The sequence below is a fragment of the Limibacillus sp. MBR-115 genome (assembly GCF_040549425.1).
GTDB lineage: Bacteria > Pseudomonadota > Alphaproteobacteria > Kiloniellales > CECT-8803 > Limibacillus > Limibacillus halophilus.
This window is the reverse complement of record NZ_JBEPTJ010000002.1, coordinates 512,899-570,569: the sequence shown is the minus strand read 5'-3', so window position 1 is coordinate 570,569 and position 57,671 is coordinate 512,899. Positions and strand designations below refer to the sequence as shown.

Here is a 57,671-nt window from a genome sequence, read left to right as displayed (position 1 = left end):
AATGGACGTTCGCGAGAGTAAGAACAGGGGGCATCCCGGAGATCCATCTCCGCCAAAGCCAGTGCAGCCTGCCCCCTCATGATTTGCCTCCAATGAAAGCCGCTCGTTCAGAATTCTTTGTGCCGATCTGCAAGGTTCACTCTCCAGCTCAGGCTTATTGGGCAAATTGTCTCAAACGACTCTCAGATAATATATTCTTATCATTTCCGTTATAAACGTTGAAAATTGCAGCGGTTATGATAATTCAAACTTACCTATAACCTCAATGAATGGCGGCTCGCCCGCTTGCATCACTGCTTGAAATGAATCCAAGGCCCCTACCGGCGCCAAGTTATGAGTGCAACGAGCGAAGGACTGTACTAGCTGACCGAAAAAACCAGCCGGGACGGTAATGCCCCGGCTGGTTCTCGTCAGGATGCTTAGTTGGTAACTGCTGCCGCCTCAGCAATCCAGGCATCAAACTGGGCCTGGTTCTGCGCGATCCAATCCTTCGCATGACCGAAAATCTGCTCAGGAGCGTCCTCACCTTGGTGTTGGAGGTTGTTCTCAGCACTCACGTCAGCGATGGGAATCTCAAGCAACTCGAACAAACGACGAGCGGCCGGGTTCTCCGCAAGGAACTCGTTGTTCGCCAACACGCGAATGCTGTTGACGCCAAAGCCCGGATTGCGTCCATCCGGCAAGGCCGTATCCGCATTCTCCTGACCCGGCAGTGACGAGAATGGCACGTTCAGCTGCACGACATCATCGCCCGGCTTCAAAATAGAGCCGACCCAAGTCGGGGACCAGGTATAGAAAAAGATCGACTCGCCGCCTTGATAGCGGGTGATCGTATCCGCAATGAGCGCAAAGTAGCTGCCCTGATCGTGGTTGATCGACCCACGCAGATCAAAGGCATCCAGTTGATGCTCAATGACCCGCTCACAACCCCAACCCGGGTTGCAGCCGGTTAGATTGGCTTTCCCATCGCCATTGGTGTCAAACAACGCGGCGATTTTGGGGTCGCTGAACCGACCGATGTTGTCGATCCCATGCTCGTTCGCCGTCTTCTTGTCGATAAAGTAGCCCTGACCTGCCCCCGAAATAAGGTGGCCGACCCTTGTCATTTTCTCATCGCCGCCGGCCTGATCGAAAAATTTCTGGTGAAGAGGGTCCCAATGCCCGGCGGTGTAGTCGGCGTCACCCTGGGCGACGGAAAGATGGATAGCCGGATACTCCGCCTCGAGATGCGGCTTCACTTCGTACCCGAGTTTCTCTAGGGCAATTTGTACCACCGCATGATAGAAAACGTGACCCGACTGACCTGTGGTCATCGGTTGCACGACCTTGCCTTCGCCGGGCATACCGGCGTGCGCGGCGGTGCTGCCGAGCACTAACACGGAAGCAGCGATCGCGGCTGCTCCGAAGAGCATTTCAACTCTCTTCCTCAAGACGAACATTGTCTCTCCCTTTCCTATGATGGCCGACCCATTTGCCTTTCTGACGCAATCGCGGCTTTGGGTCCTGTTAAACCGAAGCTCTTGCCCCGTCCTTTATCGGAATGGAAAGGATTATCTGCTGCTGAAAAGCGGTAAACGGCACAAATCCTATCTATTTGGTTAAGTACTACTTACGTAACACGCGGGATACGCAACCTAGGATGACGCGGCCACCGAGGAATCTTTTCGGAGTGCCTTCGATTTCACGAAACGGCGCAGGAAACCAACCGGGCCAGTTTCATACCAATTGCGCCGGCCCCGGTCTCGTCTGGTTTGTCCAAACCCTTGAGAAATGCGATCAACGACGATCGCGATGAGCACAATTCCAAGCCCGCCGGTGGTCGCCAGAGAAATGTCAAGGCGGCCAATTCCGCGCAAAACCATCTGCCCCAAACCCGTCACCGAGATCATCGAAGCGATGACGCTCATGGCAAGGGACATCATGACTGTCTGGTTTACACCGGTCATGATTGTCGGCAGAGCAAGCGGAAGCTGCACTTTCATCAGTGTTTGGCGGGGGCTGCCTCCGAAAGCCACCGAAGCCTCGACCAAGTCATAACGAACCTGTCTGATACCAAGATTTGTCAGGCGAACGACCGGTGCCAGGGCGTAGATGATAGTCACAATAACACCCGGAACATTGCCAATGCCGAAAAGCATGACGATTGGCACGAGATAAACGAAAGACGGTATCGTCTGCATGAAATCGAGGGCCGGTCTCAGCACCCTGTTGAAGGCGTCGCTGCGGGCCGCGAAGATTCCCAGCGGTATGCCAATTGCGGTGCAAAAAATAACCGACGTCAGCACGATCGCGAGTGTTGTCATGGCGTTGCCCCAAGCACCGATTGATCCAATCAGCGCGAGGCAGAAAACGACCAGAAATCCTATGCGCAGTCCGGCGACCTGCCAGGCGAGCAGGAACAAAGCCGCGATCGTGACTGTTGAGGGTGTTCCTCGCAAACCTTGCTCGAGAGTCGTCAGCACCGCATTGATCGGTTGCTTCATGGCTTGAAAGAAGTCGCGAAACTCGCCAACCACCCACTGCAGCCCGTTTTCGGTCCAGTCCCCCACGGGAAGAAATCCGGTCCCGAACGGGTTTAAAAGATCGAAGTGTTCCATATCAGCCTCCCCACTGTGGCTGGTCAATTCGCCTCAACCGAGACGATCCTTCATCGCTGATAGCAAGGCGACCGGTTCAATTCTGCCGATCACCCCCTCGCCATCGCGCACACCGATCGGACCTTTGGCGATCTGCACCGCATCAATGATTTGATCGAGGTTCGCGGTCGGCAAGACATAGGTCGAAAGTTCCATGTCGTTCGGCGTTGGCGCTACATCGGCCAATCTTGTCATCACGCTTTCGGCGGTTATGAAGCGAACCTGCGACATGGTGCGAACGAATTCGGCAACGTAGTCATTGCTTGGGTTGAGGATGATTTCCTGCGGCGTTCCAAGCTGAACGATCACACCGTCCTTCATGATCGCAACACGATCACCAAGCCTGATGGCCTCTTCCAAGTCATGGGTGATAAAGAGTGTCGTCTTCTTCATGGTTGAAGACAATTCGAGGAACTGGCCCTGCAGCTCATTCCTAATCAAGGGATCGAGCGCGCTGAAGGGTTCGTCCATGAGCAGGATATCGGGATCGGACGCCAAGGCTCTCGCCAAGCCAACGCGCTGCTGCATTCCTCCTGACAACTCGTCTGGATAGTGACTCTCCCAGCCCTGCAGTTTCACTTGCTCAAGCGCTTGAGCAGCAACGGCGCGCCGCTTACGTTTGCCTACGCCCTGCACTTCAAGGCCATAGGCCACATTGTCCTGAATGGTGCGATGCGGCCAGAGCGCCATGTGTTGGAAAACCATGCCGATGGTCTTCGACCGCAGCCGCGCAATGCCCGCCCGGTCCAACAACGAGATATCGACGCCACCGACCATGATTTTCCCGGCAGTCGGATCAATCAGCCGGTTTACATGCCGAAGCAGTGTTGATTTACCGCTCCCCGAAAGACCCATGATGCAAAACAGTTCGCCACGACGAATCTGCAGCGAGGCGTTCGACACGCCAATGACGCTGTTAAAGCGCTGCTGCGCCTCTTCCTTGCCCAATCCTTCACTACGAATTGCTTGTAGCGCAGCTTCCGGATTTGGACCGAATATCTTCCAAACCCCCTCGCATTCAATTTGCCAGTCCATCAAACCTCCTCGCTAAGTCTATCCCTCCCAACGTAGAATACACGGGGGCACCTGCGGCACTCATTCGTACCCGTCGGGTATTTCCGTTCTGCGCTTTCCGATGAACTCTTGAAGGGCTTCGTCCACGGCCTCGTCGATTGGTGGCGGACTGTAGTCATTTAGCGTGTTTCGAGCAATGTCCGTGGCCCGTTGCAGCGCGTCGCGCTGACCCTCCTCTTCCCATTGCTCGTATGTGCTCAGATCTGCCGTCTGCGGCGAGTAGAAGGCTGTTTCATAATGGGCCAGTGTATGGCCGCAGCCCAGAAAATGCCCCCCGGCCCCCACTTCGGAAATGGCATCCAAGGCAAAATCGTCTTCTGTCAGGGAAACCCCACTGGCCAATCGCTGGAGAACGGTCAACTGATCCGCGTCCAGCATGAACTTAGCGTAAGATGCTGAAAGCCCGCTCTCCAGCCATCCCGCCGAGTGCAAGAAGAAGTTGCCGCCTGCGAGAATTGCCGGAAGCATGGTTTGTGCTGACTCGTAGGCGGCCTGGGTGTCGACCGCTTTGGAACCGTTGCGCATGCCGCCTGTGCGCATCGGCACACCATACTTTCTTGCGAGCTGTCCGGTCAGGAAGGTCAGCACCTGCGTTTCCGAGGTACCGTACATCGGCGCGCCCGTACGCATCGAAACCGTCGAGAGTGTCGCGCCGTAGATTACGGGAGCGCCCGGCCGAATGATTTGAGCATAGGCGATGCCGGCCAGCGCTTCGGCGTTCAACTGTGCAAAGGCGCCTGCCGTCGTGACGGGCGTGTTGGCGCCTTGCATGATGAACGGACTGATAAGACAGGCCTGATTTGCGGCGGCATAGACCCGTATGACAGACAGCATTGTCTCATCCCACACCAACGGTGAATTACAGTTGGTCAGCGACGTCATTACGGTGTTTTGCTCCAGGAACTCCTTGCCGAAGAGAATCTCGCACATGGCCACGCAGTCGGCTGCGCGGGCCGGCGACGTCACGCCGCCCATGAAGGGTTTATCCGATAGCGTCATATGGGCGTAGAGCATATCGAGGTGACGGCTGGCAACCGGAACGTCCGTCGGTTCGCATACCGTCCCACCCGAGACATTCAGCGACGGCACCATATAGGCCAGCTTTACGAAATTCCGAAAATCCTCAAGGCAGGCATAACGCCGCTCACCGGAAAGGTCACGGACGTAGGGAGAGCCGTAGATCGGCGCAAAGGCCATACCGCGCCCACCGATCTTCACCGATCTGCGTGGGTTCCTGGCATGGTGTATGTATTCGCCGGGCGCCTTGCTCACGAGGTCGAGCAGAAGCGTGCGGTCAATGCGAACATTAGCGCCCTTCACATCGGCGCCAACGCGCCGCCAATCCGCCAAGGCGATTTCGTCGCGAAACTCTATCCCCTGATTTTCCAGGATCTGCATCGAGTTCTCGTGGATCAACTCGACACTTTCCTCGGGCACCAAGTCATAGGTGGGGATGCGTCTGTCCGAGATGGAGGTCAGAATACCTGGCGCACGGCTGGCCGAGCCCCGTTGCCGCCTGCTTTCTCGAAGACTGACCCGCTTGCCGCTCATATTCAATTCCTGACGTTCGTTGCCCAACCATAACGCCCGACGTTAGAAAGCAAGGGCCTTAGCCGCAACTTGTGAAATCCTGAACGGCAGCGTAAGTTGAGCTTTATGCAAAGACTCCGATTTAAGCTCCCTCCGCCGAATTACCTGATCACGTTCGAAGCAGCAGCGCGACACTTGAGCTTTACGCGGGCCGCTGAGGAACTGAACGTTACGCGCGTGGCTGTGAGCCAACAGATAAAAGCGCTGGAAAGCTATCTGGGCGTGCTTTTGTTTTTGCGCCTTCACCGGACTCTTCGCTTGACGCGGGCCGGGGAACGCTATTTTGAGACCGTATCTTTTGCGCTTGAGCGCATCCTTAAAGGCACCAACGAGATCCGCCGCGAGGATTCCAAGAACACCATTACTATTACATCAAGTGCCGGCTTCTCATCGCTTTGGTTGCTACCGAAGATTGGGCAGTTCAGGCAGGAGCATCCCGAAATCGAAATGCGGTTCCTGGTCTCCGATACGGATCTCAATCTGACAAATGAAGGCGTCGATGTCGCGATCCGCTACGGCGCCGTCGAGGCTGTGGGCCTCGACCTCACCTTTTTGGTGCAAGAGTATATTTTTCCCACAGCGGCCAAGGTCTTCGCAGAGAAGCTGCCGCCGATCAATCATCCGGCCGAACTCCTAGCGCTCCCACTTATCCATTTAGAAGGCAAGTACGACATTCAGACTACCTGGCTGCATTGGTTCAAAGAGCAGGGCGTGAAAGTGGATAAACTGCCCAGGGGGATCACGGTCAACACCTACAACAACGTTGTTCAAACCGCCCTTGATGGACAGGGGGTGGCCTTGATAGGCCCGCCCCTGATGCAACGCTATTTGAACGATGGCAGCTTGGTCCGCATCATTGATGCGCCCCCGATCAAGCGCAGAGCGTTCTTTCTCGCGGTGCCGAAGGAGCACGAGCCATCTCATGCAACCAAGCTGTTCAATGCCTGGATTATTGAGCAGTTCTCGAAGCGAGAGGGCCAGTAACAGGCGACGCTTTATGGGCGTGAACTTGGCGGGGCGCCTGATGTTCTAGGAAACAGGATCGAAGCCGAACTCCCGCATCAGTTCTTCTGTGTGTTCTCCCAATGTGGGGGGAGCCATCATCGGCTGGTCATCCCGTTGACCATCAAACCGGACAGGTCGCCTCAAGATCGTCAGTTCGCCCTGCAGTTTATGTGTAACTTTGGCGAAGCTATCGAGGTGCTGCACCTGCGGGTCTTCGAAGACCTCCGGAATGCTGTTGACCGGCGTGAAGGGTACGTCGTAGCGCTCCAGGCGCTCCATCCAGTAGATCCTAGCCTGACCGGCAACCGATTGTCCGACCTTCTCGAGAATCATATCGTAGTGTTCGACACGACCGGCCAGGGTCAGGCACGACGGATGCTCGATCAACTCCGGCAACTCAACTGCTTTGGCGAAGCGCTCCCAGAACTTCTGCTGGGAAGCCATATGAACAGCGATAATCTTCCCGTCACTGCAGCGGAATGCATATGCTTGCGAGTTGCGGACGCGAAGATAGGCATCGGCTATCTCGCCGTTTTGTGTCAAGTAAGCGAAAGGCTCCGGCATGAAGGCCATTGTCGCATCAAGCATATTGACGTCGACCCGCCGGGCCTTGCCCGTCCGCTCTCGCTCAAGCAGCGCCGACAGAATGCCATAGCAGGCGTACTGTCCCGTCACGTTGTCAGAAATCGTCGTTCCCGCAAGGCGCGGCTTTTCCTGATCGAGGAATTGGCTCGACATACCGCTTAGCCCTTGGGCTATAGCGTCGTAACAGGGGCGCGCTGCATAAGGCCCGTCTTTTCCGAACCCTGTTATCGAACAGCGAATCAAGGCAGGATTCAGCTCCTTCAATCGCGCGTCGCTGAAGCCCAATCGTTCCAGGACACCAGGCCGGAAGTTCTCGATCAAAACATCGCTTTTGACCACGAGGCGTTCGAGAAATCGCCGGCCGGATTCCGATTTTAGCGAAACGGCGGCACTGCGCTTGTTGCGGTTGTAAGTGCAGAACTGCGCGCTGTAGGTTCCACCGCCGTAACCGCGAAAGGGATCCCCGCCTTCGGGATTCTCGATTTTAATCACCTCAGCCCCCAGATCAGCCAAAAGCATCCCTGTAAGCGGGCCGGTGATCATGGTCGAAAGCTCAACGACACGGAATCCTTCCAACGGACCGGGCATGTCTATCTCCTTTGATCGCTATTCTTCGCCGCGCTCAGCGCGCATCTTGAACGAGCCATAGACGGGCCGGTAACTCTTGTCGTCGAGAAACTGTTTGAGACCCGTCTTGTAGGAGTCCTCCGTGTCGCCCACACGGATGGCATTTTTCTTTTCCTGCATGTACTCCGCCGCCTGCGTGAAGTCCATTTGGCGCACGTGTCGGATCGCCTGCTTGGTGCCGCGCAAGGCCGCTGGGCTTTTCGACATCAGTTTTTCAGCAAGCTTTAAGGTCTCTTCCTGCACCTTCCCATTGGGAACCGCGCGGGTGATCAAGCCAATCCTTTCGGCTTCCTTGCCATCGAAGGGCTCGCCCAAGCAGGCGTGATAGAGCGCGTGCCGCGGCAATACTGTGTCCACCAGCGCCTTGCTAACCATGCCGCCTGGCAGAATGCCCCAGTTCACTTCGGAAAGCGAAAAGACCGTATCGAAACCGGCTATCGCAAAATCGGTCGCAAGCATGTGTGTGAAAGCACCGCCAACGCAGTAGCCCTCCACCATCGCAATGGTAGGTTTGTCGTACATATAGAGCTTTTCCCACTGCCAACGGTTGGAAATAAGCCTAATGCGCTTTGCCTCGGAGGGATTATCCTCAAGCCCGCGGAAATATTCCTTGAGGTCCTGTCCGGCCGAAAAGACGCCATCGGCTCCAGCGATCACCACAACCTTGACATTCGGATCGGCCTCAAGCTCATCCAGCGTGTCGTGCATTTCGAGATGCAAACCCGGGTTCATGGCGTTTTTCTTCTTTGGCCTATTGAGGTAGGTCCAGGCAATTCCATCCTTGATATCGACCTTAACGAATTTCCGCTCTGGCGCGCTCATCTTTCAACATCTCCTTCGTGCAAATTATTTGCGGGGCAATCCTCCGCAACCATCGCCATCGGCCATTTCCATTGGGCGCTATCGCCACCAAACCAGATGGCGATCTGTCAGGACCAAAAGGCCGTAAATCAACATGCTCGCGGCGGAGGCGACGACCACAGCCGCCCACACCTTCAAAAACTCAATCTGCTGCGTGGATTCATAGATGATTCGCCCGAGCCCCTCGTAAGCGCCCAGCATCTCCGCGACGATGGCAATGATCATGCTGCGAACCACGGCCACACGAAGGCCGGTGATGATGGCAGGCAGCGCTGCGGGCAAGCGCAGCATCCAAACAATCCGCAGCGGCCCAGCGCCAAAGCTGCGGAAGAGATCGATCGCGGAGCGGTCGATTGCCTTCAAACCCTGGAGTGCATTCACAAAAACGGAGAACCCCGCGGCGAGCATGACCATTGCTATTTTTGATCCTGAACCCATGCCAAACCAGACCAGGCTGAGAGGAACATACGCGACGACCGGAACGGAATTGATGGCAACGATGACCGGCTTGAAGATGCGTTCAAGAAGCGGCACGAGTGTCATTGCCACCGCCAAGGCAACAGCCACCAGCGATCCAGCCACATATCCAATGCCAGCGACTTTGAGTGTTGCCGCAAGGCCGCGCATCAGCGACGGGAAGAAATCCCAAACCGCGCCCAGAATGCTGGCAATGGGCGGTAGGATAAACGGGGGAATTTCAAACAGCCTGATTGCTGCTTCCCAGACACAAGCGATGGTCAGTATGCCAAACACCAGGTAGCCTGCGCGCTCCAGCATTACAGCTCACCCCCCCACCACACGTAACGCCGACCGACCCAGGCGATCACGCCATAGAGGCCCGTTCCGAGCAGCCCGCAGGACACGATGATCGACCAAAGCCTCACCATGTTCTCGGCATACATGGCCTGTACCAGCATAACACCCAGGCCGACCGTATCGCCGAACCACTCGCCCACGATGGCACCAATCAGACTAAGGCTTACGCCCAACAAAAGAGCCGCCATGATGGTCGGAAGCGCGAATGGCAAGCGCAGGGTCCAGAAGATGCGCCAGGTGGTCGCACCGAAGCTTCTGAAGAGATCAACGCGTTGCTGGTCCACCGATAGCAATCCGCGGTGCGTATTCACTGTCACCGGAAAGAAGGTCAGGTAAAACGCGATCATGACTTTCGACATTATCCCATTGCCGAACCAGATCACGACCAAGGCACCAAATGCGATTACCGGTATTGTTTGCGAGACAACAAACAAAGGAAAAAACATTTTCTCGAAGATGCGCACCTCGGCGAAAATCGCCCCCATCGCGAAGCCGAACAAGGCACCGAGAACAAACCCGAGTAAGGTTTCCAGTAAGGTTCGCAAGAACCCTCGAACTAGCACATCGCCACTACCAACCATGTCCGAAAGGATGGCGGATACGGGCGGAATCACCTGAAATGGGGTGGCGTAGTATCGCGCCAGAATCTCCCACAGGATGAGAGCGGCGCACAAAGCGGCCAAGGGTTGGCATTTCACCTGCCATTCCGTCATGTCTCAGAGTCCTCGGAAAGGAATGACTTGATGCTTTCCTCCTCGATCGCCTCGAGCAATTCGGCCTTTATGTCTAAAAACTCCGGCGACGTGGTCATCTTCGGATCACGTGGGCGCGGCAGTTTGATTTCCTTGCTAAGCTTTATTCGTCCGGGCCGCGAGGTCATCACCACCACCCGGTCCCCCAGAAATATGGCCTCATCGACATCGTGGGTGATGAACAGAATGGACCGACGGTGTTTTTGCCAGATATCCAAAAGCCACCGCTGCATGATCATGCGCGTAAGCGCATCCAGCGCGCCAAACGGCTCGTCCAACAGCAAGAGCTCGCGCTCAAACAAGAACGTGCGCATCAAAGCGACTCGCTGACGCATTCCGCCCGAAAGTTGGTGCGGATAGTGGTTCTCAAATCCGCTCAGGCCGAAATCCTGGAACATGGCCTGCGCCCGCTTCCGGGCATCGCTCCGGCGCACATTTTCGACTTCCAAAGCGATTGTTGCGTTGTCGATGATGCGACGCCAGGGAAGCAGGAGATCCCGTTGCGGCATGAATGACACCGCTCCCAGCAGATCTCGGCCCTGTCGGGGCTCGCCCTTAAACCGTATACCACTTCCTGCATCGGCATCCAGCAGGCCCGCGACTATGTTGAACAGGGTGCTTTTGCCGCAACCGCTTGGCCCCACCAGGGTGACGAACTCTCCCGACTTGACGGCAAGATCGACCCCCTCGACGGCGACGACCTTTCTGCCGCCGCCGTCGAAGGTCTTGGATACACCTTCCAACTGGATGATAGGCCGGTCTTGAGATTCGGAGGTAGCACTAGCCAACGGATTAACCTCTGCGCAAAAGATGAGTGTAACCCAACCCGGAAGTTTCCAAGGGTGGTGTGTGCTACCGGCCGATCAGGGCTTCTTGTAGGCTGCGGGAACCGCATCCCAAAAAGAAGTGTTTATCGACTCGGCAAGCGTGACGCTCTCCGGCAACTCTCCATTTTCAATCAGGAACTCCCGTACACCTTCGAGCTTCTCGACGTCGAGAACGGCAATACCGTCTGTCGTGCCTCTATCGGCCACGACAAGCTTGTTCAGCTCTTCCAGCATGGCTGTCTGGTGTGGACGCTCCAGGCTCGGCGCCGCCGCCATGAGAATGTCGATCGCTTCGGCCGGGTTTTCGTAAGCGTACTTCCATCCACGGATCGAAGCATTGAGGAACCCCTGGACGGTCTCGGGGCGCTCCTTGATCATCGTCTCATTCGTGATGATTGTGTCGCTTGGGAAGCTCACGCCGTAATCTTCAGCCTGAAAAACCTCAACCTCCACACCACGATTTCTTAGAACGTTCAACTCGTTAAACAGCATGACTGTTGCCACATCCACCTGCTTGTCGATGAAGGGCGCCAGTGAAACCGCCTGCGGAATGACGTTGACTTCGTCTTTACTTACGCCTTCCTTCGACAAAACGGCGAACAGTGTGTTCTGCGCACCGGTGAAGAACGTAGAAACGGTCTTTCCCTTGAAGTCTTTGGGCGAGCCTATCCCCGCGCCCTTGTGCGCGACGTAGGCGGACGGGGTCCGCTGAAGCATCATGCCGATACCGATGACAGGCAAGCCCTTGGCGCGGCTTTTCAACATGTTTTCCGCCCCGCCGGCTACTGCGAAGTTCTCCGCACCAGCAGCCACCATAGATTCGCCGTTCAGATTCGGGCCCCCGGGGTTGATCGTCATGTCGAGCCCCTCTTCTTCATAGAAGCCCTTCGCTTTGGCGACATAGAATCCGATGAACTGCGCTTGTGTTAGCCACTTGAGGCGCATGGACACCTGCTCTAGAGCCATGGCTTGACCGGTGCTAATGACTATGACAGCGGCCGCCAGGGCCCCACCGATGGCACCACCGAGGTAACCCTTGAATTTTTCTAGCGTCAAAACTCGCATCTCCCACTCTCCCTTTTTAAGCGCTTTCTAATGATCTCCGGCGCTAAGCCTCCCTGTCTTCGGGCCCAGGTGGAGAACCCTCAAAAGAGCCAGCGTCCGGTCGCTTACCCGGGCCCCAGCGAGTATCCGGCGCCCCCTGCAATGCGCCCATTCCACAAAGGGAATCCCTCTCGGGCACATTGCGAAAACATTCTACGCAGCTCGGATGTCCAGAACAACGATTAAATTACACAAATAGATCAAAACTGCATACAACAAGAAAATCGCATGCGATTTCCCCCGGCACCCGCGTTCGCCTACCACCTTCAGGAGATCAGCCGTAGCGCGCGCCTCCGGCAAACCAATCATCGAAATTCGGAGCCGTTCTGACAATCACGCTACGCTTACGCATCCGACTCTTCAGGGCGTCCCAGCCATTCTCCTTCCCAAGCCCACTGTCTTGAAAACCACCCCAAATGGATCGCGGATCATTCTTGTGATGATCGTTGATCCAGATCACACCGGCACGCACAGCCGACGCCAAGCGATGAGCCCTGCCGACATCGCGCGTCCAGATACCTGCTCCAAGGCCGAACGGGCTGTTATTGGCAAACTGAACGGCTTCCTCCTCGGACTTGACCGGCGTTACCGAAACCACCGGACCGAATACCTCTTCTTGGAACAAGCGCATTTCAGGCCGGACATCGGCAAAAACAGTCGGCTCAACAAAATTCCCCGAATCGAAAGGCGCCGCCAAAACCGGCTTACCGCCTCCTGTAACCAGCCGTGCTCCCTCCGCCAATGCAGTGGCGATGTGTTCGTGGCAACGCGCCGCCGAGGCTTGAGAGATAACCGGCCCCATATCGGTTTCCGTCTGACTGGGGTCGCCTACCCGTATCGCCTCCGCCCGCTTTTTCAAGGAAGCGACGAACGCTTCGTATATTTTGTCCGAGACCAGAAACCGCGTGCCGGAAACGCAGGTTTGGCCCGATGCAACAAAAGCCGCAAACAGCGCACCCGCAGTGGCCTCTTCCAACGGCACGTCGTCCCAAATGACGATCGGGGCCTTGCCCCCCAGCTCCAGCATTGCCGGTATCAGGCGCTCGGCGGCAATAGCCGCCACCTTCCGGCCGGTCGCCGTGCCGCCCGTCAGGTCGACCATCCCAACGTCGGGAGCCCTGCAGATCGCCGCGCCGGTTGCACCTTCCCCGGTTACGACATTGACGACGCCTGGTGGAAAGCCAGCCTCACGGCACCAGTCGGCAAGGATAAGTGCGGACACCGGAGCCAACTCAGAGGGCTTTATGAGGCAGGTGTTTCCTGCAGCCAGTGCGGCCGACATCTTTTTCACGAGGATCAGGATCGGGTGATTCCACGACGTCAGTAGCGCTGCGACCCCGATCGGCTCGTAGTGAGTGAGTGTCACGAACCCTCCCTTGACCCTGTTGGACTCGCCCTCGAGGCCCTGTGCGATGGCGGCAAAATACTCAAGCCATTCGGGAATTCGACCCATCTGCGCACGCATCTCTCGTATCGCGCGGCCAGTGACCAGGGACTCCAAGGCTGCCAGGTCGTCCATTCTTGCCCTCATAATCCCGGCTAGGACGACCATGAGGCGCGCGCGCTCGGCGGCGTCCAACGATGCCCAGACGGCAAACCCCTCCCGCGCCGCAGCCGCAGCCGCGGCCACATCCTCTTCCTCGGCAGCCGGCACCTCGGCAAGCACCTCCTGCGTGGCGGGGTTTCGAACAAGGATCTTGCTACGGCCACGTGCCTTGCGCCATTGACCGCCGTAATGCAGAGAGTTAGCAGGCACGGTCTTTAGAAGTGAATCCGACATCTTTTTAGGGTCCTGTTATCCAAGGTTTGTGAGTGCACCGACTATGGAGGTTAAAACTCATCGGCCGACAACTGCATGAGATCGGAGGCACCAGCCATCGCGCGCCCGTTCAGCAAACGCGTCTCTGGAAGCATGCGACGGAAAAAGAACCGGCCAAGCGTCAGCTTTGCCCGCCAAAAGTCGAGGTTGCCACGCCCTTGCGTCAATTCCCTTTGGGCTATCACCATCATCCTCATCCACATCCACCCCATTGCAACCAAGGCGAAAAGGCGGAGGAAGTCCGTTGAGCCGCCGGCTGCCTCGACAACGTCCCCTCTTGTATGATCGCGCATCCAGCCGGCAGCCTGGTGAAGGTCTTCCAGTGCTCTGGCCAGCGTGTTGGATTCATACGAAAAGACAGCGTCCTGACGAGCCGCGCTGATTGATTCTTCGATGATGCCAAAGAATGATGACAGAGGCCGCCCCTCCTGGAGATCAAGCTTTCGACGCACTAAATCGAGCGCTTGAATCCCGTTGGTACCTTCGTAGATTCGGGTAATGCGGACATCACGCAAGAATTGCTCCACACCACTATCCTGCACATACCCATAACCGCCGAAACACTGGATAGCCATGTCTGCCGCTTCGCACCCGGCATCCGTGAAATAGGCTTTGATGACAGGTGTCAGTAAGGCAACGAGGCCATCCGCTTTTGCCCGCTCATCCTCGTTTTCTAGCCTCTTTGAAAGATCAATTTGCAGGGCGACCCAAAGACCAAGCGCTCTAGCCCCTTCGGTAAAGGCCCGCATCGATAACAACATCCGCCGAACATCGGGGTGCTCGATTATCGCGACTGGCTCATCGCTTTGGCTGTTGCCCGGCAATAAAGACCTGCCCTGCCGTCGCTCACGGGCATAAGCGGCGGCGTTCTGATAGGCAACCTCGGCAATACTCAGACCCTGGAGCGCCACCCCCATGCGCGCGTCGTTGACCATCGTGAACATGGCCGAGATTCCCTGGTTGCGTTCACCAAGAAGGAAACCGGAGGCTGCCTCGTAATTGATCACTCCCGTCGGCGCCGCCCGCAGCCCCATCTTGTGTTCGAGCGAACTGCAAAAAACGCCATTGCGCGTTCCGGGTTCGCCGTTCTCATCAGCCAAATACTTGGGAACGATGAAAAGGCTCAAGCCACGTGTGCCAGCAGGTGCATCGGGTAGGCGGGCAAGAACGAGGTTGACGATATTCTCCGACAGATCGTGCTCGGCATTGGTGATGAAGGTCTTACTGCCGTAAAGACGGTACGTGCCGTCATCCTGTGGAATTGCCTTGGTCTTGATCAGACGCAGGTCGGACCCTGCCTGTGATTCGGTCAGGTGCATCGCGCCCGTCCAATGACCCGCGGCGAGCTTTGGAAGATAGATTTGCTTTTGCGCCGCATCGCCATGCGCATAGATGGCGGCGAAAACAGCCTCGCTCAATTCTACATATCCGCTAAAGGCCATGTTGGCGCCGGAGAGCATTTCATAGAAAGCTTCGGCGAGCACCCCCGGAAGCCCCTGCCCACCGTAGGTCGGGTCCGATGCCAAACCTATCCAGCCGCCTTCAGCAAGAACCTTGTACGCGCGCCTGAAACCTTCCGGAGTTGTCACCCTCCCATCGTCAAAACGGCAGCCTTCCAGGTCTCCTGACTGATTGAGCGGCTGAATCACCTCTTCGCAAATCTTCGCGCCACCGTTTAGAAGCGCACTCAAATCGTCGCTGCCAAATTCACCGAATCCTTCCAAGTTCGCGTAATCGGCGATGTTCAGAACATGCTCAAGGACAAACCGGATATCGGTGGTTGGCGCTTTGTAAATCGGCATAACTTTACTATTGAACCTTCTTATCTTGCATTCCGGGGAGCCCCGAACAGCATTGAATCGAGAACCCTCGCCACCGAGCCCTAAACTGTTTTCGCGCGATGATAATTGGCGTCGAGCCGGCCGGTGAAATAATCGATGAAGCGGATCGGTTCATACTTCGACACGCCAGTTTCTCTAAAGGCGGGAAAACAATCGATAACAGCTTCCAAATTTGGATCGAAAAAATAGGCTATCGAATAGCGGTCCCGGTCCGCGGACTTGTTGATCACGCGATGGGGCGTTGATCTGAAAACATCGTTGGTCCAACGTGCGAAGATATCGCCGATGTTGACCACAAATGCATTCGGGCGATAAGGCACGGGGAACCATTTCCCCCGGTCACCCTCAACCTCAAGCCCACCAACATTATCTTGTAGAAGCAGCGTCAAGAACCCGTAGTCGGTATGCGGGTGGCTGCCAAAGGCTTCTTCTCCACCTTTTGCAGGGTTCGGCGGGTAATGATTCAAACGAAGGGCCGTCGATGGCGGATTGAAATACTGTTGCAGAAATGTCGGGTCCTGCCCTATGGCAACCGAAAACGCGGGCAAGAGCCGCAACCCAAGATCTCTCAACATAAAGTCGTATCGGCTAATCGCCGTTTTGAACCCCGGGTCTGCTGGCCATTGGTTAGGCCCCTGAAGCGGCCGCCCCTCAAGACGGTCGGGATGGTCCGCAGCAACCTCGTGCCGCAGGAAAAAAGATTCCATCAGGTTTGGTGCGCTCGCCGGTTTATAGCGCGATGAGGCCTTTAGTTGGGCGCCGCCAAACCCAAGATACCCGCGATGCCATCGGTTGTAGGCGATCTGCTGCTTTATCGGCAATGGCTGTGCATGAAACTTTCGATTGGCTTCGAAGGCGGCGGTGACCGATACCGCGTCAATTCCATGCCCCTCCAGATAGAAGAACCCGGCGTCCTGGCAGGCCGAGCGGATTGCAGCGGCTGTGTCCTGTAAACCTCGATCTCCTGAACATGCCCCGAGCCGCTCGATGTCTATGACCGGCAAGTTAGTCATTACCTCAACTCCCCCATCGTCCCACCCTTTAGAAAGACCGGTTGCCTTTCCGCCGCAAGCGTCAATGGCTGCATTCTCCCATTTCTCGTGTTATGAACGACAAGGGTCGCGAACGAACCGCCCCAATAGATCAACAGCACTGACTTTATTTTACATACAATTTCAGTAATTGTGTATACTATTTTGACAGTACGGTAATCTTGTGGCGCGGAAAAGGCAGAGCATGAAAACGAAATCGGCAACAAGAGCGGACGATCTCCGCCATATTCTTGAACAACAGATTCTATCTGGCGAGTTGGCGCCGGGCGTGCGACTCGATGAACAGACGCTTGCGGTTCGACATAATGTCTCCCGCACCCCCGTGCGCGAAGCTCTTCGGCAACTCGCGTCGTCGGGTTTGGTGGATATGCGATCACGTCACACCCCCACGGTCGCATCTTTGACCTTGCCAAAACTGATTCAGATGTTCGAAGTCATGGCTGAACTCGAGGGGCTTTGCGCCCGCCTCGCTACTCGCCGTATGACGAGTCCGCAACGCAAGCGTTTGCAGGAAATTCATGACCGTTTGATCGTGGCCCTCGATAACGACGAGCCCGAAGCATTTTACGAGATCAATCGCGAGTTTCATGAGTTGATCTATGAAGCTTCGGAGAGCGAATTCCTGGCGGAGCAAACCAATCAACTGCGCAACCGTGTCGGCCCCTACAGGCGGCATGTGACGTACCGTCCAGGGCGCATGGTGGCTACAATCCATGAGCACCAATTGGTCATCAACGCGATTCTCTCTGGAGATGCCGACGGTGCGGCCCGTGCTATGCGAGATCATGTCAATCTGCTTGGTGAGAATTTGACTGATTTCATCGCCACTTTGCCCCCGGAAGTCGCAACGCCATCAAAGGCAAGTCAGGCCGGATGACCGAGGGCGAGGCCATACAAGACGTCCGCCAAGACCTTGGCGCCATCGGCAAGCGCCGCAGGTGAAGCCCATTCATCCTCCCGGTGGCTGACGCCATCTCGGCAAGGCACAAAAATCATGCCGGTTTCGGCGATCTGGTGAAGGTAGCGGGCGTCATGTCCCGCGCTTGATGCCAACCGCATCGACGGGATACCCAAAGCATCGGCGGCCGCGCTTATGCGATCTTGCATGGCTTGCGGGAAGCTGAGCGAAGCCGCCCGGCTCAGTTCCTCCAGCACGATACGGCAAGGCCCCGGTCGCTCCTGACAGAGCTCTTCTATCTTCGCACCGCAAGCCACCAGCACTTCTTGTTCTGGATGTCTTAGGTCGATTGAGAACACCACCGAACTCGGCACCACTGAAGGTGCATTCGGTCGGACAGTGAAAGCGCCTATGGTGAACCGCACGCGGTCCTCTGGATCGTGCAACGCATGCCGGAGCTCCTGCACCAGATCGATGGCGGCGAACAAAGCATCCTTGCGTTCAGCTTCAAGAGCCGTGCCCGCATGAGCTTCCTCCCCCTCCACGGTCACCCGGTAGGTGTGTTTGCCTTGGATCCCTGTCACGATGCCAACCGTTAGTCCCTCCCGTTCCAAGATCGGGCCCTGCTCTATATGTGCTTCGAGGTAGGCGGAGATCGATCGCCTTAAAGGATATTCGGGAAACCCGGGCATCGACGCCAGCGCAGTCTTCACGGAGATGCCCATGTCATCTTGAACGGCCAGAATATCGTTGAGGCCGCGCGCGCCGGCAAAGGCTGCGGAGCCCATCATTCCAGGCGCGAAACGTGAACCTTCCTCGTTCATCCAGGCAACGACTTCGATGGTATGCCTGGGCTGTTGTCCTGCCTCCAGAACGGCCTGCACCGCTTCGAGGCCGGCCACAACGCCGTAAGCACCGTCAAACCTTCCACCTGTTGGTTGGCTATCAATGTGGGAGCCGGTCAGGATTGGAAGTGCGTCGGGATCGCTCCCCTCCAGAACAAGGAAAATATTTCCTGCCGGATCGGATCTTGTGCTGAGCCCCAGATCTTTTGCCCAGGCCGCCAGTTGTAGGCGCGCGCGCGCATCCTGCTCGGACAATGCCTGCCGATTGACGCCGCCACCGGGCGTGGCACCGATTTCTGCAAGCTGTTCGAGACGGTGCCAAATGCGGGCCTCGTCCACAAAAGCGGCTGGACCTACAATCATCATGAGGTTTTCATGATCTCCGAGGGGAGCGCCCGAGCGTCGCGAACACCCCACCGGCCCGCCTCCACTTGCGCCAAGAACTCCGACAGCATTCGATTGAAAAGCTCCGGCTCCTCAAGATTGAGGGTATGGCCGGTTTTTGGCGCTATAAACAGGCCGCTGCTCGGTACGGTCTTCTTCAGAAAAATGCCCGGCTGAAGGCAGTGGTCGTCCTCGTCGCCGACCATAACAAGCGTGGGAACCGTCATCACCTTTAGCCTATCTTCCAGGTCGTAGATCGAAGGTCTGCGCGCCTGTACGCCGCGCATGGTGTTCGCCGAGCCCAGTGCCGAATGCTGCCCCAGTTCCTCGGCAAACTGCCGCCAGCCGCGCGGGTCCTTGTTTTGAAACTGAACGCGGGAAGCGCCAAGCGAATAGGTCTTTGCAAACTCCTTACTTCCTTGCACCTCGAACTGCCGCGCTACATCCAGCGACACGTCGCGAAAATAGGCTTCAAACTCCTTCTCGGCGCCATATCCAGCACCCGCGACAACAATCGAGTGCGCCCGATCCGGGTGGTCCAACCCAAAATGAAGAGCCGAAAAGCCACCCATCGAGAGACCTACGACATGTGCCTTCTCGATAGCTGCGGCATCCATCACGGCGATGATGTCATCGACCGCCCGTTTCTGCGAATAATCGGTGAAATCGGCAGGCACGTCAGAGGGTGGATAGCCACGGGCGGCGAAGGTGACGCAGCGGTGCCGCCGCGCGAAAAATCGCATCTGTGGCTCCCAACTGCGATGGTCGCCACCGAATTCATGGACAAAAACAATGGCGCTGCCTTTGCCGGATTCTTCGTAATAAAGCTTGACCTGATCGTCTGTTACGGCGGCACTCATGACGGCTCCTCACAGATGTGACACGGATATCAGAAAAGCTGATCGGTAGCGTTGACACCGCGCGCGGTCTCTATCATCTCCGGCAAGAGCGCGCAGAATTCATCGATCCAAGATTCCGGCACCGTGGTGCTAACCTTGATGAATCGGTCGCCAAAACGCGGTGTGTGATAGCGCCCCTGCCGGATCATGATTCCACGCTGTTGGTATGCATGAACCAGCGCTTCGGGAGCGATGCCCAGATCGGCGCATTCGATAACCAGAAAATTTCCGTTCGAGGGATAAACCGGTAAGGATAAACCGTCTATACCCGCTACCGTATCCGCGATTGCTTGCTGATTACGGCGCTGAATGGACTGCACTGTCGCCATCCATTCATTCTTCACTGCAAGGCCGGCAAGTGCGCCACGCTGCGCCACCATGCTGCCTCCCAGCGTGGTCGGTGACAGTTCAGCGAGGAATTCAATAATATCCAAGGAGGAAACCAAAGCGCCGACCCGCATTCCGGCCAACCCCAGCCATTTTGAGAAGCTATAGCTCGTAACGCTACGCTCAGGATAGAACCGGGCCGCGAGGGTGTGCGAATAAGCGAAGTCGCGGTATGTGCAGTCGTGCAGAAAAATTGCGCCAACCTTGCGCGCGATTGTGCAGAAAGCCTTGATCTCCCCTTCCGTATAGCAGATGCCCAGTGGGTTGTTGGGGTCGACGATGTAGATGATCGACGTCTTTTCATCGACAGCGTCTTCGAGCATCGCCGGGGTTAGCCGATAGGCATTCTCAGCGCTATAGATTGGGATCTCGCGCACCTCAGCGCCCGCTTGCCTGGCAAATTGCATCGGCCACTTCCAGCCGGGATCGGTGGTCACGAAGTTCGTTCCTGGTTTGCAAAACGCGCGACAGACGAGAAACAAACCGCCAACGGCACCGTCGGTGATCAACGCCGACGCGTCACCACCTAGGCCAAGGTCGGCCACCACGGCTTTGCGGAGCGCTTCCAAGCCAGCTGGAGGCGCATAGGCGTGAAAGCTCTCGGTTTCCACCGCTTCGATCATCGCCTTGCGCACGGCTGGATGCATAGGAACATGGTTGGTATTCTGACCAAGCCACTTCAGTTGAGGATCGGCAAGCAACCCATCGAAGTACGCGTTCTTCTTTTCAAAATCTCTCATGATGAAAGCCCGGCCCTTATATGATTGAGCCGCGCGCGGAGATTCCGCCATCGATCGTCACGTTGGTGCCGGTGATGTACCCTGCCTTGGGCGAGGCCAGAAAGACCATGAGATCGGCCACTTCCTCAGGGGTGGCAGGCCGACCGCCCGGATACTTCTCAAAGAGTTCCTCCCAACGGCTTTCGTCGCCATACCAGTCCAGCGCACGGCGTTTCATCAACTTGAGCATACGATCCGTCGCGACTGGCCCCGGATTGACGCCAACAACACGCACACCATCATTCAAACTCGCACCGCCTAGCGCCTTGGTGAAGGACATAAGCGCTGCGTTCCCGGTACTCCCGGCAATGTAATTCGCGTCCCAGTTTTCGCCCGAATTGCCGATATCATTGATGATCACGCCTGACTTTCTAGCCCTCATGTGCTGGTAAAGCTCGCGCGTCAAAGTCACATAGCCAAAGACCTTCAGGTTGAACCCAACGCGCCAATCGTCGTCCGACAAAGAATCCAAAGGGCCGGAGGAGACATCGCCCGCATTATTGATCAGAATATCAGCGTCTTGGCAGGCCTCTGCCAGTTCGATCATGGATTTGGGCGTTGAAAGGTCTTTGGGGAACGTCGTGACCGTGACAGCGTGTGTCCCGATCACTTCGTCACGTACTTGATCCAAGCGTTCCGCCGAGCGCGCCGACAGATAAAGATTGCACCCCTCTCTGGCGAAAGCTAGCGCCGCAGCCTGCCCAATTCCCTTCGACGCGCCCGTGATGAGCACGGTTTTGCCACTCAAATCCAAATCCATTCTAAGACTCCTCCTGATGGCGCCGCTTCGGCTGAACGACATTTCTGGCGCGCTAATTCATTAATATTACCCTCGACTCAGCATGATCTGAGCGGCGTCTCGATAAGATTATAATGTGATTTTCTTCTTTGTGTATGTTTTTTTGATGTTTTTGTATACATTTTCTCGAGACACATACAGATAAGAAGGTGGCACGCGTGTCATCGCCGGTGGGCATTGTGAGGGCCGGTCGCTCGTCGGCAACCGCTATGCAACACAACCCGCTCCCCATTCGCCGCCTGCCTCCGAGGGCGGGTGAGCCCCGCCGCCACAACCACGGCCACCTATTCTGAAGGCTGGAAACAGTACAAGTCCGAAGACGTTTCGGTTTGTCGCCATGGCATTCCAAGCGAACAAAGCCCGAGACCGGCTCTCGCTATAGAAGTCAGGAATCTAGTGATGCTTGGTCCGAATGCTGAACCGATTTCCAGCATGAGGCCGTCTGCCTTCAGCCCCCTCGCAGCGAACACTCAGCGACGGCTTAGGTGAACTGATCGCCTGTTTCGGCTATTTCCTAGGCGGGTTCCGACTGGTCGTCGTCGACAAAGGATCTGAACGCGACGTCCACCGCGGCGTTCGACTGCAGAAAGCGCCTAATCTTGCCATAGAACAGATTGGTGTGCTCCTTGGAAAGTTCGGCCAACTTCGCGCTGTCACGACGTGACAGTAGTTCAATCATCTCGCTGTGCTCGTCATAGATACGGTTGTAGTACGGTGTTGGCACGTTCGAGTCCCGTGCCGCCGTCTCAAATATGAGTCGGGTAACCCGCAAATTAAAATTCAAAACCGATTCGTAAGCACTGCTCAGGATCCGATTGCCAGCCGCCTCAGCCGTAATCAGATGAAACGCGTGGTTGGCTTCGGTCATGGCGGTATGATCGCCCTTCTCCGATGCCTCCCGATACTCCTCGTTGACGGCTTTCATGCGCTCAAGGTGTTCCTCGCTGCGCCTGGTGGCCGCAATCTGCAGGATTGCCGATTGAAGGACATCAAGGGCCTCAAAAATCTTCGGAATCTCGGCAAAATCAAGACTGGAGACATAGTGCCCGCGGTTGGGGGCAAATCGGGCCAAACCGTCAGCCTGCAAACGAATCAAGGCTTCGCGTATCGGGGTCCGTGACACCTTGAATCGCGCCTCAAGCAGAACCTCGTCGATATGATCGCCGGGCTTCAAGACCAATCGCAGAATTTCCTCGCGGAGCTTGGTGTAGACCAACTGCGTGCCGCTGCCACGAGGCCGCCCCCGTTTTCCCCGCACAGTCGGGGGAGACTGAGTCTCAGATTCACTGATTGAAGCCACGATCGATTCCTTCGTCTTCTAAGCCGTCTTGCTGGCAGTGGGCCGCATCACGAGGCCATCTTATTGCGTATGTCGGTAATGAGAATAGCCTTCCTGATCTTACGCGTCGGTGTCATCGGCATCTCATCGACGATCTCAAGTCGTTCCGGCCAACGCATCTTCGCGGTTCCCCTGTCTTGCAGATAAGCAAGGACCTCCTCCAGCGTGATTGTCGAGCCGGGCTTGAGCACAACATACAAGCAGATTCGCTCTCCCAACACTTCGTCTGGCATTGGCACAATCGCCGACTGAATGATGTTCTCGTGACCATCCAGAAGACTTTCAATGTCGGCTGGATTGATCTTGATACCACCGCGATTGATTATGTCCTTCAACCGTCCCGTGATGACTATGTTACCTTTTTCGTCCAAATAGGCCAGATCGCCGGTTCTGAACCAACCGTCCGCAGTGAAGGATGAGGCGTTGGCTTCTGGATTGTCGCAGTACTCGGAAAGGATCGAGTAACCGCTTAACTGAAGCTCGCCGCAATCTGGCGCCTCGATCGAGTTGCCGGCATCATCGACAATTCGTAGAGCAAGGCCGTCGGCCAACTTGCCAACCGTTCCATGCCGCTCCTCAGGGGTTCCGTGGATATCGGTCTGCGTCGTCAGCAGGGCCTCGGTCATGCCGAACAAACATCCGACGCGACCGTTAGGTAACTTATCCTCGAATTGGCGAGCCACCTCTGGGGGGCAGATGGAACCACCCACTATAACGTCGCGCACCGAAGGCGGGGGCTCTCGGTCCAGCACACCACTTTTCAGGGTCGCCGCCAAATGCGCCGGGGCCGAGTAAATCACGGTCGGCGCCAACGTCGTCAGAAAATCGACGTAGGTTTGGGGCGTGAAAAGAGGCACGGGAAGGATCGTGGCTCCGCAGTAAACGGCATTGCCGGAGCACAGCAAGCCAAAGACATGGGTCAAAGGTGGCGCGATCATCACGCGATCGTCCCCGGTCATCTCAATCATCTCGACGAAGCGGGCTGCGTTTTCGGCCATCAGGCCCTGCTTACGCTCGACACCTTTGGGTGCCGCGGCCGTACCGGATGTAAAGCAAAGCGTACAGGTTGCATTCGGACCCGGCATCGGCGGCAAGGTCGTTGGATCGCCGGATTCGACCATCGCATCAAACGAAAGGCAGCCCTCGCGAACCGAGTTACCAACCACAATGACATGGTCCAGGCTATCGATTTCGCCCGCCAAGGCCAGCATGGTTTCAGGTGCGTCATAAGCACCGACGACCGTACAGATCGCAGCACGTGCCTTGGCGAACTTGAGCATTGGGCGCAACTCTTCCTGACGATAAGGCACGTGCATGGTCGTCAGCACCGCACCTATGCGGCAAGCGGCGTAGTAGGCTACCAAGAACTCAGGCACGCTGGGCAACTGAATAGCAATATGGTCGCCGGGGCCGATGCCGAGGCGCCAAAGCGCCGCGGCGAAACTGTCCGACTTCTCCGCAAGCTCGCGGTAAGTCAATTGGCCATCCGCAAGGGTCTCCACGGCAAGTTTATCAGGCGTTGCTGACGCCCAATGCCAGAGCCGATCAAGGAGCGTTCCTGCGTTTGGCTGTGCGGGTTGGGTCGGCATAGTCAGGCCTCCTTCCTGTTTAGGCTGGCAAAGTTCCGCGCAAGCTCGGCGCAGTGCGCTGGCTTCTCGAGCTGCATGAAATGGGTCGTGCCGGGCAGTACTTGGCTGTCGAAACCAAAGGTTTTCGCCAAGAGTTCGCCGATCTCGACGAGGATAGGAGAGCTATGATCTTCGCGCTCACCCAAGACGATACGCACCGGCACGTCAATTCGGGCCAAACCAGGCCAGCGATCTATATTGCTGGCGATCTCATAGGTCGCCGCTTCGAATTCCGCAGGACAGGCAAGACGCCAAGTCGCCCCGTCAGCCCGCAATGTCGCACGCGCCAGCCTAAGAATTGTATCATCGGATATCCGCGCAAAAGCCGGAGAACGGCGCATGGAGGCCGCCAACTGCTCCGGGTTATCGAAAATCTGGCGACGCGCTCTTGTTCGATTGGCCAGTTCGACGTGATAGGACAGCATCACCTCTTGCAAGCCGGAGTCCGCCGGTGGTGTCGCCGGAGGTTCGAACAACGTCAATGATCTCCAGGGATATCTGATCTCGGCCTGGGAATAGAGACAGGTCAGCGAGCTTAGGGAGTGAAAGGCCCCGTGTGTTGGCTTAACCCCAAACTCGGAGTCGATCGCCGCGAGAATCTGGGGAAAATCCTTGATGAACCTTGCCCAGTTGTCTTCGTTGCCGATCCGCGTGGCGTTTGAGCCGTGGTTGCGCATGTCAAAGGCAACAACCTCAAAATCCCGGGAAAGGTCGAGACCAAAATCCTTGAAGGCATCGACCGCAAGGCCATTTCCGTGTGATATGATAAAACGCTCTGCCCGCGCTTTACCCCACCGGCGCACTGTAATGCCCGCGCCGTCGTCCATCGTGGCGCTAAAGGTTTCGGTCTCGTTCAAGATCACTTGCGACATTTTCGGGCACCACCAGTAGGCAAAATTAAATCGGGTCGGAGCACTAGACTCGTTGACAGCGATTCCTTTATAATACAATCTGTATTTAAATAGCAATCCTGGAGCGCACCCCATGCACAAAGCGGCGGCAACAGATTCGGAAACCTACGTCGGCCAGCGCATTCTGCGGTACGAAGACGAAACCCTCCTGCGTGGGCGCGGTAAGTTTGTCGACGATCTGCCGGTCGCCAAGGGTACTTTGCACGCAGCATTTTTGCGGTCGCCGCACGCGCATGCTCGGATTCGCTCGATAGATGTATCTGAGGCCCTGAAACAAAAGGGCGTCAAGGCCGTGGTAACGGGCGCCGACATCCGCCCTTACACTAAACCGCTCATCGTCGGCTTCAAAAACCCGATGGATTACCGAGGGATCGCCTACGACAAGGTGCGGTACGTGGGAGAGCCGATTGCCGTCGTTTGCGCCACCGACCGCTATCGTGCGGAAGATGCGCTGAAGCACATCAAGGTTGAATATGAGCCCCTGCCGGCCATCGTCGACCCGGTGAAGGCTTGTGATGAAGGCGCGCCGGTGTTGCACGACGAAGCTGGCTCCAACAGGGTTTCTCGTCGGGTATTCACCCATGGCGAGCCGGATCATGCCTTCGAGAAAGCAGCCAATCGCGAAGAGATCACGATCCGTTATCCGCGCAATTCCATCACGCCGATGGAAACCTATGGGATCGTTGCCGAGTATCAGCCCGATACCGGCGGTTACGATGTTCTGTCGAACTTTCAGGGGCCCTTCTCCGTCCACGCAGTCATGGCCATCGCGTTAAAGGTTCCCGGTAGCAAGCTGCGCCACCGCAGCCCTCCAAACTCTGGCGGTAGCTTCGGTTCAAAACTGACCATCTTCCCCTACATCGTCGTCCTCGCTGTATGTTCCCGTATCGCTGGGCGACCGGTCAAATGGATCGAAGACCGACTAGAGCACCTGTCTGCGGCCAGCGTGGCGCCCAATCGGGTAACCCGCATCGAAGCCGCCTATGACGACGATGGAACGGTTCAGGCCTTTCGCATGGAGCACTGGGATGACCACGGCGCCTATCTGCGCGCACCCATGCCTGCACCCATCTACCGGATGCACGGTCTATCGACGAACTGTTATCGGATACCCAATGTGCGGGTCATCAACAACATCGTGATGACCAACAAATGTCCCACCGGCGCGGTACGTGGTTTCGGGGGGCCCCAGCTGTACTTCGCAATTGAACGTTTGATGGCGAAGATCGCCCGGAAGCTTGATCGCGATCCCTTGGATCTGATGTGCCACAACCTAATTCGCGCCGATCAGTTCCCCTACAAGGCGCCGGCCGGTGCGCATATCGATTCCGGCGACTATCAAAAGGTCGTCGCGGACTCCATTGCCCAAGGCGGCCTCGAGGAGCTTCGCAAGCGTCGCGATGCTGCACGCGCGCAAGGTCGGCTCTACGGCATCGGCTTTGCCGCTGCAGTCGAACCGAGCCAATCGAACATGGGTTATATTTCAACCCTCAAAACTGCCGAAGAACGTGAGAAAGCGGGACCAAAGGATGGTGCCGTCGCCTCTTGCACCGTCAGTGTCGATCCCCTGGGCAGCGTCAGCGTCGTCGGTGACTCCACACCCCAGGGTCAGGGGCACCAGACAACCTTGGCCCAGATCGTCGCCGACGAACTGGGCATCGATATCGGACAAATTACGGTGAATTTGGAAACCGACACACAAAAGGACAACTGGTCGATCGCGGCAGGCAACTATTCCTGCCGGTTCGCGCCAGCGTCAACCAGCGCCGCCAAGACGGCTGCCGAGCGTGTGAAAGCCAAGATGGCCGCGATCGCCAGCACCTACATGAATGTCCCCGCGGAGGAGTTGCTGTTCAAGGATGGCTACATCCAAACGCGTGCAAATCCTGAGAACCGGATGGAGTTCCGTCGGGTCGGCGGACTTGCGCACTGGTCTCCCAGTAGTCTCCCGGACAACATGGACCCCGGCATACGTGAAGTCGCCTATTGGAACGCCCCGGAGCTGACGCCAACCTCCGCCCAAGACGAAATCAATACGTCGTTGGCTTATGGATTTGCCTTCGATTTCTGTGGTGTCGAGGTTGATCGCGACACCGGGACAGTGAAAATCGACCACTACGTGACAGCCCACGATTGCGGCACGATCCTCAACCCCGGGCTGGCGGAAGGACAGATTCGAGGCTCCTTTGCTTCGGCGGTCGGCGCCAGTCTTTATGAGGAGTTTGTCTACAAGGAAGACGGCACGTTCCTGTCCGGCACTTTTGCAGACTATCTGATTGCTACCGCACCGGAAGCCGTCGATCCAGTTCTGGTGGAGACAGTCGAAACCCCCTCGCCTTTTACGAGGCTGGGCGCCAAGGGCATTGGCGAAGGCAACCAGTACACGACACCCGTTTGCCTAGCTAACGCCGTCGCGGATGCCATCGGCTATGAAGACATCACCATGCCGTTGTCGCCATCCAAAGTGTTCGAATGGGTGAACGGCGACGAGCCATTGCCTCCTACGGATACTGAATCTGAGGGTGCGGAAGGCGTCGATAGGGTCGACTATTCCGGCGACGCCTTGAAGGGTTCGGGTGAGACCGTTGTACCTGCGAGCGCCGAATCTGTCTGGAACACGTTGCTCGATCCAGACGAAATGGCGGCAATCATTCCAGGCTGCAAATCTCTGGAGCGCGTTTCCGATACGCATTTCAAAGGCGTGGTCAGCATGGGCGTGGGGCCGGTACGCGGTACGTTCGACGCGGTCATCCGCCTGAACAATCTAAAGCTTCATGAAAGCGCCGAAATAAGTGGAACCCTGGAAGGCTCGCTCGGATCCTCCAGCGGCACCGGATTCCTGGAGCTCGTCCCCAGCGGCGACGGTGAAGTTTGTGTGCGTTATCGCTATGCAATTCACCTTAGCGGCACGGTCGCTTCTGTGGGCGGTCGCTTGCTTTCCGGCGCGGCCCGCGCATTGGTCAACCAGTTCTTCCGCGCGCTGATAAAGCGGGCTGCACCCAACGCGCCGGATAGTGGCGGCGGTTGGATGCGTAAGCTGCGTACGAAAATTGGGGGCAAATCATGAAACCGGCACCTTTCTCACTCTTGATTCCTGACACCATAGACGAGGCCGTTTCGGCACTCGCAGAATATGGTGACGCTGCCCGTGTCATCGCCGGTGGTCAGTCTTTGATGGCGATGATGAACATGCGCCTTGCGGAGCCGGACTACCTTATCGATATCGCGCGCATCAATGAGCTGAAACGGATCGAGGTTACTCCGGAAGGCGTCTCCGTTGGTGCGGCAGTCACGCAAAGCGCATTGGCGAGCCATGCGGAAGCGATGGCAAAAGTACCGCTTATCGCGGAGGCCCTTACACATGTTGGGCATGTCCAGACCCGCAATCGTGGCACCGTCTGCGGGTCGCTATGCCATGCAGATCCAAGTGCGGAGCTGCCTCTGCTGCTTTGCCTTCTGGAGGGCACCGTAACTTTGAGATCCACCCAGGGCGAACGAACCTTGAGCGCGGAATCCTTTCAGACGGGCATGCTCAGCACGGCAAAGCGCACCGACGAGATCGTTGTATCCGCCTTCTTCCCGGCCGCTCCCAAGAACGCCCGCACAGGATTCCACGAGATAGCGCGCCGACACGGTGATTTTGCAATCGTTGCCCTTGCCTGCATCGTCGAGGGGCGAAGTGTCCGCTTCGCCGTCGGCGGCGTCGGTGACACGCCCCTAGCCGTGAACTGGCCCGACCTTGATCCGGCAAGCTTGGACGAAAAGCTGAATGCCCTGGCATGGCGCCTCGGCGGTTATGACGACATCCACGCCAGCGCACGCTATCGACGCGAGTTGATCCGCCGCGCCGGCGCTACCCTGATCCGGGAGACCATGCTGTGAGAACTTTGAAGGACGGCCAGAAGCACCCCATCAGCTTCACCTTGAACGGCGAAGAAGTCGATGCCTACGCCGAGCCACGCACCTTGCTCTCCGATTTCCTACGCCACGAAATCGGCGCCTCGGGGACTCATGTTGCCTGTGAGCACGGCGTTTGCGGCGCTTGTACCGTGCTGGTCGAGGGCAAGGCCGTCAGATCTTGCTTGATGCTCGCCGCTCAAGCCGAAGGAGCAACCGTCGAGACCATCGAAAGCCTGTCGAACACCGACGATGAGTTCGATGACCTGCAAGCAGCCTTTCATGAACACTTTGCCTTGCAGTGCGGATTCTGCACGCCGGGGTTCTTGATGACGCTCACCATGTTGAAGCGCAGCGGGCGACGCTACAGTGAGGCGGAGATTCGCGACGCGCTTAGCGGGAACATCTGCCGCTGTACGGGGTACAAAGAGATCGTTGATGCGGCCTTGACCGTCCTCGGTCCGGATAGCCTCGCGGCTGAATGATTCCGGCCGGGCGGCCGCGCAAATCGGCTCTCAACCTAAGTCCAGTATCGTAAAACGGCGCACGGCATTGCTCGGCTACAAGGCGAGCAGTTGCCGCGCCTCAGACGAGGGATCCTCCAACTCAGCGGATAGACCGGTCCAGGCCGTCTTGCCCTTAACGAGTATCGAATGCTGATCGCCAATACGGCAGAGCGGTTTCAAGCTCTTGTCAATAACGAGGATCGTCATCCCTTCGGACTTCAAGCGCTTCAGAGCGGCCCAGATCTCTCGCCTGATGTTTGGCGCAAGCCCTTCTGTCGCCTCATCAAGGATCAAAAGCTTTGGGTCGGTCATCAGAGCGCGTCCGATAGCGAGCATCTGCTGCTCCCCACCGGACAAGAGGCCACTGAAGGATGTCCGGCGTTCCGCCAATCGCGGAAACAGGTTGAGAATCTCATCGACCGCGGCCCGGCGGCGGGCGGCGCCTCTGTACCGGGAGGTGGCGACCAGGTTCTCGATCACATCCAAGGTTGGAAAGACCTGACGCCCTTCGGGAACTAAGGCAATGCCGCGCTGGGCTATTTTATGAGTCTTTTGATGAATCAACGATTCACCTTCGAAGGTAATGGAGCCGCCAATCGCGTCGGTCAAACCAAATATGGTGCGAACCGTGGTGCTTTTCCCCATGCCGTTCTTACCCAGCAAGGTGGTCACCGACCCCTTCTCCAGTGTCAAAGACACACCAAACAACACCTGTACGGCGCCATAACTCGCAGTGACGTTCTCCAGTTTCAACATCAGAAATCGTCATCCTCCGACAGGTATGCAGCCTGCACCTCGCTGGAAGCACGCACTTCATCCGGCGTTCCGGATTTAAGAACCTCGCCATTGACCAGGACCGTGATGTCGTCGGCCAGATTGAACACGGCCTCCATATCGTGCTCGATCAAGAGAATTGGCACGTCGCCTCGCAAACGGGTTTCGATCAAATGCACCAGTGTTTCGGCATCGGCGCTACTAAGCCCGGCCAGCGGTTCATCGAGCAGAAGAACCTTGGGCTCGGTGATAATAGCCATCGCGAGCTCCAGCCGACGGCGATCCCCGTGGGACAGTACTGCGGGGTTCGCGTCCGCCTTTTCCTGCAGCCCAAAATCCTCCAGCGCCTGATCGATCTGATGGGCAAATCGCTTGGCCGAATGCCGGCGGGCCATTTGTCCGAACGTGAGCCCCGGTGTCTCGCGAGCCGCCAAACTCAACGCCAAGTTCTCTCGCACCGTGATGTTCGAGAACAACGAGGTCAACTGATAGGTTCGCGATAGGCCGAGCCGCGATCGTTCGTGAACGGACAGGCCGTTCAGTAGGCGTTCACCCAACCTCACCGTTCCCGTGTCCGGTGTCAAAGCGCCCGATATCGTACTGACAAGTGTCGTCTTGCCTGCGCCATTGGGTCCGATCAACGCGTGAATACCGCCAGTCTTGAGCGTGAAAGACACCTTACTCAGCGCGTGAATACCGCCGAAGCTCTTGGAAATGCCATCCAGGACCAGAGCCGAGCTCATCTAGACCGCTCCCCGCGCAGATTGCCCAAGTAAGGGCCGATGCTCGCCAGGCCACCGCGGAAGAACAACACGGAGAGGATCAATAAGGGCCCGAAAATCGCCGCCCAATGCGTGGTCCAGCCAGACAGGGCGTGCTCAAGCCAAATGAACACGAAAGCCCCCAGCACCGGCCCACTTCGTGCGCCAACCCCACCCAGAATAACGATTGCTAGAAGTTCGCCCGAGCGCTGCCAGTTAGCATAGCCCGGCGTAGCGAATTCGCTCTGGTTGGCCAGCAGGAACCCGGCAAGACCACAGAACACGCCCGCAATTACAAACGCCGTCAAGCGAATGCCAAATGTGTTCAACCCCAACGCCTCTGCCCGTGCAGGGTTTTCACGGCAAGCCACGAGGCGTTGTCCGAACTCAGAGCCAACAAGATGATTGATCGAAAGGATCAATACGACGGCGACCGCAGCGACGAAACCATAAAACTGATAGTTATCAAAGGGGTCGTAGAAAGCACCTAGAGTCGTACGCTCATAGATCACCATACCGTCGTCCCCACCGAAACTGGAGGAGCTGACCGCGATGTAATAGAAGATCTGCGCCAGCGCCAGGGTGATCATGATGAAGTAGATGCCAGTCGTACGAAGCGCTATTGCGCCGATGAACAGAGCACTGAACGCGGATGCGACGATGACGACTGGAAGCTGAACGAGCAGACTGGTCAATCCGGCATTGGCCATCAATCCGGTGGCATAAGCGCCCACACCCAGAAATACGGCGTGGCCAAAGCTGACCATCCCGCCGAACCCCAGTATCATGTTCAAACTGGCGGCCGCGACCGCGATAATGAGAATCCGCTCAAAGGTTGAAAGCAAATATGGGTCATTCATCGTGATGGCAACAATCGGGCCGATAGCGACCGCGAGCGCCAGCGTCAGGATATTCCCGTAGGTGCGAATAAAGGACACTGGCTCAGGCTCGCTTTTGCATGGGGATGAGACCCTCTGGGCGGAAAAACAGCACCAACGCCATCAGTATGTAAACCAGCATCGAAGCCAGCGCTGGCCCGGTGTCGCTGGCGACTGACGGCGAAAAAATCGATGAAAGAAGATCGCGCAGAAATGCGCGCCCCATTGTGTCAAGCAGGCCAACGATGATTGCCGCCAGGAACGCCCCCTTGATAGAGCCCAATCCGCCGATCACGACCACGACAAAGGATAGAATCAACACGGTTTCCCCCATCCCAGGCTGGACCGAGAGCAAAGGGCCAGCCAAAGCACCCGCCAGACCGGCCAGAAGTGCGCCAAGCGCGAAAACCGCGGCAAACAGGAACCCAATATTGACCCCCATCACCGACACCATCGTACGGTGGGTCGCCCCGGCACGCACCAACATGCCGATCCGGGTTCGTTGAATGAGCAAAAACAGCGCGATGGCGATAGTAAAACCGGCGCCTATCACGACAAGCCGATAGGCCGGATATGGGATGCCTAATGGAAGGGTGATATGGCCGGACAAGATTTCCGGCAAGCCGGAATACAATGGCACAGAACCCCAGATAGTGGAGACCGACTCGTTCGCCAACAAAATCAGGCCATAGGTCACGAGTACCTGATCCAGATGGCTTCTTGCATACAAGCGACGAGCAAGCAGCACCTCTATCAGCATGCCCAGCGCGAAGACGCCAACACCGGCAAGAAGCACGGCAACAAGGAAATTACCGGTTAGTTTTTGCGCCAGGATCGAAAAATAGGCCCCCATCATAAACATTGACCCGTGCGACAGGTTGATGAAGTCCATAACGCCGAAGATCAAAGTGAGGCCGGCCGCAATGAGAAACAAAAGGATGCCGTATTGGAGGCCGTTTAGCAGTTGTTCCGCGATCAATTCGAACATCGTTCTGTCCCCGGGCCCGTTGGAGGCGGACTGGCGCGGCCCGAAAGGCCACGCCAGCACCTTGCCTGATTACTTACCCATTGGACAGGCGTCGACATACGCGTCGGGCATATCCTTTACGATGAGACTGTCAGCCGATGCCACCAACTCGCCCGCATCGTTCTTCTTCACAACGAGCAGGTACATGTTGTGGATCGGGTGGTTGTTGCGGTTAAAGCTGAAGCTACCGCGAACCGATTCAAAGTTTGCCGACTTGATTGCCGCAGCCATCGCATCGGTATCCTCCACCTTGCCGCCAACGGCCTTTGCCGCACTGTCGATCAGGCGAATGGTGTCATAGGCCTGAGCGGCAAATTCCGACGGAATACCGTTGTACTTGGCCCGATAGGCCGCAACAAAAGCCTTGTTGGCCTCGTTCGGCAGATCGTAAGCCCACTGCGACCCGCTGGTGACGCCGAGACCGTCTTCGCCAATAGCCTCCAACGTCGCGCCGCCAACCGTGAAAGCGGAATGCAGGGGAATGGAGTCCTTGAGACCCGCTTGCGAGTATTGCTTGACGAATTGGATTCCAAGGCCGCCCGGGTAGAAGACGAACACTGCCTCCGGGTTGGCCGAGCGAATTTCCGTCAGCTCAGCCGAGAAATCGGTCTGCTCAAGCGGCGTGTAGATTTCACCGACGAGCTCGCCTTTGAAATGACGCTTGAAGCCGGCCAGCAGATCCCGTCCCGCTTGGTAATTCGGCGCCAAGATAAACGCGGTTTTGACACCGATGTTATTCAGATGAATGCCGATTGCCTCCGCCGGCTGGTCGTTCTGGAAAGGAACGGCGAAATAGTAGGGTGAGCAATCTTCTCCAGCCAAGGGGGCCGGAGCAGGGTTTGGAGACAGCAGAAGCGTTTTGGCACGCGTGACCGGACGATGGATGGCCATCATCACGTTCGAGAACGATGCCCCTACAACGACATCGACCTTTTCTGACTGCACCAAGCGTTCAGCAGCTTGTTTTCCGACATCAGGCTTACGTTGATCGTCTTCAAAAATAAACTCGGCCGCACGACCACCGATGGTGCCGCCCAGCTCTTCAATTGCCAACTCTGCACCGCGCTGCATGTCCAGGCCGATGACGGCGCCCGGGCCTGAAAGCGACAGAACGAACCCTACCTTCACCGGATCTTGATCCTGCGCCAACACATGACTACCACCCAAGGTTAGGACGGTTGCCGCGGCGGCGAAGGCCATACGCACTGTTTTCTTCATATTCGGTACTCCCCTGTTTGACTGATTGTTATAATACAATATGTATATTAATCTGTAAAGCTGCTCGTGCCGCCCTGCACCGAGCCTAGGAACCGACCTTCGCGAACACAGCGTTCGCCGCTGCGAGGCATGCGGGCCCTTCAAAAACATCGGCCGTGCAAAAGGCCATGCGGCGGCCTAAACGCTTCGCCCGGGCAACGGCCTGCAAGACCGACCCCGGCTTCGTCGCGCGCAGAAACTGCATGTCCTGGGAGATCGTCACGCAAGTACCGAAATGTGCCTTCGCGACTTCGAACATCGCCACGTCCGTCACGGCCGAAAGAGCACCACCATGAACGAAACCGGCGGCGTTGGCCGTGCTGGCATTCGTCACCAAACGCAAGACGACTCCCAGGTCGAACCTCGCCATGGTCAGCGTCCCGAGCATGTTGAGCAGCGCGTCATCGTCACGGAACGGCGTGAACTCCAGAGCCATGAGATCTGGCACGCCTTGCCCCTCCGCCCAGCCCAATGATGGACTCGGTGAATGCGTCATGTTGCAGAAGTATCCAATGTGACAACGGTCTTGCCGATAGCAGTCCGGTCCAGAAGAGCCTGGAGGCCGTCCATCAGTTCGTCGAAGGGGACCGTCTTCTCGACATTAGCCTTACAGTGACCGCTTGCCATCAATGACAACCACCAGTCCGCGCCCTCTCGAATCTCCGATAGTGCTTCGGCGAAGTGAATATCGAGCGGAGCGCCCATGACTGACAGGTTGTTGTAGAGCAGGTAGTTGGTCTTCGCTGCGGGGATATCACCCGAAGCAAAACCGACAACGATCATACGTCCGGCGAAGCCCAACCCGCGCAACCCGGCGGTGAACATATGCCCGCCAACGGTGTCGACGACCACGTTTACCCCACGCCCGTCCGGCCAAAGGCCCCGAACCTCGGTCTTGAACAATTTCTTCAAGCCGTCTTCGGTCGCATCGCTCACAATAACCACGTGGTCGGCCCCAAGCGCCCGGACGCGCTCAGCCTTGGCATCAGTCGAGACGACGCCGACAACTTCTGCGCCGCGCGCTTTTGCCAGCTGCACGGCTGCCGCCCCTACACCACCCGCCGCACCAGTTACAACGACCCGCTCCCCCGCACGCACGTTGGCTCGGATCACCACGGCGACATATGCGGTGTTGAAAACCGTAATAGCACCTGCTCCCTCGACCGAGGAAACACCATCAGGCCGCTTGAAGACACGCTCCAACGGCGCAGCAACGAACTCGGCGAAGGCCCCAGAGAATACTTGCGCAACCACAGCATCGCCTGGTGCAACTGAATCCACGCCATCGCCGACGGCGACGACCGTTCCGGCACAGTCGCGGCCCGGAACGAAGGGCGGGTTGGGCCGTTTCTGATACTTTCCTTGCACCATGAGCGCGTCGGGATAGTTCAGGCCGATCGCCTCAACACGAATAAGGACCTCTCCTGCAACGACCTCAGGGCGCGCCACCTCGCCCAGGCTGTGGGACGATGGAGGCCCATATTCCGTCAGCTCGTAAGCTTTCATTGCAAAATTCTCCTCATAAATATACAATCTGTATATTATTAAGCCTGCATGAATGCAAGAACAATCGAATGGGCAAAATCATGCCTAAGAGGTTTGGAATCTCATTGCCATTAATATAATACTTCGTGTATATAATTCGTCAATGCGGCAGGCGGTACACAACGTGACAGGAGATTAATAATGAGCACCAGCGGTCAATGGCAGTTTTGGGTCGACCGTGGCGGCACCTTCACCGACATAGTCGCCAAGCACCCGGACGGATCGTTGACCAGCCAAAAGTTCCTGTCCACAAACCCGGAGCGCTACGAAGACGCTGCCGTATTTGGTGTTCGCAGTATTCTTGGAATTGCACCGGGCGAACCCATTCCCGCCGGCACGATTCGTGCCGTCAAGATGGGTACGACCGTGGCTACCAATGCCCTTTTGGAACGCAAAGGTGAACGCACGCTGTTAGCCATTACGCAGGGATTCAAAGATCTGCAGCGGATCGGTTATCAGAACCGCCCGAAGATCTTCGACCTCAACATCCAGCTGCCCGAACTGCTCTATGAACGCGCGATCGAGGTGCCGGAGCGCCTCGCTGCCGACGGGTCTGTATTACGCCCTCTCGAAGCGGAGGCTGTTGCCGCGGATCTGCAGTCTGCCTATGACGATGGTATTCGCGCCGTCGCAATCGCTTTGCTGCACAGCTATCGCAATCCTGTCCACGAAACCCAGGTGGCGGAAATCGCTGCACGGATCGGCTTCACGCAGATAACCGTCAGTGCCGAAGCAAGTCCGCTGATGAAACTGGTTGGACGCGCGGATACTGCTGTCGCAGATGCCTATCTCAGCCCAATACTGCGGCGCTATGTTGCGCTTGTCAGTGACGCTCTCGACGCAAAAAGCGGCGGCTGCGAGCAGCTGTTGTTCATGCAGTCCAATGGTGGGCTTAGCGACGCCGCTTTCTTCCAAGGCAAGGATGCGATCCTGTCGGGTCCGGCAGGCGGCGTGGTCGGTATGGTCGAAACCGCCCGCAAGGCAGGCTTTGAGAAGATAATCGGTTTTGATATGGGCGGGACCTCGACCGACGTTTGCCATTTCGGCGGCACATTCGAGCGCAGCTTCGAAACAGAAATCGCAGGCGTACGGCTGCGAGCGCCAATGATGGACATCCATACCGTCGCTTCGGGTGGCGGCTCGATCCTACAGTTCCGAGATGGACGCTTTCAGGTTGGCCCGGGGAGTGCCGGTGCGGACCCAGGCCCGGCTTGCTATCGACGCGGCGGCCCCCTAACGGTGACCGATTGCAACGTCATGTTGGGGAAACTGCAGCCCGCGCATTTTCCTCCCGTGTTCGGACCGAACGGCGACCAACCCCTGGACGCCGATGTCGTGCGCCGTAAATTCGAGGTGCTGGCAAAGGAGATTGCCGCCGAGACGGGCGAGGCCCTCAGAAGCCCCTATGAACTCGCCGAAGGATTTCTGCGCATCGCGGTCGAGAACATGGCCAATGCCATTAAGAAGATCTCGGTCCAGCGTGGCCACGACGTCACGCGTTACACCCTGAACAGCTTTGGCGGCGCTGGCGGACAGCACGCCTGTTTGGTTGCCGAATCACTCGGCATGCGCAGTGTGTTTCTCAGCCCCTTTGCAGGGGTGCTTTCAGCATTGGGCATGGGCCTTGCGGAAATCCGCACCATCCGACAGCACCAGTTCCAGCGGCCCTTGGAGGATCTGGACCAAGCAAGCACAATCATCGAAGGCTTGATCGAAGACGCCCGCGCTGAAGTGCGTGCACAGGGTGTTGATGACGCGGCGATGAAGGTCCTACGACACGCACATCTGCGCTACTCTGGCTCACACCGCACCTTGAGCGTGAACCTTGATACGCGGGAGGCCATGCGCGCAGCATTTGAGATATCTCACCGTGCACAGTTCGGCTTCTCAAGCGAAAACCAGGACTTAATCATCGACAAGCTGGATGTTGAAGTCGTCGGCTCTACGGATCGCGTTCAGATTCCGCTCCTAGATAGTGCCACCACTGACCCAACGCCCGCAGATCAGGTAACAATGACTGTTGCCGGCAAGCCGACCACTGTTCCGGTATTCCATCGAGAGGATCTTCTGGCAGGGCAAAAAGTCTCCGGCCCGGCGGTGATTTCTGAAAGCATCGCCACGACGATTGTCGAGGCGGGCTGGGATGGCGCATGCGATGCAACCGGCAATCTCATACTAACCCGTCGAACACTGTCTGAAGCCACTGAATCCATTAGTACCGCGGCGGACCCTGTCATGTTGGAGGTTTTCTCCAATCTCTTTATGTCGATCGCCGATCAGATGGGCGCGACCCTGGCGAACACCGCTTATTCGGTGAACATCAAGGAGCGGTTTGATTTCTCTTGTGCGCTCTTCGACGCCGACGGCGGGCTCGTCGCCAACGCCCCACACGTGCCGGTTCATCTGGGATCTATGGGTGAATCCGTCCGTACGGTCTTGCGCGAGAATGCGGGGCAGATGAGGCCCGGCGACGTGTTTATGCTGAACGACCCTTTTAATGGCGGCACACATTTGCCGGACGTGACTGTCATCACGCCGGTGTTTGATGAAGCGGGCGAAAGAATCCTTTTCTATGTTGGTTCGCGTGGCCATCACGCCGACATCGGCGGCAGCACACCAGGCTCTGCGCCTCCAGACAGCACCCACATCGATGAAGAGGGCGTGCTGATTCAGAATTTCAAACTCGTCGACCAGGGACGCTTGCGCAGCGAGGAAACCAGAGCGCTGCTTAGTTCGGGGCGCTATCCCTGTCGCAACGTGAGTGACAACATGGCCGATCTAGCCGCTCAAATAGCGGCCAATGAAACCGGCGTGCGCGAAATCAGGAAGATGATCGCCCAGTTCGGGTTGGACGTCGTGCTGGCCTACATGAGCCACGTCCAGGAGAATGCGGAGATTTCCGTAAAGCGCGTTATCAGCGCTTTGAAGGACGGCAACTTCACGTATCCCATGGACAGCGGCGCGGAGATAAAGGTCGATATAAAGGTTGATCGCCAGAACCGGACCGCCGTCATCGACTTCACCGGCACCTCGGAACAGGACAGCGGAAACTACAATGCCCCGCTTTCGGTTTGCCACGCCGTAGTCTTGTACGTGTTCCGTACGCTTGTGGGCACGGACATTCCTCTGAATGAGGGGTGTTTCCGCCCCCTGACCGTCATTGTCCCTGAAGGCTCAATGATAAACCCAAAATACCCAGCCGCCGTGATCGCAGGCAATACCGAGGTCAGCCAGGCCGTCGCCAATGCGCTTTACAGTGCCCTGGGGGTTCTGGCTGCGTCACAAGGTACGATGAACAACTTCGTTTGGGGTAACGCGAAGCTACAAAATTATGAAACGATCTGTGGCGGTACCGGCGCGGGTCCGGGGTTTAACGGCACGGATGCTGTTCACTCCCATATGACCAACACCCGCATGACCGACCCGGAAGTCCTGGAATGGCGTTTCCCGGTTCGCCTGGAAGAGTTTTCCATTCGGCGCGGATCCGGTGGCGCAGGGCAATACCGCGGCGGCGACGGAGTCAGACGTCGTTTGACCTTCCTGGAGCCGATGACGGCAACGACCCTCACATCCCATCGGATCGTTCCTCCACATGGCCTAAAAGGCGGCAAGCCGGGCGCCTGCGGACGCAACAGTGTAATCCGGGCAGACGGCACAGTCGAAGCGTTCGGCGGCAATGAGAATATCGATGTAAAGGCAGGTGACAGTGTGCTGATTGAAACGCCCGGTGGCGGTGGGTTCGGCCCGCCAAACGACGGCTGATCGGAGTCTTGTGCTGTCCAGGTCCGGAGCCTGCTCCGGACTTCCCCGAGGTTCCGACAGCCGTCCAGAATCAAGGAAGCGGTTAGCGAATATCCAACTGATACTTCCTAAAGGGCTCACCGTTGTACGCGGTTTCACCGACAAATCGCGCGCCGAGGCGGTCCAGCGCTCTCAGGTGCTTGCGTGACGGCGGCAGGAGGAAAGTCATAGAGGGTACTCGCGCGTCGGTTCGCGCAAATGCGATCGCCATCTTCATGATGCGCAGCCCTAACCCGAAGAACTCGGGCTTCAGCACCAGCCCGAAATCCCACTCCTCGCCCTCTTTCTGAAAGCCTCCCCAACCGGCATAGCGGCCGTTGGCGCATATGGCCCAATGACCCAGACCGTCACGATGCCAATAGGCTTCCTTGGCGGCGACAAAGCTGGAGACGGTGTCGCTGTCCCATTTGGCCGAACCGAGAAGCGGCAGGTGCTCCGCAATACGCGGATCTGACATGTGGGCTAGAATTTCACGGGGTGAGACGTCCGGCAAACGCCCGAATGTAATCCTTGGGTGGGTTGCGTTTTCCATGTCATCGGCTACCGAGGTATTCCTTCAAACTGCTATCGCCAACCTAAGAGCTCCAGAATCGCGCGAAAGCACTCGGCGCCGGGCCCACTTCATGGAGCTTGTTGCTCATCTTGCACTCCCGTTCTCAGAAACAGCCGGTCACTGGCCATAGCGTTCCGCCGTCAGGCCCTCGAAAGATATCTCCGGCGTCTTACCGAGCACGGCATCGGCAACGGCGCGGCCGGACCCACAAGACATGGTGAAGCCCAGCGTTCCGTGCCCGCTGTTGAGAAATAGATTCTCGTAGCGCGTCGGCCCGATCACCGGCGTTCCGTCCGGTGTCATGGGCCTGAGGCCGGTCCAACCTTCCGCCTGCCGAAGATCGCCACCGTCGGGAAACAAGTCGTTGACGACATGGCGCACGGTGTCCGTCGCTCGGCGTCCAAGCTTCTTGTTGTAACCGATGATCTCGGCCTGCCCGGCAACCCGAATGCGATCGCCCAAGCGCGTGATACCAACCTTGTGGGTCTCGTCCATGATCGTCGATTGCGGCGCGGCGTCGGGATTGGTTATCGGCAAGGTAATCGAATAGCCTTTGATCGGGTAAATCGGCAAACGAATCCCCACGGTATTCAACAAAGTTGGCGTGTAGGGCCCCAAGGCACAGACATAGCGGTCAGCCCGCTCGGCCCCGCGATCAGTTATCACGGCATCAATCCGACCCTGTTCCACGGCGAACCGATGGATCGTCACGCCGTAGCGAAACTCCACGCCCATCTCGGCCGCCTTTTCGGCGAGCGCAAGGGTGAAGAGACGGCAATCTCCGGTGCGGTCAGCCGTCAGGCGCAGCCCGCCGACAAACTTCTCTGCAACCCGCGCCAACCCCGGCTCGACGGCGATGCATCCCTCGCGGTCGAGCACCTCGAATGGCGAACCAAACTCGGAAAGCACCTCCTGATCGGCCTTCGAAGCCTCTACCTGTTTCTTTAGGCGAAAAAGCTGGAGAGTTCCCTTTTCCCGCTGATCGAAGTTCAGCTGAACTTCCGACATTAAGTCCGTCAGAACATCGCGGCTGTAGTTGGAAATCCGCACCATGCGGCTCTTGTTGGTCTTGTATGACGCGGCGTTGCAGTTGAGCAGCATGCGCGCGCCCCAAGCCCACATGGTAGGGCTGAGCAATGGCCAGATGAAAAGAGGTCTGTGCCGCATAAAAAGCCACTTCAGCGCTTTCAGGGGAACACCCGGCGCTGCCCAAGGGGATGTCATCCCATAAGACAACTCGCCCGCGTTTGCATAGCTGGTTTCCATTCCCGGCGCCGCCTGGCGATCGAGAACCAGCACTTCGGCCCCCTGCTTTGCCAGATAGTAGGCCGTGGTAACGCCCACGACACCGGCACCCAATACGATGACCTTCACGACGACTCTCCACTGCAAGCGTGATACGGCTGAAACAACCGCGTTAAGGTTACGATGAATAAGAGTACACAATTGGTCTCCGGGGCAACCATGCCCCAGGCTGATGCGGTGAGCCAGTCATAAGGTGAGGAAAAATCGAGTGGCCAAAGGTGCTTGCCGATACCTGGGGAGCACACCTATATGCTTCATATGACAACAACCGACAGCTATTCAGCGACCCTAAAGTTTCTGGCGCCCAGCAGCCGAGCACCGGTTTACCGTGCCTCCCAAGGAGGGGCGGAGGCCCGGCTCGATCTGGAGGGCGAATACGCGGAACATCCTGTGACCATTGCCAACGGGCGCTTGGGCGATAGTCCAACGTTGGAGCGAGAAGGTTTCAGTCTTGTCAGGCATGCAAGCGCCGTTACCGACTTCTATGACGACCTAGTGGTTGAACGCATATATGCGAAAGAGGTCGAAGCGCTGGTGAAGAAGGCAACCGGCGCACAGCGGACCGTTTGCTTCGATCACACCCGCCGCGCCGCTACAGCGCAGACCCGGGGCGCACGCGGTGCGCGCGAACCTTCGGCCGTCGTGCACAACGACTATACCGAAAAGTCGGGACCTCAACGGGTCCGCGATATCATGAAGGGCGAAGTGGATGAATTGCTCTCCCGCCGTTTTGCGATCGTCAATGTGTGGCGGCCCATCAGCCACCCGGCCGTCACGTCCATGCTGGCTCTCTGCGCCGCTGATTCCGCCAAGCCCGGGGATCTGATCCCAACGCCACGTATCGCTAAGGACAGGATCGGCGAGTTGATGCTCGCTCACTACGACTCGCAGCAACGCTGGGTCACCTTCCCGGCCATGGATCTGGATGAAGCGCTGCTTTTGAAAACCTACGACAGTGCAACGGACGGTCGGGCACGGTTCGCCATTCACACGGCGTTCGATAACCCTCATGCGCCGGCGGACGCCAAGCCGCGCGAGAGCATAGAGAGCAGAATCTTCGCCTTCTTCAGCGACTAGCCCCATCAGCTCGCTTTGGCAGCGCCTTCTTGGTGGCTAAAGATTGACCCGTAGCCCCGGCTGAAATCCGGGGGAAGCTCGATCACTCCCGCCTCCACCCGGGCATGTGTTGCAGCTTCGCCCCGCACCATGTCATTGCGGTGGATGCTGTCGATCACCGGGGCAGTATAGGCAAAAGCATCCGCGGCAGCATACTGGACGATCAACGTAGTCCGAATCTCATCTGATAGGTTCGCCTCGGACCCATGAACTACCAGCCCATGATGAGCCAGGACGTCACCGGGGTCAGCCTCATCGAACTCGGCCAGAGCCACTGTTTCCTCCGTCATACAGGCATTGCAATTCAATGCATATTTACCTTCCGACCAATGGCTTAGAGCACCTTGCTTGTGGCTGCCGGGGATCGTCTTGAGGCAACCATTACCGGCCCGGGATGGATTCAACGGTACGCTCAAGGCAACCAGGTTCGTGTTCGTATGGGGGAAAACCGGCCAATCCTGATGCCAGCCGATTTCAGCGCCGCCTCGAGGCAACTTGAAATTGATCTTCGAGTGATAGAATTTGACGGCGCCACCAACCAGATCGGCGGCGATGTCACCCAACGGTGACACGAAGGCCGTTTCCCAAAAGACGATGTCAAGTTCCGTTGGGCTTGAAATCCTGCGAAGCTGCGGCGCGCTCTGGCTGTGGCCGGGCGCAATATCGTAATAGCGGGTCTTCTCCGCCACCGACGCACTTTCATCCCAAAGGCGTTGGGTCGCTTCCCGGAGACGGCCCACCAGGTCCTGATCCAAGATGTTTCGGATCGTGATGAACCCACGGTCACGGTAGGCGGCCAGTTGGCTTTCTGAAAGAACCGGAGAATGCTCCCTGGCGGTGACCTTCTGCTGATCCATTCCAGTCTCCTTCACCTTAGTCAACCAGGGCAGGCGTTTTGCCCAGTATATCGTCCTCACCCAGTTGGAGTGCGTTCCAGTTGGTGGAGCGAACATAGTCGGGCCGGGGGGAATCCACATTAATCGGGCGATTAGCGACTTTGTTGTACACGTAATAGATCTGCCACCGATCATGCCGCGACATATTATGGCCGGAACCATGGAGTATGGTCGGATGGAAGAATACGACAGTGCCGGGTTTGCCGACAATCGCGACAGGATCGGCATTCTTTTCCATGATCTCGATCAATCGCTCTTTCGGTAAGACCCAAAGCTTGTAGGAGGTCGTCTTGTCATCCAGCTCAGCATCCAACAGTCCCAGACGATGTGAGCCGGGGATGAAGTAGAGACAGCCATTTGCCTCCGTCGCCTCGTCCAGCATGACCATCCCGGTGGTCAGTTCGGGCGCAGGCGTTCCATCGTGCGCCCAGGTTCCATAATCCTGATGCCACTGCCAAATGGAGCCGTCTATCGCCGCCTTCCGATTACACTTGGTGTGGTAGATGTATAGCTCCGGGTCTGCCAGCAACTGCTGAGCCGTTCCCAACATCCGCGGGCTGCGGGCAGCGGCAAAAAAAGGAGGTGATGCGGTCGGTCCGTCCGCCTCATGCACGCGGTAGAGGGTCTTTGCCGATCCGCTGCTGCGTTCACGGACAACATGATCGGTGTCGATTTTTTCCAACCGCTGCAGCTCATTCTTCATCGCCGCGACTTCGTCGGCGGCGAACAGCTCCGGATAGACGAGAAATCCGTTGCGGCGATAATTGCTGAGGTCTTCGGCGGACAAATGCATGGCTTCCTCCAATTATTATATTGGCATACTACTGGCATGCCAGCCGAAGAGTCAATGTATCAACTGCCGATTCCTTTGGGATTCAACTGAACTCACAGACCTGGAGATGTCGGATGAATCAGCCCAGGATTCTCAATCCGAGATCAGAGTTTCTTTCGCGATCCTTACCATCTGATCGATCAAAGTCTCCGCCCCTTTCGCGGCGGCTTCCTGATCACCGCCCACGATGGACCTCAGTACTTCAATGTGAAGGGCCGCAGTCTCACGCGTATCGAAAAACCCCGGATGATAGAAAAACCAGAACCGCCGGGCGATGGGTTGAAGCGAAGCTACAGTCTCCCTGGCGATCGCATTCCGGGCAGCTAACGCCGTCAAGTCGTTGAATTCCCGATCCAGTCGGAGGAAAGCTTCAACATCATCCGCCGCCGCGACCTGCGCCATCCGGTCGGCCAAACTGGAAAAGGCCGCACGTTCCTTGGATGTCGCGCGCCGCGCCGCATTGCGCATCGTCAAACGATCCAGCTCGCGGCGCACTTCCAGGACCTCGAGTTGCTGCTGCAGGTCGATCCTGCTGACGATAACGCCCCGCCGCGGTAGAATCTGAACGAGGTGTTCTCGCGCCAGACGCTGCAGAGCTTCACGAATAGGCGTCGTACCTATTCCGATCAGACGGCTCAGGCTTGCTTCCGACACGACACTGCCCGGTTCGATTTCCAGCGTGACGATCTTTTCCTCCAGCAAGCGGTAGGCATGTTCCATCAAGGTCGGTGTTTCTTGATTCATCGGCGGTACTTTCGGGGCTTTGGCTGGTTTTCATACCGGACGGGCTTGCGACGATACTAGGCAATCAGCCAACCGATATGCCAGTCCTATGCTAACAACCAGGTTCAATGAACTACATGACGGTCGACAAAGCGAGGCCGGGCAAGCGTGTTTTCTTCGCCCATGCCTATCGGTTGGCCCCCGAAGATTCGCGCCTGCGGCTCATTGCTCCCCAGCCACTACTCCTGCAACGCCGGATCAGGCTTCAAGCGCGTTCTGCGTTCGACAAGAACAATGCCGACGCCGCCAATCACCAGAACTCCGCCAATGACGATATGCAACGTTAACGTCTCACCCAGAAACAGGATGCCACCTAGCACCGACATCACGGGCGTCAACAAGATGAAGGGCCCCACCTTGCTCGCTTCGTAACGGCCCAACACGTGATACCAGCAGCTATAACCGATCGCGGTCATGACCGCCCCAAGGTAGAAGACCGCGACCCAGACCTCCAGGCCCGCAGATCGAACGTAGGTCAGGTGGTCCGCCTCAACAATCAGCGAGGCAATGAACAACTGCGGCGCTGCCATGGCCGAAACCCAGGCAATCGCCGTAAAACCGCCAAGGGCGCCCAGGCGCCGCATCATTGCTTGTCCCAACGCCCACATGAACGCACCGGCCAGGACCAGACCTATGCCAACCGCCTTACCTTCCAACCGGGGCTCGCCGGCGATCAAGTAAATGCCGCCAAACGCGACGGCCATTCCAAGGATTTTGCGTAGACCCAGCTTCTCGCCGAGCCATAGTGCCGCAATCAGCGATAGGAATGGTACCTCGGCCTGCACAATGAGTGCTGTTGTCCCTGCATCCAACAGCCGCAGTCCATTGAAAGTCAGCCCGTACTGTAGGGTAGATCCGATGAGCGCAACCAGAAACAGAGAACGCAGAGCAGCCCGTGGAATTGGAACGAACCAAACCAGCAACATGGCCGTCACCCCAAAACGCATGGCCATCAAAAGAATCGGTGGAAACTGGTCGACCGCGGGCTTGGCAACGACAAACCCCATGCCCCATAGAATCGGCACCATCAAAGCAAGAAACACATCAATCTTTTTCATTAAGTATCCTCACAGGAACGCGGCTATACGCGCCCTGTCCTAAATAGGCCCCGGGTCAGGCAAAATATTGGTTGGGCATTCGACGTTTCGGTCAGTTAATTCCGCCGTGGCTGTTGTTGCGTAATGCAATGGATGCCACCCCCGCCGAATGCAATATCGTCGACAACGAGAGGCACGATCTTTCGCTCAGGAAACACCTCGCTGAAAAGTCGATACGTAGCGCGGTCCTCCTCCACACCGTAGCAAGGCATGATCAAGGCTCCGTTGGCCATATAGAAATTGACGTAGGAGCGGCAAAAGCGCATCGAGGTCGAATCCGCGCCGACGGCGCTTTTGACTTCCATGACTTGGAGTGGCCTTCCCTTCGCGTCCGTCTGCCCACGCAAAGCCTCCAGGTTCTCCGCAAAAGCTTGATATTCCGGCTGGGATTTATCATCGGTCGTTTGAACCAGAACCAGCCCGGGCCGAGCAAAAACTGCCACCCCGTCGACATGGCCATCCGTTTCCGTGTCGAAGGAATTGCCGGGGAGCCAAATCACCTTGCGCACGCCCAGGCAGCGTTTCAACTCATCCTCTATCTCAGCAAGACCCCAATCAGGATTTCGATTGCTGTTGGGAAAGCAGGACAAGGTGGTGATCAGCGTTCCTTCTCCGTCGACAGTTACGCCGCCGCCTTCGGCGACCAATCTCGAGCCGATTCTTTCGGCACCCGCCGCCGCCAGTATGCGGGCGGCGACCGCCGCGTCGTTCGCGTACCCCTGATACTTGCCACCCCACGCATTGAAGCAGAAATCGACACCTGCCAGGTCACCCTTGCCATCCAGCAAAAAACAGGGGCCTGCGTCACGACACCATGAGTCGTCGATAGGCGCCTCAAGTACATCGATCGCCGGCCCCAGCAGCGCACGGGCCGCCATCGCATCTGCCGGGGACACAACCATTGTCACCGGTTCGAACAGCCGAATTGTCCGGGCCGCCGCCGCAAAGGCGCGCCTCGTCGCAGCAATATCGCTCCAGATCTCGGCGCGCGTCGGCCACATCATCCAGCAGCGTTCGTGCGGTTCCCATTCCGCAGGCATCCGGTAGGCATCGGCCGGAATAGAATCCGATTCACTTTGGTGTCGTGGCGCCATGATCACTTTGCGACGGTTGGGAGTATCAAACGCGTATGGGAACTCTGGTATTTGGCACTACCATCACGTCGCATACAACCCCGTCACTGGACCGAACGCCGATGACGGGAGATCAGAGGCCGACGGTGTGTGCAAAAAAGGGGCGGCATGGTTTCCCGATGCCGCCCGACCTCCCGGCAAGGAGGAATCGTCCCGCTGACGCGGCTTAAAGAGCCAGAGCCAGCATTACTCAGCTGCTTGCGACGCCTCGATATCGCCCAAGGCCCACACCAACCGGTCCATGTGTTGCTTGAGGTTCACGTCGATACGCATGTAGCGCTCGCCGCCCTTCATGATATCCAAGCCATCCTTCGCAATAATACCGCGCTTTAACAGCTCATTGAAAAGATGGGTGGAGGTAATTGCCGGGTCGAGAATCTCCAGCATGAAGAAATTGCTACGCGACCCAGGCACCATGCGAAAACGGTTCAGGCCACTCAACTTCTTGGTAACATAGTCGCGCATCTCAACAATGGTCTTAACCGTCTTCTCGACATGTTCGTCGTCGAATACCGCAGCCGATCCGCCAGCGACCTGTACCTGTCCCATGTTCCAGGTCGGCTTGATGTTCCAAAGCGGAAGGATCAAGTCGCGGTTCGCGGACGCACCAAAACCAACGCGCAAACCGGCAAGCCCGTATGCCTTCGACAGAGTCCGCAGCACGATCAAATTGGGATAATCCGGAAGGAGGTGCATCCCACCCTCGGTCTCGGTGTAATGAATGTAGGCTTCGTCCAGGACCACCAGCGTCTCCTTGCTGGCCGCCTCGCAAATCCGGCGAATGTCGCTCTCTTCGATGAAGCGACCGCTGGGATTGTGCGGATTGGTAACGAACGCAATCCGTGGCTTCTGTTTCAGAGCCTCGATATAGCGATCAACCATCGGCTCAAAGTCTTCCCCCATCGGCACGAACACCGGCCGACGGCCTTCGCAGTTCGAGTAAATGTGATAAATTGGAAAGCAGGGTTCATGCATCAGAATGGCTTCGCCAGGAGCTGCGAATGCTCTGATTACCATGGCGATCACTTCCGTTTCGCCAGAACCGCAAACCACGCAATCCGGATCAAGGTTGTAACGCTTCGCGATAGCCTCGCGCAGTGCCTTGGCGGTCCAATCCGGATAGAGGTCGATCCGACCCTCGGCGGCCTTCACAGCCTCCAGCGCCTTGGGCGAGGGTCCGTAGGGATTCTCCGCGGAGCCGAGTTTGGCTATCTGGTCCATGGGAATATTATACTTTTCAGCAACGTATTCCCTGGACAACCCGGGAACGTAGGCCTTGCCCTCGACGAGAGCAGGGACACTAACTCGCACCATTTTTCAGCTCCTCAATTAAACGAATATCGCAGTTACCGAACACCAACTGATCAGATATTAACCTAGTGCAAAAATAATCTCAATCACAAAAATACTATTACATTGTTAAAATACGTGGCATTGCGCCACCGGTCTGCTGTGGTCTTGATTAATCAGTTTACGGGTTCGCCTCGTTCCGGATGCTGCGCTGTGTGGATGCAAAAACACCCAGAATCTGCCACTAATTAACCTTTCAGTTCTGAGATGCTTTGCCCTCATCCGCTTTTTTACTAGCTGGGTAGCCGATCTTTTCGGTTTCTCAAACATAGTACACTTTTCCTTTGCATCTTAGAAAAATATAGTACAATATAAACCATGCTTATCACAGAATGCTTCTGCTCAAAAATTCAACGAGCAGAGATCACCAACAATCTCAAACAGGCGCCGGTGTCACACGTTGAACTTTGGGGTGCCGCCTGTAACATGGCATCCCGATAGCCATGACTGTACTTGTCGAGGTTCTACACACCCAGGTACTCGACTAAGGACGTGTTCGTACTGAAACGGGATAGGCGATAGCTGGAGCTAATGAGTGCCGCGATGTCGGAATGGAAACTGCAAACACATACAGGCAGCGGCCCCAAGTATCTTGCCCTCGTGGGTGCACTGGAAGACCGCATCAGCGGGGGGCATCTGAGGGAAGGCGATCGCCTTCCTCCCCAACGCGACTTGGCTCGGATGTTCGGTGTAACCATTGCCACGGTGACCCGTGCGATCGCGGAGGCGTCGAGACGTGGATTAGTGGTCGCCCGCCCTGGCAGCGGCACCTATGTAAAAGACCGCTCCACGCTACCTGGTGCGGCTCCCGAGATCGTCGACCTCAGTATCAATACCTTGCCCAGCGATCTGGTCGCAGGTCTGCTCGACGCTGCGTTGGCAGAAGTGGCGGCCCGTAAAATCAGCCATGACGCTTTTGGATACTCTTCATACGGCAGCAATTCCCGGCATCGCGCTACTGGCGCCGAGTGGGTGTCGCGCTTCGGACTTGATGTCGGGGTCGAGTCGGTACTCCCAACGCACGGTGTGCATCAAGGATTGATGGCCGCTTTCGGAGCGCTGGCCAAACCAGGAGACAGTGTTATCTGCGAGCCTTTCACCTACACCGGCATTAAGCGTATTGCCGAGTACCGGGGGCTGAAGCTGATTGGCGCGGATATGGACGACGAGGGGTTGCTGCCAGATAGTGTCGGCCGGGAACTGCGGAACAGTGGGGCCAAGATCGTGATCGTCACGACGGTCGCGCAGAACCCTACGACAGCGAGCCTTTCAATGGAACGGCGGCGCGCGCTGGCCGAGGTATGCCGCAAAGCGGACGCCATCATCTTGGAAGATGCGATCAATGTGCCATTGGCCGGTGATCAGTTACACCCGATTGCTCACTACGCGCCCGAGCGAACCCTTTACCTGACGAGCTTTTCCAAGTGTGTGACTCCCGGGTTCCGTTTGGGATATGCCGTCGTGCCGCCCCAGGTTTTTCCTATATTCCACGATGCGCTGATCAGCACACAATGGATCGGGCCTTTATTCTATGCCGAGCTGGCGGATATCCTTCTAGCCGGGTCTCAGATGGACAAGTGCCTAGACCTTCATCGCCGGGAAGCGAAAGCACGCGTGACCCTGACGACGTCGCTTCTGGACTGCGTAAAACCCGTTACTTTCCCAGGCTACCACGTGTGGGGGCTAGCTCCCGCCGGCTGGCAAGCTGATGAGTTCTGCACTGAAGCCCTGCGCCAGGGGGTCAGAATCTCCCCCGCCTCGCATTTTGCAGTTTCTCCGACACCCTCAATCCAGGCTTTCCGGATCAGCCTTGGTGGCTGCGAGACGCGGGAGCAGTTGCAAAGTGGCCTCGAGAGATTAGCTCGAATCCTCCAGCACAAGCATGCGGTCAGCGGGACCGTCGTCTGACCCTCATCGATTTACGAAATCACGCCAGGTTTCGCCACGCCGCCTCGGTCACTGCCGCCGGTCGATCGCTAAGCATCTTCTCGTAACAGGTCGAACGTTGCCAGGGGCGACGGCCAATCTGCGCAATCAAACTCTCCATATCGGAAGCCACGACTTCTTGCCCATGACTGGCGCCCGCCGATCGGGTAATGGTCTCATCCATTAGGGTGCCGCCCAAATCGTTCGCGCCAGCTTGCAAACAGGACTGCGCACCCTTACGGCCCATCTTCACCCAAGAGGTCTGGATATTGTCGATCAGTCCATGGAACACGATACGGGCGACTGCATGCATCAAGACGCTTTCACGGAAGGTCGGCCCCCGGCGTGCTCGTCCCTTGAGATAGATCGGGGCTTCGGATGCAACGAACGGCAATGGAACAAATTCCGTGAAACCGCCCGTGTCTTCCTGTAGCGCGCGAATGTGAAGCAGATGACGCGCCCAGGAACGCGTATCGTCTATATGCCCGAACATGATCGTCGCAGTGGTCTTAAGCCCTGCTGCGTGTGCTGCACGCATCACCGACAACCATTGCTCCGTGTTGATCTTGTCCGGGCAAAGCGTAGCGCGCACTGCGTCGTCTAGAATCTCCGCTGCGGTCCCCGGCAAAGTATTCAGGCCAGCTTCCTTCAATTCTGCGAGAAAACTGTCCAGCGGTTTGCCGAGTGTGGCCGCACCCTGCCAAATTTCCAGCGGCGAGAAGGCATGAATGTGCATTTGCGGCAGCGCCTCGCGAATGGCCCTGCAGATAGACAGATAGGTCTCTCCCGTGAATTTTGGGTGAATGCCGCCTTGCAAGCACACCTCGCTGGCACCCCGATCCCAGGCTTCCCGAGAGCGCCGCACAATCTCATCTAAACCCAGTTCATAGGGCCGACCCCGCAGGTTCTCCGACATCTTGCCTTTGGAGAAGGCACAAAACTGACATTTAAAATAGCAAATGTTGGTGTAGTTGATGTTGCGATTGACGACGAAACTGACGGCATCACCGCAGCTTTGCGCACGCATCTCATCTGCCGTCCGGCAAAGGTAGCTGAAATCTCGCCCCCGTGCCTCGAACAGCGATGCTACCTCACTTTCGGTCAGGGCCATGCCCTTGCCGGCCTTGCGCATCAGGCCCGTGTAAGCGCGGGTGGTCGTTCGCGTCGAGCGTGCCATCAAGTGGCCTAACTGTGCGGCTGGCGGCTCGGTCGAGATACCGGTGATCCAGTCGTCTTCGCGGAGCTCCCCTGCGGCATCCACAAGCGGCAGGACCTTTGATCTCAATTCTGGATCCAACCAAGCGGCGCCGTTCTTCACGTACTGAGGATAGACGGTCAGGCGCTCCGTCAGAACCTTACCGCACTGTGCGGTCTTGGTGGCCAAGTCCTCAAGATGCGGCCATGGCGCCTCCGGGTTGACGTGATCAGGAGTGATCGGCGAAACACCACCCCAATCGTTGATCCCGGCATCAATCAAGGAACCCATCTCCTCTCGGCGCAGGTTCGGGGGCGCTTGAATGCTCATCTCCGGTCCAAGAATGAGTCTCGCCACCGCGATGGCCCATAGGTGGGTCTCCAGGTCCGACGCGGGCGCGTCCGCCATTTTGGTGCCGGGCTTTGGCAGGAAGTTCTGGATGATGACTTCCTGAATGTGGCCATAGGCCTCATGTAGCCGGCGGATTGCGAGCAGGCCTTCCACAATCTCTTCCCTGGTCTCGCCGATTCCGACCAGTAGCCCAGTCGTAAAGGGAACCTTGGCTTTTCCTGCATCTTCGATCGCGGCCAAACGCGCGGCCGGATACTTGTCGGGCGACCCAAAGTGAGGGTTGCCACGTTCCGACAAGCGATCCGATACCGTCTCCAACATAATCCCCATGGACGCAGCGTGCGGACGCAACATGGCGAGATCTTCCGCAGTCATCAGCCCAGGATTGAAATGGGGCAGCAGACCGGTTTCTTTAAGGACAAGCCGACCCATCTCAGCCAGATACGACAAGGTCGAGCGATGACCCAGGGTTGCCAGCTCCTGACGCGCGATTTCATAGCGCGCTTCGGGTTTGTCGCCCAAAGTGAACAGAGCCTCCTTGCAACCGGCTTGAGCGCCGCGCCGTGCGATTTCCAGCACTTCGTCGGGCTTCAGAAACGCTTTCTTCAGATGCCGCGGCGCCTTAGCAAATGTGCAGTAGTGGCAAACATCGCGGCAAAGCTGCGATAACGGTATGAAGACTTTTCGCGAATAGGTAATTCGCTCCCCGAACCCCTGATCTCTCAGGTGGCCGGCAGCCGTCATCAAGCCTGCCAGACTCCGTCTGCCCGCGAGTTCGCGTGCCTCTCCATCGCTCAGAACTCTACCCAGCACTGAAGGCTTATCAGTCTCTAGTCGCATATCCATTACAATCCCATTCCAAAGCCTTGGCGTGCAAAATCGCCGCCTGGTCCGGCCATTTCCTGACGAAGCTGGAGTTCATCCAACAGCAGACGCCGGGTGCGTAAACCCACCGACGGATCGCCGGCGCTACGCTTCAGGAAGCGTTCGACGTCGTCTGGCTTGTCTATGTCGAGTGCGGGGCCGTCGAGACGCAGCACCTGCATGCATAAATTCGCTGCGCGCGCCGCCGCTCGGTGTCGATGGAAACTGTTTCCCTCGAAGGCAAAGGGGAACCCTTGCGGAGGCCGGCACAACAAGCCGTTGGTTCCCTCGCCATCATGTGACGGCACAATCGCTATCGACGACGGTCGGCCCGCGCAGTGTGCCAATGCTTCAAGATCTTGATAGCCGAGCATCGGCACATCACAAGGCAGATACAAAAGATTGTCGGCTCGCTGGCGCGCAAGGTGCGCCGCGGCCGTTTCAACTGCTGCTGTCAATCCGCAGTCAGCCTGCTGAACCAACACGGTGGCATCCACGGCTCGCGCCAATGCCGCGACCTGCGCATCTCGGGTCACGACGCTGATACTCTGGATCGTCTGCGATCCACGCAGGAGGTGCAGGATGTCGCTGCACATCGCGAGTGTCAGCTTCTGGCGATCCTGGGCCGCAAGAAGGGGCGCCAGACGGCTTTTGCTTTGTGCCAGTGATTTCACCGGCAACACAACGTGTAGCCCCTGTTGTCCCTCCACCCATCTAAATCGGCGGCCAATCATGTCTCACCTCCACCGCGTGGCAGGGACAACACGAAATCGAGTACTTCTGCCGCCAGGTGGGCGCGACTCGCTTCGTCATGCATGACAGTTTTGGCCACCAGAACCGGCAGTGGTATCCCTCTGGCTTCCACCGCGTCACTGTTGTCCACCACCCAGCAGTCTACAAGGTCGCCATAGTACTCCACGAGCGACCGTTGAGTTCGCGGCAAGCCCAACTCGTGCATGATCTTCGCCAGAGGCCCCTTGACAGCGTCACCACCGACTAGCGGCGAAACAGCCACTACCGGGGCGCGGCACTTCGCAAGCGCATCTCGGAACGACGGCATCGCGAGCATCGGCGCGATACTGAGGAACGGATTCGACGGACAGATCACCACTGCCTCCAACCCATCGTCATTAAGCAGATCAAGCGCCTTGGGTGAAGGTGCTGCCGCTTCGGCTCCCCAATAGGTCAAGGCCTCTACCACTGGCGCACAGCCTTCCCGAACAAAATACTCCTGGAATGCAAGCGGTCCGGAAGCAGTATGGACCACCGTCGAGAGGCGCTGATCACTCATGGGAAGAATGCGCGGGCCCACTCCCAGCCGCGTTGCAAGCGCCGCTGTAGCGTCGCTTAGACTCACGCCGGATCGCAGTTGGCGCGTCCGCTCCACGTGGAGCGCAAGATCCCGATCTCCGAGCCTGAACCAAGTCTCCAGTCCAAGCTCCCCAAGGGTTTCATGAAAACTCCAGGTCTCGTCGCCACGCCCCCAGCCCAGCGTCTTATTGGCGCGCCCGGAAAGTGTATAGAGGACCGTATCGACGTCCGGGCTGATGTGCAGCCCGAGATGCTCGAAATCATCGCCGGTGTTGACCATGATCGAGAGCTTGTCCGCTGGCACCGTCACAGCAAGGCCATGAGCCAGTTTTGCGCCGCCGACACCGCCGCATAGGGCCAATATACGCCCGCCGGTCATCGGAAGAGATCCGCATTCACTGGGCGCAGCAAGGCACGACTACTGGATGACGTCTGATCCCAGATGACGCCGCGTAGCAACACCGCGGGCTGGCCTTCGGCGGCCTGTCCCATGACCAGCGATGCCGCAGCCGCCAGTTCATCGGCAAACCCTATCTGTGTGGATTCCAGCTTGCGGCCGAACAAGTCCGGCTGGTTCACCTTATCGACCAGTGCCGGGAGCCCGGCGACCCCCAGGGCCATGCCCACAGTGCCCAAACGCCAAGCGCGGCCGACGCTGTCATTGATGATCACTGCAACGCGAACGCCAAAATGGCGATCAAGGGCTTGTTTCAGGCGCGAAGCGGAGTCGTCCGGATCCACCGGAAGAAGAAGTACGGGCTCTTTACCATCCGCCTTTTGTACGTTGGACTGATCAATGCCCGCGTTTGCCGCGACATGTCCCAATCGATGCGCCACGATGATAACACCCGGAACGCAGCGCAGAACCTCTGTCGACTCAGCCAGAATCAATTCGACAACGCGCGGATCCTTGCCTGCCCGATCTGCATAATCTCGGGCCTGCGGACTTGGCTCAACAGCGCGCAGATCGACGAAGCGGCCCTCGGCCTTTGAGATGATTTTCTGCGCAACAACCAAAACGTCATTGTCCTGAAGGGTAATGCCGTTGTGGTTCAGACCCGCAATCAAGAGCGCAGCGATATCATCTCCCGGTTCGATGATCGGTATACCGCCTATCGCGCTCAAGGTGACTGCTGCAGGCCCCATGGTCGGGCTTTCGCCCCCTCCTCTGATAGCTTTCCGGACTAGGATGCGGTTTCCAGACCAGTGATTTGGATACCTGCGCCCTTTACTTTGTACCGACGGTTCAAGCCTATCAGAATCGATGTCAAGGCCTCGGCGGCAATGCTATTCGCCAGGGGACCGGCGTCGATTCCGCGCATACCCATGTCGGTAATCAAGGTCATCACTGTGGCTTTGGCGTCGCCGTTGTTACCGGTGACCAGCACGTCGCAAGCAACGTCCTCACCACTTGCCAACTTGTCGGCGGCAACATTCTGCATGGCAGAGACGACCTGCGCCTTATCACCCAGAACTTCCGCTGTCCGGGCTGCCGGCGACCCCGTCTGTGTAACCTGGACGGTCGACACCTTTGGCGGCACAAGTGGAACAGTCGTATCGACCACAACCTTTCCTTCCAACTGCCCGGCAATATCGGTCAGAATTTCCTCATGCGTGGAGAAAGGCACAGCCAGAATGACCACCTCGCACTTTCCCGCCGCGTCTCGGTTGGAGGCCCCGACAGCCATATCCCCTCCAACACGTGCGTTCAACGCCTGCGAGGCCTCAGCGGCCCTAGCGGCATCGCGTGATCCAAGGATCACGCGATAACCCGCTAACGTCAGGCGATAGGCGATGCCGCCACCGAGCGCCCCCGTACCACCGATTACAGCAACACTCGGTTTGTTCGACGACATGACACCCTCTTCTTCTTGCAATTGTTTAGCGGATATGCGGCAGAACCTCTTCACCGAAGAGCTTGATGCCTTTCAGCACGTTCTCCAGCGGCATACCCGGGAAGTTCATACGCACCAGCAAGTGCGAGCACTCGAGCTCGTCACGATGGCGCTGGCACTCGGCAATGCACTCTTCCGGGTCGCCAACGACGAAACGCCCCTTGATCAACTCCTCAAGCGGCAGGTCCTCGCCAGATACGCCCGGCACGTTCTTGCCCATGCCCCAGGAATAGTAGGCTTTATACTTGTTGGCCATGAAGGGTGCGCCCATCTCCATGGCTTCGGCCTTGGTAGGCGCGCAGTAAAGCTCGACGCACTTGGTGATTCCCTCCGGATGCCTCGGCAGGCCGGCATCCTTGCGAACCTGATGGTAAAGACCGACTTGCTCCTTCACGGCATCATACTGCGTGACGGACGTTGCAATCCAAGCATCGCCCTTGATCGCCGCACGCTTGATGGCCGGATCAGCGGCCGCACCCAGCCAGATGGGCGGACGGGGGCGCTGCAAGGGGCGCGGGCGGATCGAGATGTTCTCGAATTTCACGAACTCACCTTCGAAGGTGGCGTTGTCCTCTTCCCACAACAGCTTCAGTGCATCGATCTGCTCGTCGAACAACTTTGCGCGGCGCTTCCGGTCGACGCCGAAATTGTTGTACTCGATGTCCCGATACCCCAGGGCAGCGCCGAAGATCAACTTGCCACCGGTGATGATATCCAGCGTGGCATACTGCTCTGCCACGTCGATGATGTTGTGCAGCGGAAGGACGAAAATGTTGGTGCCCAGCGTCATATCGCCGGTTTCTGCCGCGAGGCGCGCCATCATCGGCGTCGTCTGCAAGAACTGATCCGGGTAGGTCAGGTAATGCTGTGCGAGCCAAAGGGCATCGAATCCAGCGTCCCTAATCGCTCTGGTTTGCACGAGGTGGTTCTCGAATTCCTGACGAATATTCGCATCGGGCAAGTGCTGCGTGCCCAGAAAAACGCCTACATCCATAGCTCTAAGTTCCTTACTTTTAATCAGTAACCATTGCGGGACACGTCGGCGAGCGAGCTATAGAGCTCCGGCCGCCGATCGCGGAAAAAGGTGTAACGGCGCCCATGGCGCTCGACCTCGGACATATCAAGGGTTGCCCAGATGGTTGCCGGACCCTGTTGCTTCG

51 protein-coding genes (2 of these 51 only partly in view) are annotated in these 57,671 nt (G+C 57.4%); 8 read left to right on the top strand and 43 right to left on the bottom strand.

The window, feature by feature from the left end; all coding sequences use genetic code 11:
- The 5 genes from ABIE63_RS06265 to ABIE63_RS06245 form a co-directional block, all read right to left on the bottom strand.
- Positions 1-80 carry the beginning of a GlxA family transcriptional regulator gene (locus tag ABIE63_RS06265; protein WP_183415095.1) on the bottom strand. 1,033 nt of this gene lie to the left of the window's left edge, so the window shows 80 of its 1,113 coding nt (coding positions 1-80); its start codon is at positions 78-80; its stop codon lies off the left edge, out of view.
- Between the two features lie 339 nt (positions 81-419).
- Positions 420-1,412 (bottom strand): glycine betaine/L-proline ABC transporter substrate-binding protein ProX, encoded by a 993-nt coding sequence (proX, locus tag ABIE63_RS06260; protein ID WP_221205684.1) that lies wholly within the window; start codon positions 1,410-1,412, stop codon positions 420-422.
- 222 nt (positions 1,413-1,634) lie between these two features.
- Positions 1,635-2,597 carry an ABC transporter permease subunit gene (locus ABIE63_RS06255; protein ID WP_354503601.1) on the bottom strand — a complete coding sequence of 321 codons (963 nt, stop codon included), beginning with the start codon at positions 2,595-2,597 and terminating at the stop codon, positions 1,635-1,637.
- Positions 2,598-2,630: 33 nt separating this feature from the next.
- Positions 2,631-3,671, bottom strand: a complete 1,041-nt coding sequence (locus ABIE63_RS06250; protein WP_354503600.1) for a glycine betaine/L-proline ABC transporter ATP-binding protein — start codon at positions 3,669-3,671, stop codon at positions 2,631-2,633.
- A 60-nt stretch (positions 3,672-3,731) separates the two neighbouring features.
- The gene (locus tag ABIE63_RS06245) at positions 3,732-5,261 is read right to left on the bottom strand and encodes a trimethylamine methyltransferase family protein (protein WP_354503599.1); all 1,530 of its coding nucleotides are present in this window, start codon (positions 5,259-5,261) and stop codon (positions 3,732-3,734) included.
- A gap of 105 nt (positions 5,262-5,366) precedes the next feature.
- Between ABIE63_RS06245 and ABIE63_RS06240 the strand changes: the two genes are divergently transcribed.
- Positions 5,367-6,284, top strand: coding sequence for a LysR substrate-binding domain-containing protein (locus ABIE63_RS06240; RefSeq protein WP_354503598.1), 918 nt, complete (start codon positions 5,367-5,369; stop codon positions 6,282-6,284).
- A 45-nt stretch (positions 6,285-6,329) separates the two neighbouring features.
- Here the strand turns inward: ABIE63_RS06240 and ABIE63_RS06235 are convergent, their stop codons facing one another.
- The 9 genes from ABIE63_RS06235 to ABIE63_RS06195 form a co-directional block, all read right to left on the bottom strand.
- On the bottom strand, positions 6,330-7,478 hold the full coding sequence (locus ABIE63_RS06235; RefSeq protein WP_183415089.1) for a CaiB/BaiF CoA-transferase family protein: 1,149 nt from the start codon (positions 7,476-7,478) through the stop codon (positions 6,330-6,332).
- A gap of 18 nt (positions 7,479-7,496) precedes the next feature.
- Positions 7,497-8,339, bottom strand: a complete 843-nt coding sequence (locus ABIE63_RS06230) for a p-hydroxycinnamoyl CoA hydratase/lyase (protein ID WP_354503597.1) — start codon at positions 8,337-8,339, stop codon at positions 7,497-7,499.
- A gap of 78 nt (positions 8,340-8,417) precedes the next feature.
- The gene (locus ABIE63_RS06225; RefSeq protein WP_183415087.1) at positions 8,418-9,155 is read right to left on the bottom strand and encodes an ABC transporter permease; all 738 of its coding nucleotides are present in this window, start codon (positions 9,153-9,155) and stop codon (positions 8,418-8,420) included.
- Entirely contained in the window at positions 9,155-9,907 is a 753-nt protein-coding gene (locus ABIE63_RS06220) for an ABC transporter permease (protein WP_354503595.1), read from the bottom strand. The genes ABIE63_RS06225 and ABIE63_RS06220 overlap by 1 nt, the downstream gene beginning before the upstream one ends.
- Entirely contained in the window at positions 9,904-10,734 is an 831-nt protein-coding gene (locus tag ABIE63_RS06215; RefSeq protein WP_221205683.1) for an ABC transporter ATP-binding protein, read from the bottom strand. Before ABIE63_RS06215 ends, ABIE63_RS06220 begins: the two co-directional genes overlap by 4 nt.
- 75 nt (positions 10,735-10,809) lie before the next feature.
- Positions 10,810-11,829 carry an ABC transporter substrate-binding protein gene (locus tag ABIE63_RS06210; RefSeq protein ID WP_183415085.1) on the bottom strand — a complete coding sequence of 340 codons (1,020 nt, stop codon included), beginning with the start codon at positions 11,827-11,829 and terminating at the stop codon, positions 10,810-10,812.
- A gap of 322 nt (positions 11,830-12,151) precedes the next feature.
- Positions 12,152-13,657, bottom strand: a complete 1,506-nt coding sequence (locus ABIE63_RS06205) for an aldehyde dehydrogenase family protein (RefSeq protein WP_354503594.1) — start codon at positions 13,655-13,657, stop codon at positions 12,152-12,154.
- 50 nt (positions 13,658-13,707) lie between these two features.
- Positions 13,708-15,498 (bottom strand): acyl-CoA dehydrogenase, encoded by a 1,791-nt coding sequence (locus tag ABIE63_RS06200; protein ID WP_354503593.1) that lies wholly within the window; start codon positions 15,496-15,498, stop codon positions 13,708-13,710.
- A gap of 80 nt (positions 15,499-15,578) precedes the next feature.
- Positions 15,579-16,550 carry a 2OG-Fe(II) oxygenase family protein gene (locus ABIE63_RS06195; RefSeq protein WP_354503592.1) on the bottom strand — a complete coding sequence of 324 codons (972 nt, stop codon included), beginning with the start codon at positions 16,548-16,550 and terminating at the stop codon, positions 15,579-15,581.
- Positions 16,551-16,773: 223 nt separating this feature from the next.
- Between ABIE63_RS06195 and ABIE63_RS06190 the strand changes: the two genes are divergently transcribed.
- Positions 16,774-17,466 (top strand): GntR family transcriptional regulator, encoded by a 693-nt coding sequence (locus ABIE63_RS06190; RefSeq protein ID WP_183415081.1) that lies wholly within the window; start codon positions 16,774-16,776, stop codon positions 17,464-17,466.
- Here the strand turns inward: ABIE63_RS06190 and ABIE63_RS06185 are convergent.
- From ABIE63_RS06185 to ABIE63_RS06155, 7 genes are all read right to left on the bottom strand, one after another.
- Positions 17,454-18,698 (bottom strand): M20 family metallo-hydrolase, encoded by a 1,245-nt coding sequence (locus ABIE63_RS06185; protein ID WP_354503591.1) that lies wholly within the window; start codon positions 18,696-18,698, stop codon positions 17,454-17,456. The genes ABIE63_RS06190 and ABIE63_RS06185 overlap by 13 nt on opposite strands.
- Positions 18,695-19,576: an alpha/beta hydrolase gene (locus tag ABIE63_RS06180; protein WP_354503590.1), complete on the bottom strand. Its 882-nt coding sequence runs from the start codon at positions 19,574-19,576 to the stop codon at positions 18,695-18,697. The genes ABIE63_RS06185 and ABIE63_RS06180 overlap by 4 nt, the downstream gene beginning before the upstream one ends.
- 29 nt (positions 19,577-19,605) lie before the next feature.
- Complete coding sequence (locus ABIE63_RS06175) at positions 19,606-20,742, bottom strand: pyridoxal phosphate-dependent aminotransferase (protein ID WP_354503589.1); 1,137 nt, start codon at positions 20,740-20,742, stop codon at positions 19,606-19,608.
- A gap of 16 nt (positions 20,743-20,758) precedes the next feature.
- Positions 20,759-21,541, bottom strand: coding sequence for an SDR family oxidoreductase (locus ABIE63_RS06170; protein ID WP_183415078.1), 783 nt, complete (start codon positions 21,539-21,541; stop codon positions 20,759-20,761).
- A 553-nt stretch (positions 21,542-22,094) separates the two neighbouring features.
- Positions 22,095-22,880 (bottom strand): GntR family transcriptional regulator, encoded by a 786-nt coding sequence (locus tag ABIE63_RS06165; RefSeq protein ID WP_354503588.1) that lies wholly within the window; start codon positions 22,878-22,880, stop codon positions 22,095-22,097.
- A gap of 47 nt (positions 22,881-22,927) precedes the next feature.
- Positions 22,928-24,508 (bottom strand): class I adenylate-forming enzyme family protein, encoded by a 1,581-nt coding sequence (locus ABIE63_RS06160; RefSeq protein WP_183415076.1) that lies wholly within the window; start codon positions 24,506-24,508, stop codon positions 22,928-22,930.
- A gap of 2 nt (positions 24,509-24,510) precedes the next feature.
- Complete coding sequence (locus ABIE63_RS06155; protein WP_354503587.1) at positions 24,511-25,419, bottom strand: alpha/beta hydrolase; 909 nt, start codon at positions 25,417-25,419, stop codon at positions 24,511-24,513.
- 112 nt (positions 25,420-25,531) lie between these two features.
- Here ABIE63_RS06155 and ABIE63_RS06150 point away from each other — a divergent pair, with 112 nt between their 5' ends.
- The 3 genes from ABIE63_RS06150 to ABIE63_RS06140 are packed head-to-tail and all read left to right on the top strand — an operon-like array spanning position 25,532 to position 29,840.
- Positions 25,532-28,525, top strand: a complete 2,994-nt coding sequence (locus ABIE63_RS06150; protein ID WP_354503586.1) for a molybdopterin cofactor-binding domain-containing protein — start codon at positions 25,532-25,534, stop codon at positions 28,523-28,525.
- Positions 28,522-29,340: an FAD binding domain-containing protein gene (locus ABIE63_RS06145; protein ID WP_354503584.1), complete on the top strand. Its 819-nt coding sequence runs from the start codon at positions 28,522-28,524 to the stop codon at positions 29,338-29,340. Before ABIE63_RS06150 ends, ABIE63_RS06145 begins: the two co-directional genes overlap by 4 nt.
- On the top strand, positions 29,337-29,840 hold the full coding sequence (locus ABIE63_RS06140; RefSeq protein ID WP_354503583.1) for a (2Fe-2S)-binding protein: 504 nt from the start codon (positions 29,337-29,339) through the stop codon (positions 29,838-29,840). The genes ABIE63_RS06145 and ABIE63_RS06140 overlap by 4 nt, the downstream gene beginning before the upstream one ends.
- A gap of 75 nt (positions 29,841-29,915) precedes the next feature.
- Here ABIE63_RS06140 and ABIE63_RS06135 read toward each other — a convergent pair whose 3' ends face one another.
- From ABIE63_RS06135 to ABIE63_RS06105, 7 genes are all read right to left on the bottom strand, one after another.
- A complete protein-coding gene (locus tag ABIE63_RS06135; RefSeq protein WP_183415071.1) occupies positions 29,916-30,617 on the bottom strand; it encodes an ABC transporter ATP-binding protein in 702 nt (233 codons plus the stop codon).
- Entirely contained in the window at positions 30,617-31,378 is a 762-nt protein-coding gene (locus tag ABIE63_RS06130; RefSeq protein WP_354503581.1) for an ABC transporter ATP-binding protein, read from the bottom strand. Before ABIE63_RS06130 ends, ABIE63_RS06135 begins: the two co-directional genes overlap by 1 nt.
- Positions 31,375-32,334, bottom strand: coding sequence for a branched-chain amino acid ABC transporter permease (locus ABIE63_RS06125; protein WP_354503580.1), 960 nt, complete (start codon positions 32,332-32,334; stop codon positions 31,375-31,377). The genes ABIE63_RS06130 and ABIE63_RS06125 overlap by 4 nt, the downstream gene beginning before the upstream one ends.
- A 4-nt stretch (positions 32,335-32,338) precedes the next feature.
- On the bottom strand, positions 32,339-33,262 hold the full coding sequence (locus tag ABIE63_RS06120) for a branched-chain amino acid ABC transporter permease (RefSeq protein ID WP_354503579.1): 924 nt from the start codon (positions 33,260-33,262) through the stop codon (positions 32,339-32,341).
- 69 nt (positions 33,263-33,331) lie between these two features.
- Positions 33,332-34,519 carry an ABC transporter substrate-binding protein gene (locus ABIE63_RS06115; protein WP_354503577.1) on the bottom strand — a complete coding sequence of 396 codons (1,188 nt, stop codon included), beginning with the start codon at positions 34,517-34,519 and terminating at the stop codon, positions 33,332-33,334.
- An 85-nt stretch (positions 34,520-34,604) separates the two neighbouring features.
- Positions 34,605-35,054, bottom strand: coding sequence for a PaaI family thioesterase (locus ABIE63_RS06110; protein WP_354503576.1), 450 nt, complete (start codon positions 35,052-35,054; stop codon positions 34,605-34,607).
- Positions 35,051-36,064 carry an NADPH:quinone oxidoreductase family protein gene (locus ABIE63_RS06105; protein ID WP_354503575.1) on the bottom strand — a complete coding sequence of 338 codons (1,014 nt, stop codon included), beginning with the start codon at positions 36,062-36,064 and terminating at the stop codon, positions 35,051-35,053. Before ABIE63_RS06105 ends, ABIE63_RS06110 begins: the two co-directional genes overlap by 4 nt.
- A 180-nt stretch (positions 36,065-36,244) precedes the next feature.
- On the opposite strand from ABIE63_RS06105, the gene ABIE63_RS06100 reads away from it, so the two are divergent.
- On the top strand, positions 36,245-39,865 hold the full coding sequence (locus ABIE63_RS06100) for a hydantoinase B/oxoprolinase family protein (protein ID WP_354503574.1): 3,621 nt from the start codon (positions 36,245-36,247) through the stop codon (positions 39,863-39,865).
- Between the two features lie 82 nt (positions 39,866-39,947).
- Here the strand turns inward: ABIE63_RS06100 and ABIE63_RS06095 are convergent, their stop codons facing one another.
- Together ABIE63_RS06095 and ABIE63_RS06090 are read right to left on the bottom strand one after the other, a co-directional pair.
- Positions 39,948-40,436, bottom strand: coding sequence for a GNAT family N-acetyltransferase (locus ABIE63_RS06095; protein ID WP_354503573.1), 489 nt, complete (start codon positions 40,434-40,436; stop codon positions 39,948-39,950).
- A gap of 138 nt (positions 40,437-40,574) precedes the next feature.
- Positions 40,575-41,831 (bottom strand): D-amino acid dehydrogenase, encoded by a 1,257-nt coding sequence (locus ABIE63_RS06090; protein ID WP_354503572.1) that lies wholly within the window; start codon positions 41,829-41,831, stop codon positions 40,575-40,577.
- Positions 41,832-42,011: 180 nt separating this feature from the next.
- Between ABIE63_RS06090 and ABIE63_RS06085 the strand changes: the two genes are divergently transcribed.
- Positions 42,012-42,839 carry a CmcJ/NvfI family oxidoreductase gene (locus ABIE63_RS06085; protein WP_354503570.1) on the top strand — a complete coding sequence of 276 codons (828 nt, stop codon included), beginning with the start codon at positions 42,012-42,014 and terminating at the stop codon, positions 42,837-42,839.
- Positions 42,840-42,844: 5 nt separating this feature from the next.
- On the opposite strand, the gene ABIE63_RS06080 is transcribed toward ABIE63_RS06085, so the two are convergent.
- The 6 genes from ABIE63_RS06080 to ABIE63_RS06055 form a co-directional block, all read right to left on the bottom strand.
- Complete coding sequence (locus ABIE63_RS06080; protein ID WP_354503568.1) at positions 42,845-43,735, bottom strand: phytanoyl-CoA dioxygenase family protein; 891 nt, start codon at positions 43,733-43,735, stop codon at positions 42,845-42,847.
- A gap of 16 nt (positions 43,736-43,751) precedes the next feature.
- Positions 43,752-44,567 carry a phytanoyl-CoA dioxygenase family protein gene (locus tag ABIE63_RS06075; RefSeq protein WP_183415060.1) on the bottom strand — a complete coding sequence of 272 codons (816 nt, stop codon included), beginning with the start codon at positions 44,565-44,567 and terminating at the stop codon, positions 43,752-43,754.
- 132 nt (positions 44,568-44,699) lie between these two features.
- On the bottom strand, positions 44,700-45,350 hold the full coding sequence (locus ABIE63_RS06070) for a GntR family transcriptional regulator (protein ID WP_354503567.1): 651 nt from the start codon (positions 45,348-45,350) through the stop codon (positions 44,700-44,702).
- A gap of 218 nt (positions 45,351-45,568) precedes the next feature.
- A complete protein-coding gene (locus tag ABIE63_RS06065) occupies positions 45,569-46,447 on the bottom strand; it encodes an EamA family transporter (RefSeq protein ID WP_354503566.1) in 879 nt (292 codons plus the stop codon).
- A 95-nt stretch (positions 46,448-46,542) separates the two neighbouring features.
- Complete coding sequence (locus tag ABIE63_RS06060; protein WP_354503565.1) at positions 46,543-47,580, bottom strand: agmatine deiminase family protein; 1,038 nt, start codon at positions 47,578-47,580, stop codon at positions 46,543-46,545.
- A 225-nt stretch (positions 47,581-47,805) separates the two neighbouring features.
- The gene (locus tag ABIE63_RS06055; RefSeq protein ID WP_183415057.1) at positions 47,806-48,933 is read right to left on the bottom strand and encodes a histidinol-phosphate transaminase; all 1,128 of its coding nucleotides are present in this window, start codon (positions 48,931-48,933) and stop codon (positions 47,806-47,808) included.
- A gap of 579 nt (positions 48,934-49,512) precedes the next feature.
- Here ABIE63_RS06055 and ABIE63_RS06050 point away from each other — a divergent pair.
- On the top strand, positions 49,513-50,877 hold the full coding sequence (locus tag ABIE63_RS06050; RefSeq protein ID WP_354503564.1) for a PLP-dependent aminotransferase family protein: 1,365 nt from the start codon (positions 49,513-49,515) through the stop codon (positions 50,875-50,877).
- 19 nt (positions 50,878-50,896) lie between these two features.
- On the opposite strand, the gene cofH is transcribed toward ABIE63_RS06050, so the two are convergent.
- The 7 genes in view from cofH to ABIE63_RS06015 are tightly spaced (at most 38 nt apart) and all read right to left on the bottom strand, a layout consistent with a single transcriptional unit that may run on beyond the window.
- Complete coding sequence (gene cofH, locus ABIE63_RS06045) at positions 50,897-53,281, bottom strand: 5-amino-6-(D-ribitylamino)uracil--L-tyrosine 4-hydroxyphenyl transferase CofH (protein WP_354503563.1); 2,385 nt, start codon at positions 53,279-53,281, stop codon at positions 50,897-50,899.
- 5 nt (positions 53,282-53,286) lie between these two features.
- Positions 53,287-54,039, bottom strand: coding sequence for a 2-phospho-L-lactate guanylyltransferase (cofC, locus tag ABIE63_RS06040; RefSeq protein WP_354503561.1), 753 nt, complete (start codon positions 54,037-54,039; stop codon positions 53,287-53,289).
- Entirely contained in the window at positions 54,036-54,995 is a 960-nt protein-coding gene (cofD, locus tag ABIE63_RS06035) for a 2-phospho-L-lactate transferase (RefSeq protein ID WP_354503560.1), read from the bottom strand. The genes cofC and cofD overlap by 4 nt, the downstream gene beginning before the upstream one ends.
- Entirely contained in the window at positions 54,992-55,762 is a 771-nt protein-coding gene (cofE, locus tag ABIE63_RS06030; RefSeq protein WP_354503558.1) for a coenzyme F420-0:L-glutamate ligase, read from the bottom strand. Before cofE ends, cofD begins: the two co-directional genes overlap by 4 nt.
- 38 nt (positions 55,763-55,800) lie before the next feature.
- On the bottom strand, positions 55,801-56,472 hold the full coding sequence (npdG, locus tag ABIE63_RS06025; RefSeq protein WP_354503557.1) for an NADPH-dependent F420 reductase: 672 nt from the start codon (positions 56,470-56,472) through the stop codon (positions 55,801-55,803).
- A 25-nt stretch (positions 56,473-56,497) separates the two neighbouring features.
- Entirely contained in the window at positions 56,498-57,505 is a 1,008-nt protein-coding gene (locus tag ABIE63_RS06020) for an LLM class flavin-dependent oxidoreductase (protein WP_183415050.1), read from the bottom strand.
- Between the two features lie 23 nt (positions 57,506-57,528).
- A protein-coding gene (locus ABIE63_RS06015) for a carbon-nitrogen hydrolase family protein (protein WP_183415049.1) crosses the window boundary here: on the bottom strand, positions 57,529-57,671 show its 3' end. 778 nt of this gene lie beyond the right edge of the window; 143 of the gene's 921 nt are visible here — the last part of the coding sequence; the start codon falls outside the window, past its right edge; its stop codon occupies positions 57,529-57,531.

Excerpts from the sequence above, each read along its gene's own strand:
- ABIE63_RS06195 (WP_354503592.1), bottom strand. The coding sequence starts at position 16,550 with ATGACTAACTTGCCGGTCATAGACATCGAGCGGCTCGGGGCATGTTCA.
- ABIE63_RS06115 (WP_354503577.1), bottom strand. The coding sequence starts at position 34,519 with ATGAAGAAAACAGTGCGTATGGCCTTCGCCGCCGCGGCAACCGTCCTA.
- ABIE63_RS06105 (WP_354503575.1), bottom strand. The coding sequence starts at position 36,064 with ATGAAAGCTTACGAGCTGACGGAATATGGGCCTCCATCGTCCCACAGC.
- ABIE63_RS06240 (WP_354503598.1), top strand. The coding sequence starts at position 5,367 with ATGCAAAGACTCCGATTTAAGCTCCCTCCGCCGAATTACCTGATCACG.
- ABIE63_RS06080 (WP_354503568.1), bottom strand. The coding sequence starts at position 43,735 with ATGGATCAGCAGAAGGTCACCGCCAGGGAGCATTCTCCGGTTCTTTCA.
- ABIE63_RS06070 (WP_354503567.1), bottom strand. The coding sequence starts at position 45,350 with ATGAATCAAGAAACACCGACCTTGATGGAACATGCCTACCGCTTGCTG.
- ABIE63_RS06145 (WP_354503584.1), top strand. The coding sequence starts at position 28,522 with ATGAAACCGGCACCTTTCTCACTCTTGATTCCTGACACCATAGACGAG.
- ABIE63_RS06175 (WP_354503589.1), bottom strand. The coding sequence starts at position 20,742 with ATGAGAGATTTTGAAAAGAAGAACGCGTACTTCGATGGGTTGCTTGCC.
- ABIE63_RS06050 (WP_354503564.1), top strand. The coding sequence starts at position 49,513 with ATGTCGGAATGGAAACTGCAAACACATACAGGCAGCGGCCCCAAGTAT.
- ABIE63_RS06055 (WP_183415057.1), bottom strand. The coding sequence starts at position 48,933 with ATGGTGCGAGTTAGTGTCCCTGCTCTCGTCGAGGGCAAGGCCTACGTT.
- ABIE63_RS06060 (WP_354503565.1), bottom strand. The coding sequence starts at position 47,580 with ATGGCGCCACGACACCAAAGTGAATCGGATTCTATTCCGGCCGATGCC.
- npdG (WP_354503557.1), bottom strand. The coding sequence starts at position 56,472 with ATGTCGTCGAACAAACCGAGTGTTGCTGTAATCGGTGGTACGGGGGCG.
- cofH (WP_354503563.1), bottom strand. The coding sequence starts at position 53,281 with ATGCGACTAGAGACTGATAAGCCTTCAGTGCTGGGTAGAGTTCTGAGC.
- ABIE63_RS06150 (WP_354503586.1), top strand. The coding sequence starts at position 25,532 with ATGCACAAAGCGGCGGCAACAGATTCGGAAACCTACGTCGGCCAGCGC.
- ABIE63_RS06110 (WP_354503576.1), bottom strand. The coding sequence starts at position 35,054 with ATGACGCATTCACCGAGTCCATCATTGGGCTGGGCGGAGGGGCAAGGC.
- ABIE63_RS06095 (WP_354503573.1), bottom strand. The coding sequence starts at position 40,436 with ATGGAAAACGCAACCCACCCAAGGATTACATTCGGGCGTTTGCCGGAC.
- ABIE63_RS06155 (WP_354503587.1), bottom strand. The coding sequence starts at position 25,419 with ATGTCGCAAGTGATCTTGAACGAGACCGAAACCTTTAGCGCCACGATG.
- ABIE63_RS06135 (WP_183415071.1), bottom strand. The coding sequence starts at position 30,617 with ATGTTGAAACTGGAGAACGTCACTGCGAGTTATGGCGCCGTACAGGTG.
- cofE (WP_354503558.1), bottom strand. The coding sequence starts at position 55,762 with ATGGGGCCTGCAGCAGTCACCTTGAGCGCGATAGGCGGTATACCGATC.
- ABIE63_RS06200 (WP_354503593.1), bottom strand. The coding sequence starts at position 15,498 with ATGCCGATTTACAAAGCGCCAACCACCGATATCCGGTTTGTCCTTGAG.
- ABIE63_RS06235 (WP_183415089.1), bottom strand. The coding sequence starts at position 7,478 with ATGCCCGGTCCGTTGGAAGGATTCCGTGTCGTTGAGCTTTCGACCATG.
- ABIE63_RS06255 (WP_354503601.1), bottom strand. The coding sequence starts at position 2,597 with ATGGAACACTTCGATCTTTTAAACCCGTTCGGGACCGGATTTCTTCCC.
- ABIE63_RS06180 (WP_354503590.1), bottom strand. The coding sequence starts at position 19,576 with ATGAGTGCCGCCGTAACAGACGATCAGGTCAAGCTTTATTACGAAGAA.
- ABIE63_RS06085 (WP_354503570.1), top strand. The coding sequence starts at position 42,012 with ATGCTTCATATGACAACAACCGACAGCTATTCAGCGACCCTAAAGTTT.
- ABIE63_RS06020 (WP_183415050.1), bottom strand. The coding sequence starts at position 57,505 with ATGGATGTAGGCGTTTTTCTGGGCACGCAGCACTTGCCCGATGCGAAT.
- ABIE63_RS06220 (WP_354503595.1), bottom strand. The coding sequence starts at position 9,907 with ATGACGGAATGGCAGGTGAAATGCCAACCCTTGGCCGCTTTGTGCGCC.
- cofD (WP_354503560.1), bottom strand. The coding sequence starts at position 54,995 with ATGACCGGCGGGCGTATATTGGCCCTATGCGGCGGTGTCGGCGGCGCA.
- ABIE63_RS06100 (WP_354503574.1), top strand. The coding sequence starts at position 36,245 with ATGAGCACCAGCGGTCAATGGCAGTTTTGGGTCGACCGTGGCGGCACC.
- ABIE63_RS06170 (WP_183415078.1), bottom strand. The coding sequence starts at position 21,541 with ATGGATTTGGATTTGAGTGGCAAAACCGTGCTCATCACGGGCGCGTCG.
- ABIE63_RS06245 (WP_354503599.1), bottom strand. The coding sequence starts at position 5,261 with ATGAGCGGCAAGCGGGTCAGTCTTCGAGAAAGCAGGCGGCAACGGGGC.
- ABIE63_RS06230 (WP_354503597.1), bottom strand. The coding sequence starts at position 8,339 with ATGAGCGCGCCAGAGCGGAAATTCGTTAAGGTCGATATCAAGGATGGA.
- ABIE63_RS06160 (WP_183415076.1), bottom strand. The coding sequence starts at position 24,508 with ATGCCGACCCAACCCGCACAGCCAAACGCAGGAACGCTCCTTGATCGG.
- ABIE63_RS06130 (WP_354503581.1), bottom strand. The coding sequence starts at position 31,378 with ATGAGCTCGGCTCTGGTCCTGGATGGCATTTCCAAGAGCTTCGGCGGT.
- cofC (WP_354503561.1), bottom strand. The coding sequence starts at position 54,039 with ATGATTGGCCGCCGATTTAGATGGGTGGAGGGACAACAGGGGCTACAC.
- ABIE63_RS06075 (WP_183415060.1), bottom strand. The coding sequence starts at position 44,567 with ATGCATTTGTCCGCCGAAGACCTCAGCAATTATCGCCGCAACGGATTT.
- ABIE63_RS06225 (WP_183415087.1), bottom strand. The coding sequence starts at position 9,155 with ATGCTGGAGCGCGCAGGCTACCTGGTGTTTGGCATACTGACCATCGCT.
- ABIE63_RS06190 (WP_183415081.1), top strand. The coding sequence starts at position 16,774 with ATGAAAACGAAATCGGCAACAAGAGCGGACGATCTCCGCCATATTCTT.
- ABIE63_RS06205 (WP_354503594.1), bottom strand. The coding sequence starts at position 13,657 with ATGTCGGATTCACTTCTAAAGACCGTGCCTGCTAACTCTCTGCATTAC.
- proX (WP_221205684.1), bottom strand. The coding sequence starts at position 1,412 with ATGCTCTTCGGAGCAGCCGCGATCGCTGCTTCCGTGTTAGTGCTCGGC.
- ABIE63_RS06185 (WP_354503591.1), bottom strand. The coding sequence starts at position 18,698 with ATGATGATTGTAGGTCCAGCCGCTTTTGTGGACGAGGCCCGCATTTGG.
- ABIE63_RS06065 (WP_354503566.1), bottom strand. The coding sequence starts at position 46,447 with ATGAAAAAGATTGATGTGTTTCTTGCTTTGATGGTGCCGATTCTATGG.
- ABIE63_RS06120 (WP_354503579.1), bottom strand. The coding sequence starts at position 33,262 with ATGTTCGAATTGATCGCGGAACAACTGCTAAACGGCCTCCAATACGGC.
- ABIE63_RS06250 (WP_354503600.1), bottom strand. The coding sequence starts at position 3,671 with ATGGACTGGCAAATTGAATGCGAGGGGGTTTGGAAGATATTCGGTCCA.